Below are 50,109 nucleotides of genomic sequence, written 5' to 3' on the forward strand. Positions count from 1 at the left end.
CAGAACAACACGGGCGTCATCCTGCAGGGCCCGGCGCTGTGGAACACCGCCAGCCTGAGCCAGGCCAACGTCGCCTTCGCGGCCGGCACGCAGAACAACACCGGCGTGATCGTCCAGGGCCACTAAGTCCGTTACGGCAACCGGCGACACACACGCGGATATGCGCCACGAACGGCGCACAAAGATACAGGGGAGGGAAAACACCATGGGCTTCAGCAACTACGCGACCCTGAGCCAGCTCAACGCCGCCGTCTTCGCGGGCGTGCAGAACAACACGGGTGTGATCGTGCAGGGCCCGGCCCTGTTCAACACCGCGCACCTGAGCCAGGCCAACGTCGCCTTCGCGGCCGGCACGCAGAACAACACGGGTGTGATCGTCCAGGGCCACTAAGCCCGTTCGACGGCCAGCCGCACTCCACAAACGAATTCGCGCCACCGGCGCACAGTGAACAAACAGGGGAGGAATCACCATGGGTATCAGCAACTACGCGACCCTGAGCCAGCTCAACCTCGCGGCCTTCGCCGGCGTGCAGAACAACACGGGCGTCATCCTGCAGGGCCCGGCGCTGTGGAACACCGCCAGCCTGAGCCAGGCCAACGTCGCCTTCGCGGCCGGCACGCAGAACAACACCGGCGTGATCGTCCAGGGCCACTAAGTCCATCCCACGGCAGGCGGCGGGCCGGAAGCTGAACCATCCGGTCCGCCGCGCCGTTCCCAATCAGATTTCACAGCGAGGAGGTGCGCCCATGCTGCGTTGCACGCTTTGTCACTTCGATTGTCCGTTGGACGACGTAGTCGTCATGCGCGGCGATCGCGGCTGCATCTGCCTGGGCTGCTTCTCGCGCGAGACGGGAACGGCGCTGCGCATGCCGAAGCCGCTCCGGCGGCAGCTCCAGGCCGCTCTGGCCGAACTCGACGCCGTCTAGAATCCAGTTCCGGGAGAATGCTTCTGCGAACTTAACCCCTTCAGGGAGGTGCACCATGGGTCCAGTCGTCGTTCTGAACAACGTGGGCAGCCCGGTCATCGGTGTTGCCGTGGCCACCATCACGCAGCTCAACATCGCCGGCCTGTACGCGGGCTCGCAGTCGAACGCCGCGATCGCGGTGCTCAACGGCATCCGCTTCTAAGACATGGTTCCAAAACCCGCTGGTCGGTGAACGGGGTGAATGCACACCGTGGGCCGGATGCGGGTTTTGGAACCATCTGCAAAGACCGCTCGCAACGAAGGTCCCGCCCGCCGCGCCCCGATGTCGGGCGCCGGCGGGCGGGGCGCGCAGGAGGCCGATCATGCGTCGCACGCGCACCCTTGTGGCGGGGCTCGCCACACTGCTGCTCGGATTGGGCGCGCTCGCCTGCACGCCGGCACGGGCCGACATGGATCCGGGCGCCCAGGCGTACTATGTCGTGGTGCTGCCGGCGGACGCGGGCAGCGGCAACAGCAGCAACACTATGCAGATCGTCCAGGTCAACGGCGACAGCAACACGCAGGTGCAGATCAACGGCGGCACGGCGACCGTGGGCTGCACGCGCTACAGTAGCTACGACGACGCCAGCGCGGCGGCGAGCCTCGCGCACGCCGACGCCAACTGGAGCGTCGTGCTGGCGCCGGACGCGCTGCACGCCGTGCTGGCGGCGAGCGGCGTCTCGCCGGACGTGGCCAGCTGGATGCCCGCCCTCGCCGACGCGGACATCTGCACCCCGGACGCGGGCTAAGCGACGCTCGCAGGAGCTGCGCAATGAGCTTCTCATCGTCGGGAAGTGACTGGCTGGAGCAGATCCTGCGCCAGGCGCAGGCGGCCGCTTCAGGCGTCGCCGCCGGCGGACCGGGCATCTCGCTCTCGCTCTCGCTCTCCGGCAACCGCCGCGTCACGGCGCGGGTGCGCGTCAGTGACGCGGCGGGGCGGGGACAGGCCGGTGTGCACGTGGATGGGCAGATTCGCATCGACGCTTCCGGCGTGGTCCGCTCGCTCCGCTTTCCGCCGACCGATGCGGCCGGCTGGACGGAAGTGAGCGCCGAGCTGGCGGGCGAGGCGGGCAGCCGCTGCACCTGCACGGTGGCAGTACGAGCCGGCGGCAGCGTGATGCAGGCGCGGCAAACGCTCGTCTGCTGACCCGCCGGCGGCCCCGATCCACGCCTGGCGGTCGCCGAAGTGTGGCCCGCCGCACACGCGCGTCGTGAAGGCGCTCACCGCTTCGCGCGCCTCTTGGCCGCCTTCTGCGGTCGTGATCGTCATCGGTCGGGCATCGGGCAGCGCACAGCGCCGTCCCGCGCCCACGGTTGATACTGTCATCACAGGGGACAGCGGCCGCGAGCCGCGGCCGAAGAGGAGGCAACGATGACGATCAATGTGACGGGCAACAACGACACGGTGATCATCCTGAACCAGACGAACATCGCCTTCGGGTCGGTGGGCAGCCAGAGCAACACGGCGTTCATCGGGACCGGTGCGCTGGGCGGCGTTGCGGCCCCCAACCTGAACCCGGCGGCCTACGGTGTGGCCGCTCAGCCGCCGTCGATCGTGCCCCAGCCGCAGGTGTGGAACCCCTTCGGCAGCGGCGTGGTGCTGATGCACTAAGCCGCGGTGCGGAAGCAAACGACGGCCCGCACCGCGATCGTGGTGCGGGCCGCTTGTGTGTCTCCACGCAACGCACAGCGCGCGAGTCGGCAGGGCACCGGCGACCGGTGCACGAATCCGCGGTAAGCTATCGTTTGCGTGGGTGTGAGGCGATCTGTCTTGGCCCATCTCTTCGCGATCCCGACCATGCGACGAAACGCCGGCAGCGGGCGCCCGTTCGGCGGACGCCTGCTGCCGGCGCTCCTGCTCGCCCTCTGTGCGCTGCTGGGGCCGGCCCGCGCCGCCCGCGGCGCCCAGGCGGCAGCGGGCACGCCGGTGACGTACAGCGCCGGTTGGAACCTGGTGGCGCTGCCTTCCGGGACCGTCCTGCCGGCGAGCGTCGGTCCTGCCTACTCGCTTACGGCAGACGGCAACGCCTACGAGCAGGTGGCGAACGGCGGCGCCGTCGGCGGTCGGGCGCTTTGGATCTTCTTCCCGCAGGACACGACGCTGACGCTTGACCGCAGCGCCGCAGAGACGAGCCGCACCGTGGCGCCGCCCGGCCAGCACGCGCTGGTCGGCAACCCGAGCAGCGACGCCACGCTCGACATCAGCGGCGCCGACGCCGCGTACAGCTTCGATCCGCAGCAGGGCTGGGAGGCCGTGACCTCGCTGGAGCCGGGCCGCGGCGCACTGGTGCAGGTCGGCGCGGCGGGCAGCGTGACGCTTGGCAAAGTGACGGGCGATGCGCTTGATGCGACGCTGAACCAGCTCCAGAACACGCTGAGCGACGCGCCCACCGACCGTGACGCCGTCGAAGGCGTGGCGCGCGTGGCGGGCGAATTGCTGCGCAGCCGCCAGTACGCACGCGTGCAGGCGCTGCTCGACGACATGCGCCGGACACAAGAGGAGGGGCTGCGCCGCACCGGCAGCGCCCCACTGCCGGCGCTTTCCGCGAACGAGCAGCGCGCCGTCGTTACCGTGCGAGAGAACGTGGCCGCGGCGCGCGATGCCACAGACGCCGGCTCGGTGGCGGCGGCCGACGCCGCGATCGAGCAGGCTCGAACGGCGGCGCAGGCGGCCAGCGATGAAGCGGTCGCCGTGGCCCGCGGCGGCGATGCCGCGCCGGCGTCGCTGAGCTGGGAGGCCGCCGGCCAGTCCGCACCGAATACCGGTCTCGCGGCCGCGGGCGCCTTGCTGCGCGGCACCTTGCTGCTGACCGGCCTGGGTACACCGCCGTCGGATATGGTCTGGACGCTCGTGAGCACGCTCAGCAGCGGCGGCGCCTGCCAGGTCACGCCGGCCGCGTTCACCCTGGACGGCGAAGAGCAGCGCATGCTTGCGCTGGTCAACCAGTTGCGCGCGGCGCACGGCCTGGCGCCGCTGCAGCTCTCCGCGAACCTCGAACGCACCGCGGCCTGGAAGGCGCACGACATGGTCACGCGGCAGTCGTACGGGCACGAGGACGGCTTCGGCTCGCTGGTCGCCCGCTTCGACGCCTGCGGCTATCCGGCCGGAGAGGCGGCGATCGCCGAGAATCTCAACGGCGGCCAGCCCGGCGCCGACGCGGTCTTCGCCGACTGGCAGAGCGACTCCAGCCATCTCGGCAACCTGCTCGGGCCGGACTACGTCGTCGCCGGCATCAAGCGCGCCCCGGCCGCGTCCAACGGCGGCACCTATAGCTGGGTTTGGGTGATGGAGTTCGGCAGCGCCGTGGACACGCTGCTGCCGAACCCCTGATCGCCGCCCCTCGTTCCCCTCGTAGCGGCACCACCCTCCGTGTGGCGTCGCGCTGGACGCAACGCGGAGCGCGTCGTACGGTAAAAATCGGCGCCGAGAAGGCGCCGGCGCGTCGGCCGGTCCGGCGGGCGCGAGGGGAGGTTTCGCGCATGCCAGCGGTGCTCGCCATCACGCCGGAGGAGCGGCCGGTCTTCGCGTTCATCGCGGCGCGCAGTATTCCCATCTGCGCGAAGGGCACGCGGGAGCAGCAGGAGGTCGCGGAGCGGCTGGTCTACATCTCCCGCGCCCTGGACGACGCGCCCCCCGGCCCCGGCGAGATCGAGCTGTTTGTCGAGGACATCTACCACCTGGGCGTGCGCATCTTCGCCTACAGCGTCGACGTCGAAGAGTTCTGGCACGATCGCCTCGCCGAGGCGCGCGGCCAGGCCCCGATCGAGCCGGTCGACCCCAACGTGGAGCTGGCGATCCGCCGCTATCTGCCCCAGGCCGAGCAGAGCCCGCAGAGCTGGAGCTTCCGCCAGGTAGACGGCGCCTTCGTCGATCTCGGCTTCAAGTTCGACCGCCTGCTCGATGCGGAGGCGCCGCAGGTGCGCGGCCTCTACAACAAGGAGCGCACCACGATCTCGAACACGGCCCGCGAGCGGCGCGAGAAGAACGCGATCAAGCGCGGCGTCGTCTCGCCGCTCGACGCCGCGACGCCGCCGGCCCTGCCGGCGCCCGACGGGGCCGCGCAGGCGGCGGAGGCCACTGCCGGCCACGCGGACGAGGATGCCGAGCCGGCCTGGCCGCGTCCCGTTGGTAATGCCGCCGCCCGGCCCCAGCCGAGCGCCGCGCTCTCCACGATCAGCCGTGCGACCTTTCCCGACGCCTACGGCTGGGGCGTCGATGTCGCGACCGGGGTAAGCGCGGACACGCTGGCGCCGGACAAGCCGCGCAAGGTCAACGTCGGCGGCGTAGAGATGATGCTCGTGAACACGGAGGGGGTGGTCTGCGCCGCGGCCCGCACCTGCCCGCACCGTGGTTGGGACTTGACGCGCGGCACGGTCGAGAATGGCCTGCTCACCTGCAGCTTGCACGGGGCCCAGTTTGAGGTCTGCTCCGGCAAGGTCGTGCGCGAGCCGTACGACCCGGCCTTCAACAAAGAGAACACGCTGATGGGCAGCGTGATGGGCGCCCTCGATCCGAAGCACACGACGGACCCGATCGCCACCTATCCGACCACGGTGGCCGCAGACGGTGAGGTCCACGTTCACATCTAGGTCACGGTAAGTCACTGCGGATGCCGCGATGAACAAGCTGGTCGCCAGCGCCGAGGAGGCGGTCTCCGACATTGCCGACGGCGCCACGGTGATGCTGGGCGGCTTCGTGGGCGTGGGCGCGGCCTGGGACCTGATCCACGCCCTCGCGCGGCACGGCGCGCGCAACCTTACCTGCATCCAGACGGCGACGCGCATCGAGATGGCGCCGCTGATCGAGGCCGGTCTGGTCGGCAAAGTGATCACCTCGTTCCCCGCCTACGCCTCCGCCGATCGGATCTCACCCTTCGAGGAGCAGTACAAGCGCGGCCAGATCGAGCTGGAGCTGGTGCCGCAGGGCACGCTGGCCGAGCGCATGCGCGCCGCCGGCGCCGGCATTCCCGCCTTTTACACGGCCACCGGCGTGGGCACGCTGATTGCCGAGGGGAAGCCAACGGCCTGGTTCGACGGCCGCGAGTATCTGCTCGAACGCTGGCTGCCGGCCGACTTCGCGCTGGTCGGCGCCTTGCGGGCGGATCGCTTCGGCAACCTCGTCTACCGGCGCAGCGGGCGCAATTTCAACCACGCCATGGCCGCCGCCGCGCGGATCACCATCGCCGAGGTGCGGGAGATCGTCGAGCCGGGGCAGATCGAACCCGACGCCGTGCATACGCCGGCGGTCTACGTGCAGCGCGTCGTGCTGAGCAGCGGCGCCGGGCAGAACGGCGCCGGCCGGTGAGCGCCGCCCACCCGCGCGCCATCACCCGCGAGCTGATGGTATTGCGCGTCTGCCGCGAGCTGCGCGACGGCATGGTGGTGAATCTCGGCCTCGGCGTGCCCACGCTGCTGGCCGACGTGATTCCCGCCGATATCGACGTGCTGCTGCACGGCGAGAACGGCGTGCTTGGCTACGGTGCCTACGCGAAGCCGGAGGAGGAAGACACGGAGACGATCAACCCCGGCGGCGCCCACGTCACCTTGCGGCCCGGTGCCAGCTTCTTCGACAGCACCGAGTCGTTCGCGCTGGTGCGCGGCGGCCACGTGGACATCGCGGTGTTGGGCGCGATGCAGGTGTCGGAGCGGGGTGACCTGGCGAACTGGATGGTGCCGGCGCGCGGTGTGGGCGGCATCGGCGGCGCCATGGACCTCGCGGCCGGGGCTAAGCGGGTGATCGTGGTGATGGAGCACGTGACCAGGGACGGCCTAGCGAAGCTCGTGCGCGAGTGCAGCTATCCGCTCACGGCGCGGGCCTGCGTGCAGACGATCGTCACCGACCTGGCCGTGCTGGAGATCGTGCCGGAGGGCATGCTGCTCAAGGAGCTGGCGCCGGGCGTGAGCGCGGTGGAGGTGCAGGCCCGTTCCGAGCCGCGCCTGCTGATCGCGCCCGACCTCCGCGAGATGCGGTTCTGAGGACGCAAGCATGGTACTGAAGGCGACGCACAGTGTCAGCGTGCCAACGTACGACCAGCTCATCTGGCCCACCATCGTCGCTCTGCGCGAATTGGGTGGCTCGGGTACTAACCGCGAAATCGACCAACGTGTAATAGCGCTCGAAGGGCTATCCGAAGAGCAGCAGCTGGTGCCTCATGGCGATGGCCGGCTCACCGAGATTTCCTACCGATTGATGTGGTCACGAACGTACTTAAAGGTTGCTGGCGCACTGCAAAACAGCAGCCGCGGCGTCTGGGCGCTCACTGAAATCGGGCGAGCCTTAGCAGAGCCTGATGCCCTTGCGATTCCGCAGAAGGTTCGTGCACAGTATGCGGGCCGACCTGCCCAACGCAGGCGACCAAAACTGGCTCCGCCAGAGCTGGAGACCACTACGATCTCGACCTCGATCGGGACGCCACTGAGCAGCACGGAGTTCGAACAGTGGCGAGATTGGCTGCTTGAGGCCCTCCGTGACATGCCTCCTCCAGCCTTTGAACGATTGGCTCAGCGCCTTCTGCGCGAAGCCGGATTCGTGCGCGTCGAAGTCACAGGTCGGAGCGGAGATGGTGGGATCGACGGCATCGGCGTGCTGCAAATGCAGTTGCTCAGCTTTCAAGTCTTCTTTCAGTGCAAACGATACCGAGGCAGTGTCGGGGCCGCGGCTGTGCGTGACTTCAGGGGAGCGATGGTCGGCCGCACAGACAAAGGGATCCTCATCACTACTGGATACTTCACCGAGGACGCCAAACGTGAGGCGACCCGTGACGGGGCACCAGCGCTGGACCTCATTGACGGCGACCGCCTATGCGGTCTCCTGAAGGAGTACGCGCTGGGGGTCAGTACGCGTCAGGTCGATGCGGTGACGATCGACCCAAGTTGGTTTCAGTCACTTTAGTCATCAGGAGTCGCGTGGCCGTTGTAGAGCCTGCCGCAACCGCGCAGCGCCCTACGCCAGGTGCTCGCGGATCATTTGCGCGACACCGAGCACGCCGATCACGATTGTCGCCACGATCGCGCCCGGTGTGTGGCCGAAGACGCCCGCAAGCACGACGAACGGGATGCCCACCCCGACGATCGCGGTGATGTTGCCCGCGTCGCGCTTGTGGGCCGGCGGCGATTGGATCGCCTGCATCTGGGCCAGCCGCGTATCGATGTGACGGTCGATCTCGGCCAGGAAGGTGTCCAGGGTGGCATCGTCCAGTTGCACTGACGAGCCGAAGCCGGCGCTCGGCTGGGTGGGAAGCTGCTGCATGCGAAGCGGCCTTCGTTCAGTACCAGAAGTTCTCGACGATGTAGGTCGCGTGGCGGGCGAGCGCGACCATCGCCCGCTCGTCGTCGTCGTCGAACGGCTCACCATCCGTGCGATCGGTGATGTACATGCTGCCGCGCACCTCGCCCTTCGCCCAGATCGGCACGCCGAGCATGCGCTGCATCACCGGATGCCTGGGCGGGAAGCCGAAGGCGTAGGGATGGTTCTCCAAATCGTTGATGCGCACCGGCCTGCCGTCGCTGCGCAGACTGCCGAGCGGTCCGTGGCCGGTGGGCGGCACCTTCAGACCCTTCATCTCGGCGCGGGTCAGGCCGCTGGTGTAGAAGCCTTCGGTGCGGTCGCGTTCGTCGGTGATCGCCAGCGCGGCGTAGCGGCCTCGGGTTAGATCGCGCGCCAGGTCGCAGATCGCCTGCAAGGCGATGTCGGGCTTCTGCGGCGAGGCGAAGCGGCGGTGCAGCTCGGCCAGCCGCAGCAGCGCCTCGAATTCGCCGTCGGGCCGGGAAAGGGACGGCGACGGGGCGGCCGCCGCGCCGGAAGCGGCCACGGTGACGTGCTCGCTGCTCATACTCCCAGACTACCCCTCGCCGCAGTGCGACGCTACCTGCAAGCCTAACCCCGCCGCTCGCGGCGTCGCCCTTCCCCACAGGGGAACGGACGGCCGCGCCTGAGCGAGGCAGGGATAGGCGCCGCGCTACTGCATCACGGCGAGGACGGGCACGTCTGCCGCGGCGCTGGCAAGCACGACGGCGTCGGCGCCGCCCGCGAGCAGCAGGCGCGCGAGGCGCTCACCGGCGGCGCGGTGCGCCGGCTCGGCCTTGTTCAGCACCGGCAGCCAGCGGGCGCCGGCGGGCACGCCTTTGCGGCCGCCATCCGCATGCAGCAGTACGCGGGCAATGGCCTCCGGTGAAAGCGGCTCGCCCGGCGCCAGCCCGCTCAGTGCGGCCACGCGCTCCGGACGGTGCACCCACTCCTCGCCCAGCGGTCGACCGACGACATCGAGGCCGACGACCGCGAGCACGAGCGTGGTCGAGGCTGGAATCACCGGCTCGCCCGCGCCTGGCGCCTTGAACGGCCGGTTGCGGCTGCCGTCCGCCTCCAGCGCCAGCAGCGCCAGCTCGGGCATTGCAGCCAGCGCGTCGGCCTGGGCTGTGCTCAGCGGCAGCCAGCGGCCCTTGTCGCCGCGTCCGCTGGCCAGCGTCAGGGCGGGCGACGTGCGCAATGCCGCCGAGACGGACTGAGATGGATCGTCCTCGGGGCCCACGATCAGCAACGGCGGAGGCCGGCCGGAGCGCGGCGGCGTGAAGCGGGTGGTGCCGGCGATGACGACGGTGCGTCCGGTGGCGATGGACTCGGCGGCCAGGCGAAACAGGATCGTGGTCTTGCCGCCGCCGCCCACGATCGCCACCCGCTCGCGTGCCTGCAGCGCGAACGCCTCGCTCAGGTTCATCCACCGGGCTTCCCGCCAGCCCTCACTGATGCAGCCCGGCGGCGATCTGGATCAGCTCATCGCGCGGCACATCCGTAAGATCGGCTTCGACGATGATTTCGAGATTGTCCTTGATCAGCAGCACGCGGTGCGGCTGCGTGTTGCGGGACGAGGGGCCGAGCGCGTCGATCATCTGCCGGTTGCCCGGCCCGACGGTTCCGAACGCGTACACGCCCTGCACGCCGCCCACGTCGATGAAGGGCGAGCCGGGCGGCCTGCCGCCGGCCCGGCCGGTGCCCTCGCCCGGCTGAAAGCCGCCGCGGAAGAAGCTGCGATCGTTGGCCGCGTGCTGGCGCTCGTAGATCTGCACGAAGAGTCCGTCCGGCTTGAAGAAACTGAGCACGACGACGTTGCCGCCGTTCTCGGCCTTCACGTACTGCTCCCACGGTTGATAGTCCGCCGGCAGCGAGGCCGGGCTGAGCGGCGTGAAGCCGGCGCTGGCCTGCAGCTGGGCGAAGTCCACGAAGCGGCGCGCGCTCGAGCCCGGCGCTGGGGTGCCGGCAGTGCGCGCCGCGCTGCTGGAGCCAGTTTCGCCGACCGGTACGTTCTCGTTGTGCGCGTGGCTGGAAACGTCGAGCAGCAGCCTCGGCAGGAGGATGAAGGCCGCGACGAGCACGGCCAGCGAGGCAACGACGCCGACTGCCAGCTTCATCAGATCGAGCCCCGCCACCCACCGCGGGTCAGGCCCCGCGCCCCACTCCCAGACCGCGCTGATCACGGTTCTCGCCGCTCTCGAGCAGGCCGGCGTTCAGCGCCGCCTGCACCAGCCGCAGCTCGCCGTAGTGGTAGCCGTCGCCAAGCCGATCGAGCACCGGGCGCAGCGGCCCGCTGCCTTCACCATCCATTGCCGCCAGGATAACCGCCCGCCGCTCCGGGCCAATCAGCCGGTCGAGGTCGATCTCCGCGCCGAGCAGCAGTGCGTCGGCAAGGTGGCCGTAGACCGTCACTGCGGAGAGGCCGCGCAGCTCGCCGATCTCTTCGGGACGCTTGCCCGCGCGGTGGAACTCCAGCGTGCGTTCCACCGTTCCGGACAACCCGTTGGCGCCGCCCGCCCCGCGCCGCGGCCGCACAGCCGGCGCCGCTTCGGCCGCCTCGCCACCCGCCTGGTACTCGGCGATCGCGCGCAGGAACAATTCGCCGTATTCGTCGGCCTTGTGCTCGCCGACGCCGTTCACCTGCAGCATGGCCGCGCCGCTGGAGGGCTTGCGCGCCGCTAACTCGCGCAGCGTGCGGTCGGAGAAGATCACGTAGGGCGGCACGGCCTGCTCCAGCGCCAGCCGCCGGCGCACGGCGCGCAAGGCCTCAAACAGCGCCTCGTCGGCCGGTTCAGCCGGCTCATCGCGCGTCCCGCGATCGCGCGAGCCGGCGGCGCTGGTGGCGCGGGCCGGCGCCGGGCGGAGGAGCACGGTTCGCTTGTCGGCGCGCACGGCGTCGCCCTGCTCGGTGACGCGGATGGCGTTATACGCCTCGGTGTCGATGCGCAGGTAGCCCTCGCGCACCAGCTCGCGCACGATGTGCTGCCATTCCTCCTGCGAACGCTCCGCGCCGACGCCCCATGTCTTCAGCCGCTCGTGGCCCCAGCGCTCGGTGCGCTCGTCGGCCGTGCCGCGCAGGATCTTGACCAGGTGCGCACCGCCGAAGCGCTCACCCGTCTGGCGCGCGGCGGCGATCAGCATACGCGCCTCGATCGTGCAATCTACCGGCTCGGCGTCGGCCAGGCCGTCGCGGCAGACGTCGCAGCAGGGCGCGTTCTGGCCAGGGAACTGCTCATCGAAGTAGGCGAGCAGGGCGCGGCGGCGGCAGGCGGGGTCCGCGGCCCAGTTTGCCATCTGCCGCAGTTGCTGCACGGCGACGCGGCGCTCGGCCGGCGGCTTCTCGTCGATGAAGCGCATGACCTTGGTCACGTCGCCGTAGCTGTAGAAGAGGATGCAGTCGGCAGGATCGCCGTCGCGGCCGGCGCGGCCGCTCTCCTGGTAGTAGCCTTCCAGGTTGCGCGGCAGGTCCGCGTGCACGACGAAGCGCACGTCCGGCTTGTCGATGCCCATGCCGAAGGCGATCGTGGCGACCATGATGCGCACGTCGTCGCGGATAAAGGCGCCCTGGCGCTCGCGGCGCTCGTCCGGCTCCAGGCCGGCGTGGTAGGCGGTGGCGCTGAAGCCGTCGGCGCGCAGCTTCGCCGCGAGCTTCTCTGTGCCCTCGCGCGACTGGCAGTAGATGATGCCCGAGTCGCGCCGGCGGCCGCGCAGGTAGCGGCGCAACTGCTCGTAGGCGCTCTTCTTCGGCCGCACCTCGTAAAACAGGTTGGCGCGGTTGAAGCTGGCTCGGAACTGAGCGGCGTGCTTGAGACCGAGCTGCGCGACGATGTCCTGCTGCACGCGCGCCGTGGCCGTGGCGGTGAAGGCGGCGAACGGCGTTTCGGGGAACACCTGGCGCAGCCGCTTCAGCTCGCGGTAGTCGGGGCGGAAGTCGTGGCCCCACTCGGAGATGCAGTGCGCTTCGTCGATGGCGAAGCGGGCGACGCCGGTGTTGCCCAGCAGGTTCAAGAAGCCAGGGCTGGCGAAGCGTTCCGGCGCGACGTAGAGCAGCTTCACGTCGCCGCGCGCCACGGCCCGGCGACGGCGGTCCATCTCGCCCAGGTCGAGCGAGCTGTTGATGAACGTCGCGGCAACGCCGAGCGCGGTGAGCTGATCGACCTGGTCCTGCATCAGCGCGATCAGCGGCGAGACGACGACGGTCATGCCCTCGAGCAGGAGCGCCGGCAACTGGTAGCAGAGCGACTTGCCGCCGCCGGTGGGCATCAGCACGAAGGTATCGCGCCCGGCCAGCACCGCGCCGACGATCTCCTCCTGCAGCGGCCGGAACGAGCCGTAGCCAAAGGTGGCGCGCAGGACTGACAGGGCACGCTCGCGCCGCGGGGCAGAAAGTTCGGTCATGGCGATCGGATCTTAACGAGACGGGCGGCCGCGCGGCAATCGCCGGCAGGGTGCGCCATCAGCGCGCGGCCCGCGCAGGCTGCCGGATCTCCGCCAGCGCCGCGGCCGTCGGCAAGATCTCGATGCCCATGTTGCGCATGTCGAAGAGGTTGGCCTGCTGCACGGCGTCGGTGGCCGAGGCGGTCGCATCGCTGAGCACGACGCACTCGTAGTCCAGCGCGTTGGCGTCGACGGCGCTGCCGCGGATGCAGTTCGGCGTCTGCACGCCGCAGAGATAGAGCCGCTCAACGCGCAGCCGGCGCAGCAGCGCATCCAGGTCGGTGCCGAAGAAGGCGCTCCAGCGGCGCTTGACGATCTCGTACTCGCCGGGCTGCAGGCGCAGGCCGTCCACCAGGTCGCTGCCGGGGCTCTGCACCAGGAACGGCCGCTCGGCGAACAGCGCCTGGCGCGAGCGGTCCACGTCGCTGCCGTCGGGCCGGTGCCGGCGCGTGACCCAGACGATCGGCACGCCCGCGGCGCGGAAACCTGACACCGCCTCGATCACGCGCGGCGTGCAGGCCGGCGCGCCGGCGACGAAGAGGTCGGCGGTAGGAAGGCAGAAGTCATTTTGCATGTCGATCACGATCAGCGCGCGGTTCATCGCTCCTCCGTCGGGCGCCCGGCCCCCGGTTCATGCCTCTTGCCCTAATTCTAGGGGAGTCTCCTGCTTCGTGTGGGAGCAAGCTCCCCTCTCCCAGGATTGGGACAATGAGATCGACCCGAGGGTGAGGGCACACGGCCATCACCCGAATTAGGTATGAGCGGCTTAACTTCCCGGTCCATGCTACAATCCGGCGCGGCGCGGGCTGGCCGCGCGGGAGCCCCGCATGCGATATCGGCGGTGGGGAGTTCTCCTTTCCGGTTTGCTGTGTGGCGCGGCGGTGGTGGCGCTCGGCAGCGGGGCAGCGCAGGCCGACAGCCCTTCCGCCTTTGACCCGCACTCGCCCACGGCGCGCTCGATCACCACGCTGCTGTGGATCATGCTGGTGCTCGCGGCGATCGTCTTCGTGCTGATCGAGGGCGGGCTGCTCTATGCGACGTTCCATTTCCGCGCCCGCCGCGACGCCGCCGAGCCGCGCCAAATCGAAGGCAACCGCCGCATCGAGATCATCTGGTTCACGATTCCCGGAATCCTCGTGGTCGTGCTCTTCATCCTGGCCCTGCGCTCGATGAACACGATCGCCGCCACGCCGGCCGACGCCCTGCACATCGACGTGATCGGCCACGACTGGTGGTGGGAGTACCGCTATCCAGACGCGAAGGTAGAAACCGCGAACGAGCTGGTGGTGCCGGCGGGCCGGCCGGTGCAGCTCGACCTCTATTCGCAGGACGTGATCCATAGCTGGTGGGTGCCCGAGCTTGCCGGCAAGACCGACGTGATTCCCGGCAAGCACAACACGCTCTGGTTCAAGGCGGAGAAGGAGGGCACCTATCTTGGCCAGTGCGCCGAGTTCTGCGGCCTGCAGCACGCGGGCATGCGCCTGCGCGTGATCGCGCTGCCCGACGATCGGTTCAACCAGTGGCTTGCGGCGGAGGCGGCGCCGGCAACGGCTCCGGCCGCCGGCGACGCCCAGGCCGGCGCCGCGGTCTTCGCAGGCCGTACCTGCATCTCCTGTCACGCGGTGCGCGGCAGCAACGCCGCCGCGCAGGTGGGGCCGGACCTGACGCACTTCGGCGCGCGGCAGACGCTGGCCGCCGGCGTGCTCGACAACACGCCGGCCGATCTCGCCCGTTGGCTGGCGAACCCCCAGGCGGTGAAGCCCGGCAACCAGATGCCGAACCTGAAGCTCTCGGCGCAGGAGATCCAGCAGCTCGTGACCTATCTCGAAGGGTTGAAGTAGCCGATGGCGAGCGTCGCCGGAACCCAGCCCGGCGCCGTGCCGCGCCCCGCCAGCGAGCTGGCGCTGTGGCGCTGGGTGGCGACGGTCGATCACAAGCAGATCGGCATTCTCTACCTGGTCACGACCTTCGCCTTCTTCGCCATCGGCGGCGTCGAGGCGTTGCTGATGCGCATTCAGCTCGCCACCAGCGACAACCACTTCCTTTCGCCCAGCCAGTACAACGCGCTGATGACGATGCACGGCACGACGATGATCTTCCTCTTCGTGATGCCGGCGCTGATCGGTTTCGCCAACTACTTCGTGCCGCTGCTGATCGGGGCGCGAGATATGGCCTTTCCCCGGCTGAACGCGCTCAGCTTCTGGCTGCTCTTGTTCGGCGGGCTGCTGCTCAACTTCAGCCCCTTCGCCGGGGGATCGCCCGATGCGGGCTGGTTCGCCTACGCGCCGCTGACGGAGCGCGCCTACTCGCCCGGCTTCGCCGTCGATTACTGGTCGCTTGGCATCCTCGTCACCGGCGCGGGCACGATCGCCAGCGCCGTGAACCTGCTGGTGACGATCACGAACATGCGGGCGCCCGGCGTGAGCTGGGGACGGCTCTCGATGTTCGTCTGGATGATCCTGGTCACCGCCGTGCTGATCCTCGCCGCGTTCCCCAGCCTCACCGCCGCGGCGTTCATGCTCGAAGCGGACCGTCGCTTCGGCGCCCACTTCTTCGACACGAACGTCAACGGCGACGCGCTGCTCTGGCAGCACATGTTCTGGTTCTTCGGCCACCCCGAGGTCTATATCATGGCGCTGCCGGCCTTCGGCATCGTCTCCGAGGTGATCCCCGTCTTCTCGCGCAAGCCGCTGTTCGGCTACACGGTGATGGCGGCCTCCGGCGTGGCGATTGGCTTCCTTTCGATGACCGTCTGGGCGCACCACATGTTCGCCGTGGGCATGGGCACGGCGGCGAACGCCTTCTTCGGCGCCTCCAGCATGCTGATCGCGATTCCCACCGGCATCAAGATCTTCAACTGGCTGGCGACGATGTGGGGCGGCGCCCTGCGTTTGACGACGGCGATGCTGTTCTCGATCGGCTTCATCGCCATGTTCTTCATCGGCGGGCTCAGCGGCGTCAGCCTGGCGCTGGTGCCGGTGGACTGGCAGGTGACGGACAGCTATTACGTCGTGGCCCACTTCCATTACGTGCTCTTCGGCGGCACCATGCTCGGTGTCTTCTCCGGCATTTACTACTGGTTCCCCAAGGTCACCGGCCGGCTGCTGGACGAGCGCGTCGGCCAGTTCCATTTCTGGCTGACGCTGATCGGCTTCAACCTCACCTTCTTCCCCATGCACCTGCTCGGCCTGCTGGGCATGCCGCGCCGCATCTACACCTATCCGGCCGATCGCGGCTGGGACGGCTACAACCTGATCGCGACGATCGGCGCTTTCGTGCTGGCCGTGGCCGTGATCGTCTTCCTCTGGAACGTGTTGCAGAGCTGGCTGCGCGGCGCACCGGCCGGCGACAATCCCTGGGAGGCGTGGTCACTGGAGTGGGCGACCAGCTCGCCGCCGCCGCCGCACAACTTCGACCGCATTCCCATCGTGCACGGCCGCCGCCCGCTGCGCGACGGACCGGTCTTTGACGGGCTTGAGGCCGGAGGGACGCCGTGAGCGCCGCCCGCGCCGCGCCCGCCGCCCGCCCGTCGGGGCCCTCGAACGCCGCGCTCGGCACGCTGATCTTCATCTCGTCGGAGGCGACCTTCTTCCTTTTCCTGCTGATCGCCTACATCAGCTACCGCGACGCCAATGCCGGCCCCTCGGCGAAGTCGGCGCTCGACGTCGGCCGCACGGCGATCTTCTCGGCCTGCCTCTGGGCGAGCAGCGGCACGATCTGGCTCGCCGGCCGGCAGCTACGGCGGGGTGACGGGCGCGGCTTCCGCCTCCTGCTCGGCCTGACGATCCTGCTGGGGCTGATCTTCCTGCTGGGCCAGGCGTGGGAGTACCACACCCTGCTGGATGAGCACGTGACGCTGGCGCGGAACCTGTTCGGCTCGACGTTCTTTACGCTCACCGGCTTTCACGGCCTGCATGTGGCGATCGGCCTGCTGCTGCTCTGCACGCTGTTCGGCCTGAATGCGGCCGGCGTCATCGCCTCGCCGCACAACGGTGCGCTGCGCAGCATCGAGTACTACTGGCACTTTGTGGACGCCGTCTGGGTGTTCATCTTCGTCTTTGTTTACCTGTGGGCGCTGAGATGAGCCGCAGAGAGCAACGCCGCCCGCGACAGCAACCACCGCCGGCGCATGCCGAAGCGCCGGACAGGCGTCCGCCCGCGGCGGCTCAGCCCGCGCAGCCGTTCCATCTGCCACGGCCCACGGTCTGGCCGGCCGTGCTGGCCTCGGGCGTGACGCTGCTGGCCTGGGGCGTGATCACCAACGTCGCGGTGTCGATCGCGGGGCTGGCGCTGTTCGTGGTCGCGCTCTGGGGCTGGGGGCGGGAGATCGTGCACGAGTACCGCGAGCGCGGCGGCGGGCACGGCGATCGAGGTGGGCCGTGATCGGCCGGCGCGGGCGAGAACTGGCCGTGCTCGGCGCGCTGCTGATCTTCGGCGCCGCGCTGCTGGCCGCCTGCGGCTCGGAAGGATCGAGCTTGCTGCCGAGCCAGATCACGGATGGCGGCACGCTGTACGCGCAGAACTGCGCCGCCTGCCACGGGGAGCGCGGCCGCGGCGGTATCGCCGTCTCGCTGGACGATGCGTTGTATCAGCGGCTGACCTCGGACGAGACGCTGCGCCAGGTGATCGAGCGGGGCCGGCCAGGCAACCAGATGCCGGCCTACGGCAGCAACTTCGGCGGCACGCTGAGCGATCAACAGCTCGACGCGCTGGTGAGGGCGATCCGCGGCTTCGGCCCGCCGCAGGCCACGCCGCCCGCCGGCGCGCCGCGCCTTTCCGGGCAGAACCTGCCGGCGGGCGACGCGGCTCGCGGGCAGCAGGTCTACGCGGCGAGCTGCGCCCGCTGCCACGGCCAGCAGGGCGAAGGCGGCAGCGGCGGCGCGCTCAAGGCGCCGAACGCCCTGGCGCTGAGCAGCGACGCGCTCCTGCGGCGGGTGATCGTGACCGGCATCGCGCGGCGGGGCATGCCGGATTACGCAAACCTGGGCGGCGCCGCGCTAACCGATCAGCAGGTGAACGACCTGGTGGCCTTACTCGCCTCCTGGCGGGCCGGCGCACTGGCGACGCCGGCGCCGGGGGGCGCGCACTGAATGCGGGCGCTGGCGGAGCGCCCGCATCATGGCCGGCGGGATGACGGAGGGGCGAGCGATGACAGAGCAGGCCGGAGAGCCGAGGCCGCCGGGAGCCGCACGTGAAGCCGTCCTCTCCCGCCGCCGCCTGCTGACGCGGGTGGCCGTGGGCGGCGGCGGGCTGGTGGCGCTGGCGCTGGCCGTGCCCGTCGTCGGCTATCTGCTCGGGCCGTTGTTCGACTCCACGCCCGCGACCTGGGCCGATCTCGGCCCCGTCGACAGCTTCCGCCAGGGCGAAACGCGCGAGGCCGAGCTGTCCGATCCGTCGTCGCTGCCCTGGGCGGGCGAGACGGCCCGCACGGCCGTTTGGGTGCGCCGCGGCTCCGGCAACGACTTCACGGCCTTCCAGGTGAACTGCACCCACCTGGGCTGCCCGGTGAACTGGCTGCCCGAGGCGCAGCTCTTCCTCTGCCCCTGCCACGGCGGCGTCTACAACGGCGACGGCACGGTGGCCGGCGGGCCGCCGCCGCGCAGCCTCTTCACCTACGAGACACGGATTCGCGACGGGCGCCTACAGGCGCTGGTAAGCGGGCTGCAGACTGTATGACGGCCGGGCAGAGCCGAGGCCGTGACGGGACGCATACGTGAAGCTGCTGATCGGAGCGTGGCGCTGGCTGGACGAGCGGCTGGGCTTCTCCAGCACGATCATGCCGGTCGTGCGCCATCCCGTGCCGCGCAGCGTCAACTGGTGGTACGTCACCGGCAGCGCCACGTTGATGGCCTTCATCTTGCAGGTCGTCACCGGCGTGGCGCTGGCGACGAACTACGTGCCAGCGCCCAGCAACGCCTACGACAGCCTGCATTTCATCACCAGCCAGGCCGAGTTCGGCAACATCCTGCGCGGCATGCACTTCTTCGGCGCCAGCGCGATGGTCGTGCTGGTGCTGATCCACATGACGCAGGTCTTCATGACCGGCTCCTACAAATTCCCGCGCGAGTTGAACTGGCTGAGCGGCGTGCTGCTGCTGGCGCTGACCCTGGCGATGGCCTTCACCGGCCAACTGTTGCGCTGGGATCAGAACGCTTTCTGGTCGACCGTGGTCGGCGCGGAGCAGGCGGCGCGCACGCCGATCATCGGCGGCATCCTGACGAAGCTGCTGATCGCGGGCAAGACCGTGGGCGGCGCGACGCTGACACGGTTCTTCGCGATCCACGTCTTTCTGATTCCGGCGCTGATCTTCGGCATGATTGGCCTGCATCTGTATCTCGCGATCCGTCACGGCGTCTCCGAGTGGCCGCGGGCGGGGCGGCCCGTGCACAAGGCGACGTATTTGCAGGAATACGAGGAGGAACTGAAGCAGGGTGAGCCGTTCTTCCCGGACGCGGCCTGGAAGGACGCGGTCGTGATGCTGCTGGTCGTCGTCGCGATCATCGCGCTGGCGGCGATCTTCGGCCCGCCGCACCTGGGCAAGCCGGCCGATCCGACGATCGTGCAGGCGTATCCGCGGCCGGACTGGTACTTCGTCTGGTATTTCGCCGTGCTCGCGCTGAGCCCACCGTCGATCGAGAATCTGGTGATCCTTGGCTTTCCGCTGCTCGTCTTTCTCGGGCTGGCGCTGATTCCGCTGCTCTGGCCCACGGGCGAACGCAGCCTGCGCAGCCGGCCATGGGCGCCGGCCGTCGTCACCATTCCGGTGATTCTGGTCGTTGTGCTGAGCGTCGAGGGCTTCCGGGCACCATGGTCGCCGAACTTCGCGGCGCTGGGCGCAAGCCCCTTGCCGGCCGCGGTGCAGACGCAACTCGACCCGGCGCGGCAGAAAGGGGCGCAGGTCTTCCAGTTTCGCGGCTGCCGCGCCTGCCATGCGATCGCTGGTTCAGGCGGGCACAAAGGCCCGGACCTGGGCGCGGTTGGGGATCGATTGACACCGGCGCAGCTCACCACGCGCATCGCCGCGGGCGGAGGCGGCATGCCGGCCTACGCCGGCGTGCTCTCGCCCGCGGAGATGCAGGTTCTGGTTGATTTCCTGCAAGGACTGCGCTCGCCCAACCGGGAGCCGGCTGGCACACCGCTTGCGCCGTAGTGCCCGCGCTCACGAGGCGTTCTCTGCTGCCGCTCAGGGAAACAAGGTTACAGGCGCTCCTGGTTGGGGTTTCCGCTTCGAGAATCTGCTAGGCGCGCTTGCGGGCAGGCCGCTTCGCCGCTGGCGCGGGCTTCTCTTCCATCCAGGCGCGCACTTCGTCGCGGCCGCGCATCTTGCGTACGGAGGCGCTGACGCCCGCCCGCTTGAAGGCGCCGCGCAGCGAGAGCACGAACTTTTGCGGATTTTCGTCCAGCTCTTCGTAGACGACGGCCTCTTCAGGGTTATCCAGCAGATGGCGGGCGTAGCCGTCGAAGAGATCCATACGTTGCCGGCGCACACCGGGTGTCTTCGGCTTGCGGGTATTCTTCGCCTCTTCTTTGGGCATCAGCCGCGTTCGCACGTCAGCACTCCTATGGCAGAATCGCTCTTTCCGCTCATCGCTCCACGAAGTAAGCGTGATCGATTCTGTTGTACCGCATCTCCGCGCATACGGTAAACCAGTCGTCGGAGAATTGCGTGCGAATTTGCGGAGTTGCGCTGAGGATCGCGGTGGCAAAGGCAGCGCGTGCGGCGGCATCGGCCGGCCGCTGTGGGCGCGGGGTGAGCGGCATGCGTATAGTTGGCGCCGGCAAGAAGAAACCCACCGACGGTTGCCGGTGGGCTCAGTGTAGGCTGTGAAGTTATCGCGTTGTTCAGATGATCCCGGCTTACCTGGCGGGAGTACCGCCTGTATCTGCGCTACGCGGCCTATTCCGCCGCGAGGACCGTTCCTTAACGCGCTGGCAGCCAGGTCATCCTCCAGCGATTGCCCCCCTCGGGGCTGACCTGTCCACCATCCAGACTCCGTAGCGGGAGTGGAGACGTACTCGCATACGGTTCCTCCTACTGCCCTGTGGTAGCCGCCTGGTGGGGCGGCTGTACCACCACTATAGACGCTCCGCGGCGCACCGCAACCCGTTGCAGACGCGTGCAACCGCTGACAGGGGCGCAGAGAACGAGAGAAGGCGGCATATCGCCCGCGTACGCACGCACGCTCTTGCATTCATTCGTACGAACTTATGCGCGGCTTGCCCCTAAGCGCGGCCCGCCGCGAAAACGGCCGCCTCCAGCGCCTTCACCACCGCATCCGCGCTCGCTTCCGGCGGGAAATCGCAGGGGGCGCCGATGTGGACTGCCGCACGGCCGCGCCACGGCAGCCGCCGGCCTTCGCCCATGCCGCGCCGCAGTATCTCGACGCGCAGCGGCACGACCGGCACGGGCGCAGCCGTGGCCAGCACGCCGATGCCGTGGCGGAAGGGCTGCATCGGCCCGCCGACCGTCAGCCGGCCCTCGGGATAGAGCAGCACCGACCAGCCGCGTTCCAGCAGCCAGCGGCAGTACTCGATGCTGCGCGCAGTGCCGCCGCCCCGGGCCACGGGAAAGGCATTGCCCAGCAAGGCCGCCAGCATGCCCCGGCCGCGGCGCTTGAAGATCGTGTCGGCCGCGGCGGCGATCGCCAGCCGCCGGCGGCGCGCGGCCGGCAGCGCCGCCAGGATCAGGGCATTGTCGAGATGGCTGCAGTGATTGGCGACGATCACGCAGGCGCCGAGCCCTTCGAACTGCTCCGCGCCGCTCATGTCGATGCGGTAGAGCAGTCGCAGCGCCGGGAAGATGACGAGGCGCAGCAGGGCGCCGCGCAGACGGCAGACCGGCCACCACAGCGGCCAGCGCAGGTGGCGCGGCTGTTGCGGCGGTGGCAGGGCGGAAGCCGGCGGCGCTACGCCAGCTTCCCGTGGCACTTCTTGTACTTCATGCCGCTGCCGCAGTAGCAGGGCTCGTTGCGGCCGGGCATTTTCGTGGCAACCAGCGCCGGCGCGGGCTTGCCTGCGGCGCCGTTCCGTGCCCCGTTGCCGTTGCCGTTCGCCACGGGCGCCTCGCGGTTCTCGCGCAGGCGCGGCGCGGGGCGGGTGACGGACGGCGGCGGCGCCGCGGCCTCTTCGGCGGCGGGCAAAGCGCCGTTGGCGGCGCCCGCGGCGAGGGCCTGCTGCTCGGCGCTGGCCTGGGGCGGCGGCGGGCCCTGGCGGAGCGTGAGCTGCTGGTGGAAGATGTTGCGAGCAACCAAATTGCGGATATTGCCCTTCAGCTGATCGAACATGTCGTGGCCCTCCCGCTTGTACATCACGAGCGGGTCGTTCTGGCCGTAGGCCTGCAGGCCGATGCCCTCGCGCATCTCCTCCATCGCGGTCAGATGCTCCACCCAGAGCACGTCGATCGTCTGCAGCAGCACCTGCCGCTCCACGAAGCCGAAGGGATCGTCGCCGAAGGGCGCGATGCCTTTGGCCGGCTCGAACTCGGCGATCTTGCGATCGTAGGCCGCATGCGCGATCTCCTGCACGTGCTCGCGCATCTGCTCGGGCGTCATCTCCAGCAGCGTGTCTTCGCTGAGGCTCGCGGGCAGCGGCATGATCGCCGTGAGCTGCGCCAGCATGCTGGCCAGGTCCCACTCGTCCTGCGGCCGGCCCTCGACGTGGGCGCTGACCACGGCGGCAAGCTCCTCGTCCACCATTTGCCGCACGTTGGCGCGCATGTCGCCGCCTTCGAGGATCTTCTGGCGCTCCTCGTAGATCACTTTGCGGTGCATGTTCATCACGTCGTCGTACTCGACCACATGCTTGCGGATGTCGAAGTTGTAGCCCTCGACCTTCTGCTGCGCGGTGGAGATCGCCTTGGTCACCCAGGAGTGCTCGATCGGCGTCTGGTCGTCCATGCCGAGCTTGGTCATCATGCCCGGCAGCCACTCCGGCGCGAAGCGACGCATCACGTCGTCTTCGAAGGAGACATAGAAGCGCGAGCTGCCGGGGTCGCCCTGGCGACCGGCACGGCCGCGCAACTGGTTGTCGATGCGTCGCGACTCGTGGCGCTCGGTGCCGATAATGTGCAGACCGCCCAAACCCACGACCTGCTCGTGCTCGGCGGTCCACTCCTGCGGGTCGCGGTCCTCCGGCTCGCCGCCGAGGATGATGTCGGTGCCGCGGCCCGCCATGTTCGTCGCGATGGTCACCGCGCCCCGCCGGCCGGCCTGCGCCACGATCGCCGCCTCGCGCTCATGCTGCTTGGCGTTCAGCACTTCGAGCTTGACGCCGCGCCGGCTCAACAGCTCCGCCAGGTACTCGGACTTCTCGATCGAGACCGTGCCGACGAGCACCGGCTGTCCCACCGCGTGCCGCTCGATCACGTCTTCGACCACGGCGTTGAACTTGCCCTCTTCCGTGCGGTAAACGAGGTCGCCGGCGTCTTCGCGGACCATGGGCATATTCGTCGGGATCGCCACGACTTCGAGCTTGTAGATCTTGTCGAACTCTTCGGCCTCCGTCAGCGCCGTGCCGGTCATACCCGCAAGCTTCTCGTAGAGGCGGAAGTAGTTCTGCAGCGTGATCGTGGCGTAGGTCACGCTTTCGTTCTGAATCTTGACCCGTTCTTTTGCCTCGACCGCCTGATGCAGGCCGTCGGACCAGCGCCGGCCATACATCAAGCGCCCGGTGAAGTCATCAACGATGATGATCTCGCCGTCTTTAACCACGTAGTCGCGGTCGCGCTGGAAGATGATCTGCGCCTTCAGCGCCGCGTCGAGAAAGCGGGTGAGCTTGTAGTTTTCGGCGGAGTAGATATTGTCGATGCCGAGGCCGTGCTCGACCTTCTCGACGCCGGCATCGGTCAGCGTCACGACCTTCTGCTTCTCATCAACTTCATAATCTTCTTCGTGGCGCAGCGTGGGCACGATGCGGGCGAAGGCCTGGTAGATGCCGACGTTCTCTTCCGCCGGGCCGCTGATGATCAGCGGCGTGCGCGCTTCGTCGATCAGGATGCTGTCGACCTCGTCCACGATCGCGTAGTACAGCTCGCGCTGCACGCAGTCGTCGAGGCTGCGGGCCATGTTGTCACGCAGGTAGTCGAAGCCGAACTCGTGGTTGGTGCCGTAGAGCACGTCGGCCCGATACGCGTCGCGACGCTGGCAGGGCACGAGATACTCGGCGTTGGGCACGTCGGAGACCTTCTCCTGCGCCACGAGGAAGGCCGATTCGTGTTGCAGCACACCGACGCTGAGACCGAGCCGGGTGAAGATCTGGCCGGGGCCCATATACTGCGGGCCGCGCTTGGCCAGGTAGTCGTTGACGGTGACGAGGTGGGCGCCGCGGCCGGCCAGCGCGTTGAGGTAGAGCGGCAGCGAGGCGACGAGCGTCTTGCCCTCGCCCGTCTTCATCTCCGCGACCTTGCCCTGGTGCAGCACGATGCCGCCCACGAGCTGCACGTCGAAGTGACGGCGGCCGGTCCAGCGGCGTGAGGCCTCGCGCACCACGGCGAAGGCTTCAGGCAGCAGATCGTCGAGCGTTTCGCCTTCGTCGAGCCGGGCGCGGAACTCCTCGGTCTTGGCGCGCAGATCGTCGTCTGCAAGCGCCATCAGCTCCGGCTCAAGCTCGTTGATCTCGTCCACGATCGGCTGGAGCCGTTTCAGCTCCTTCTCGTTGGGATCGCCGATCAGTTTGTTCAACCACTTCATGGGGTCCATCCTGGGTGCGCGGCTGGCGACGTAGGCAGCCGGCAAGCCGCGAGAACGATACAGCGCTGCGCCGAACCGCCGGCGTGGGGCACAGCAAAGCGGGCGCCATGCCGCGCGTCACAATAAGGATACACCAGCGCCTGCGGTTACGGGCGCGGCCCCCATCCCCCGGCCCCTTCCCCCAATTCTAGGGGAAGGGGAGATCTCAGTTCGGATGATTGAGGCTGAAGGCGCGGCTGAGCAGCTCCCCTCTCCATGGCATGGAGAGGGGCCGGGGGTGAGGCCACGCGCTCAGGGCGCCAGGGGCACCGGCTTGAACAGGTCGCCGACGGACTGGCCGGTGTGGATGTTGTGGATCGCGCGGGCCAGCAGCGGCGCCAGCGACAGCACCTTGATCTTCTCGCGTTGCTTCTCCTCGGGCAGCGGCAGCGTGTCCGTGATCACCAGCTCCTGCAAGGGGCTGGCCTGAATGCGCTCCACCGCGTTGCCGGAGAGCACGCCGTGTGTGACGCCGGCGTAGATCGCGCGGGCGCCGCGCTCGTGCAGGGCGCAGACCGCCTGGAGCAGGGTGCCGCCGGTGAGCACTTCGTCGTCGATGATGATCGCGGTCCGGTCCTTGACCTCGCCGATCACGGTCATGATCTCGGCGTTCTCGTCGTTGCTCACCCGGCGCTTCTCCATCACGGCCAGCGGTGCGTCGAGCCGCGCCGCGACGTTGCGCGCCCGCTTGGAGGCGCCGAGGTCGCTGGCGACGACCACCGGATCGGGCAGGTGTAGCCGCTCGTAGTAATCCACCAGCGTGTACAAGCCGGTCAGCTCGTCCACCGGCACATTGAAGAAGCCCTGAATCTGGCCGGCGTGCAAATCGACCGTGAGCAGGCGGTCGGCGCCGGCCACTTCGAGGAAGTTGGCGATCAGCCGCGCCGTGATCGGCACGCGCGGCTGGTCCTTCTTGTCGCTACGGCCGTAGGCGTAGTAGGGCATCACCACGGTAATGCGGCCGGCCGACGCCCGCTTGAAGGCGTCGATCATAATGAACAGCTCCAGCAGGTGGTCGCTGACCGGCGCGGCCGCGGGTTGGACCACGACGACGTCGCGCTCACGCACGTTCTCCTGGATCTGCACGAAGATGTTGTCGTTGCTGAACTTGTAGACGGCGACGCGGCCCAGCGGCCGGCCCAGGTGGTCGCAGATCGCTCGCGCCAGCGCCTCATGAGCGTTGCCCGAGAAGATACTGAGCTCCTGGTACACCGCGTCCCCCTTCGCGTGGCTCGCGGGCGGCGCCGGCACGCGGCCACAACCGCTCGCACTTTCCGGCGCATTTCAGTGTCACCCATGCCCCGATTAGGGGCTAGAGGTCGGCGGGTGCTTCGCCCGCGGCCGTGCCGTGCGATCGCCACCGCGCCGCCGTTCGTTGACGCATTTCAACGGCCGTCCGTACCATCGATCGCAGAGAGCGCGACGCGCCCGGCCACCGGGCCGCAGGCAGATCGTCGCGGGATTCTTCACCGGTTTTGGGCAAAGGACTCGGTCATCATGAGCAAACTTTCAGAGGCTATCAAACGCACCACGCGGGCCGAAGCGCCGCAGATCGGCTTCGCGCCCGCTCAAACCAAGCCCCGCGCCACGATGTTGCTGGCGGCGCTGATCGGCCCGAACGCGGCCGCGCCCGAAGCGGCCGATGTGCTGCTCATCCAGGGCGCGGCCAAGGCGCCCGCGGCGAACGGCGCAAAGCAGGAGCCCGTGCGCGGCGCCTGGCTGGACGGCGCCGCCGACGCCGTGCAGGCGCGTGAGGGCGGCTTTGATTTCATCGTCTTCAACGGCGACGAGGCGCCCGCCGCCGTGCTGCTTGAAGAGGACGCCGGCCTGGTGATGCAGGCGCCGGACGAGCTGCCCGACAGCCTCTTGCAGGCGTTGCAGTGGCTGCCGATCGACGCGCTGCTGGTGCGCTGGAAAGGCGCGCTCACCGTGCGCCGCCAACTCGAGCTGCAGCGCGTCTCCGGCTTCTCGCGCAAACCGCTCTTCCTCTTCCTCGCCAACGAGCCGGCCGGGCGCGAGCTGGAGGCGCTGCGCGAGGCCGGCGTGGTCGGCATCGTCGTCGACCTCGGCGAAAGCGGCGGGGAGAAGCGTCTCGCCGCCCTGCGCGCCGCGATCGACGGGCTGCGCCCGCGGCCGAAACGCTCGCGCAACGACTCCGGGCTGCTTTCCGTCAACAGTTCGATGCTGACGATGGCCGAGCCGGTACAAGAAGATGACGACGACGATGACGACGAGTGAAGGTGATCGCGCGGGACCGCTGTGCCGCGCCGCCGGTGCGGATGGCCGAGGCCCGCGCACACCTCACCCCGCCGCCCACCTTGACGTGCGCGGAAGGGCCGACTAGTCTGGCCGCACCCGACGCGGCGGCGGGGGTTTCCGCGTACACCCCCTTCGAGGACGGCGTGTGACTGCTACCCGTGAAGACGCCTACCTGCAGATCGGCGAGGTGGCCGAGCGCCTCGGCGTGACGCACCGTACGCTGCGCTTCTACGAGGAGAAGGGCCTGCTGAAGCCGCCCACGCGCATGGAGGGCGGCTTCCGGCTCTACTCCGAGGACGACGTGCGCCGCGTGGAGCGGATCAAGCAACTGCAGCGGCTGCTCAATGTCTCGCTGGCCGAGATCAAGGAGATGGTCGAGGCCGAGGAGCTGAAAAGCCAGATCCGCGCCGAATACCGTCGCGACGCGGACGTGGCCGAGCGCCGTGAGAAGCTGCGTCGCGCCCTCGCCGAGACGGAGAAGCAGTACGCGTTGATCTGCCAGAAGGTCGAGCAGCTGCGCGCGATGCAAGACGAGTACGCGCAGAAGATCGCCAAGTACCACGGCTGGCTGGCGCAGCTCGGCGAAACCGAGCCGGCGAGCAGCGATACGCAGCGGCCCTCGTAACCTGCGCAATCGCGATCCGCGACATCGCTCCCGAGGGCAGGCGTCGCAGCACAGGCTCAGGACGCCCTCCGTCTCCGGGCCGATGCTGTGTTCCCTGTTCCCTATGAAAGCGGGCAGCGGCCGCAGCCGCCCTGTGTGCACCAGTCGCGGGTGAGCGCAAGGGCGCCCTGCGTCGCCGCGGCGCCGCGAAGCAGCGATCGACCGTTCGCCGTGCGAAGCGCCGCCGTGAGCGGCCGCGTCGCGCCGTAGCTTGCCGACGCCGGCAACGCTTCATAGGCGGCGAAAACCGCGGCGGCCAGGTCGGCGTCGGCGCCGTGCGCAGCCAGCAGCCAGGGCAGCACCGCGTTCACCGCCAACTCGATGGCGCGGTCGCGGCCGATGCTGCCGCCCACCTGCAAGGCGGCGAGCAGCGCCTTCGGCCCAGCGGCGAGCAGCGCCGGCCATTCCGGCATGGTGGCGTCCAGCGGCGGACCCGATCGCAGCGACAGCGCCGCCAGGCCGAGCAGCCGCTCGCGCGGGGAGCAGCCGGGACGCTCGCCGCCGGCAAAGACCAAATCTGGGACAGCCGGCGCACCGGCCGCCTGCCAGGCTGCCCACCGGCGAGCAGCGGCGCCGTCTCCGTGATCCGGCCAGAGCGAGAGCTGCGGCTCGAGCAAGCCGGCGGTGCCGAGCAGCAGCCCTTCGACGGCGCACTGTGGATCGCCGGCGCGTGCGGCGACCGCGCGCAGCTCTGCCAGTGGCAGGGCGCGGGCGAGTTGCTCGAACGCCGCGGTGTTGCGCGTCAACCCCAGCGCCCGCGCCAGCGCCACGTAGAGCGCCTCCTCGGCGCCGAGGGCATGGATCCAGGCGCCAAGCGGGGCGGCATGCTCGCGCAGCCGCCGCCGACCGGCTTCACGCAGCACGCCACGCACATGATCGGCGCCAAGGCGCGCCTGCGCCGAATGGCAGGGCTCGCGGTACGGCTCGGGCGACGCCAGCGCCAGCCGGATCTCGCCGGCGCGGCGCTGCACCCACCGGCCGAGCGCAACCGTCGGCACCACGCGGCCGTCCAGCAGCGTTACCGGGCCGCCGTCGTCCTCGAATACCACATGCAGCGCCAGCCGCAGGTACGCCCGGTCCTCGTGATGCCCGTGCCGGCGAAAATCCGACGAGCGCACATGCAGCTCGACGTCTCCCCGGAAAGAAAGCCCGTCCGTACTCTCCCCCTCTTCATGTCCATGGAGAGGGGGCCGGGGGGTGAGGCGAATCACCGCGTCGCGGAAGTCCGGCCCTGGCCCCAGGCCGCGCCGGCCGCGGTAGATGACCTCGACCTCGGCGCCGTCGGCCGTCACCAGCGCCTCCGGCGCCAGCCGCTGCTCCTGCCACAGCCGTGACAGCTCGCGCTCGCGCAGGGCGCCGCGGCGGCGCGCAGCCGGCCTTCGCGGCTCGGCAAGCACGCTGGAGTTCGTCGGCGTCGCGGTCATCTTCCCATCCTGGCCGCGTGGCGATGCAGATGCGCGGTTCCGGGCCAGCGGGTCACGGCGGTTCCTCGCCGGGTTGTGCTCGCGCGGCGTCGGCTTCCTCCTCGCCTGCCGGCTCGCTGGCAGCGACGTAGGCGAAGCCGGCCCGCTCGGCGACAATGCCCAACAGGCGGCGCGCGGCGCCGCGCGGCCGGTACATCCCCGTCTCCCACTCGGAGACCGTCTGCTGGCGCACGCCCAGCTCGTCCGCCAGCCCGCGCTGCGTCAGGCGAAGATGGCGGCGCAAGGCGCGCAGGTCGTCCGCCGCCCAATCGTAATGGCCGCCGGCGCGGTATGGCTGCCGCCGTTCCGCCATACCGTGAACTCTACACGGAACCGTGTACCGCGTCCAGCGATACGGCCGGCCGCGGCGGGCCGCGGCGCCGTCGGCCCATCGCGCGCGGGGGCCGCGGGCATTTCTCGGCAAACGGCTCGCCGGGGCTTGCCTCTCCCGCGCGCGTTGCGTAGGATTTGCCTGTTAGCACTCTGCCAGTGCGAGTGCTAAGCTGTGCAGCGGCATCAACAGAAGCGACACACAACACATGAGGCAGGAGGGTCTCGCTCGTGGCATCCAAGATTGTTCCCCTGGCAGACCGGCTCGTCGTCAAGAACATTCAGGCCGAAGAGACGCTGGCCAGCGGCCTGGTGATCCCGGACACGGCCAAAGAGAAGCCGCAGCAGGGCGAGGTGATCGCCGTCGGTCCCGGCCGCCTGGACGACGACGGCAAGCGTGTGCCGATGGACGTGGTGGTGGGCGACCGCATTCTCTACGCCAAGTACTCCGGCAACGACATCAAGCTCGACCAGGAAGAGCTGCTCGTCCTCTCCGAGAAGGATGTCCTCGCCAAGATCGTGACTGCCTGATCCTGCCCGGCAGCACCGCCCGCGACTCGCAAAGACGCCGCTCCGCCGGCGTCTTTGTCCGCAAAGCCACCGGTGGCGGCGCCGTCGTCTTCCAACCCGCGGCCGCGCGAGCCGATCGCCGATGGCCGTCCGTTTTGAAGTGTTTTGATATGGCCGCGAACCGGCCAGCTTCGGAGAAGCAGTCATGGCCAAGCAATTACTGTTCGACGAGGACGCGCGCCGCGCCCTGAAGAACGGCGTCGACGCCCTCGCCGACGCCGTCAAGATCACGCTCGGCCCGCGCGGCCGTAACGTGGTGCTCGACAAGAAGTTCGGCGCGCCGACGATCACCAACGACGGTGTGACGATCGCCAAGGAGATCGATCTCCAGAACCCCTTCGAAAACATGGGCGCCCAGCTCGCCAAGGAAGTGGCCACCAAGACCAACGATATCGCCGGCGACGGCACCACCACGGCCACCGTGCTCGCCCAGGCGATTGTGCGCGAGGGGCTGCGCAACGTGGCGGCCGGCGCCAACCCGATGATCCTGCGCCGTGGCATCGACCAGGGCGTGCGCGCCGTGGTCGGCGCCATCCGCGACCAGGCGCGGCCCGTCACCGGCAAGGAGCAGATCGCCCAGGTCGCCGGCATCTCGGCCGCCGACCCGGAGATCGGCAATCTGATCGCCGAGGTAATGGAGAAGGTCGGCAAGGATGGCGTGATCACCGTCGAGGAGTCGCGCGGCCTCAAGTACGAGACCGAGTACGTGGAGGGCCTGCAGCTCGACCGCGGCTACGTCTCGCCCTACTTCGTCACCGACACCACGCGCATGGAAGCGGTGATCGACGATCCGTACATCCTGATCACCGACAAGAAGCTGTCGTCGGTGCAGGACGTCCTCGGGCCGCTGGAGAAGATCCTGCAGGTTTCGAAGGACATCGTGATCATCGCCGACGACTGCGACGGCGAGGCGCTGGCCACGCTGGTGGTCAACAAGCTGCGCGGCACGGTCAACATCCTGATCGCCAAGGCGCCCGGCTTCGGCGACCGGCGCAAGGCGATGCTCGAAGACATCGCCATCCTCACCGGCGGCACCTTCATCACCGAGGAGATCGGCCGCAAGCTCGACCAGGTGCAGGTCGAGGATTTCGGCCGCGCCCGCCGCGTCGTGGCGAGCAAAGACGACACGACGATCATTGAAGGCCACGGCTCCGACGAAGCGATCCAGGACCGCATCAAGCAGATCAAGGCGCAGGTGGACGACACCGCCTCCGAGTTCGACCGCGAGAAGCTGCAGGAGCGGCTGGCGAAGCTGGCCGGCGGCGTGGCGGTGATCAAGGTCGGCGCCGCGACCGAGGTCGAGCTGAAGGAGAAGAAGGCGCGCGTCGAGGACGCGCTCTCGGCCACGCGGGCGGCCGTCGAAGAGGGAACCGTGCCCGGCGGCGGCGTGGCCTACATCCGCGCCGAGTCCGCGCTGGACAAGGTCGAGAGCGAGCTGAAGGGCGATGAGAAGATCGGCGCGGCGCTGCTGCGCAAGGCGCTCGACGAGCCGCTGCGGCTGATCGCGAACAACAGCGGCAAAGAGGGCAACGTCGTCGTCAGCAACGTGCGCAAGAACGGCAGCGGCGCCTACGGCTACGACGCGCTGGCCGACACCTACGGCGACCTGTACGAGCGAGGGATCATCGACCCGGCCAAGGTCACGCGCTCGGCGCTGGAGAACGCGGCCTCGATCGCCAGCCTCGTGCTGACGACCGAGTCGCTGGTGACGGACATCCCCGAGCCGCCGGCGCCGGCCGCGCCCCCGCCGCCGGACTACTAAGCCCGGCTGGCCTCACCTCCTGCCCCCTCTCCAGTCTCTGGAGAGGGGGTTTTCCTCGGCAGAAGTTGAGATCAGCGGGACGAAGGTGGGATGGCAGAGCGCGCCTCGCGTCACTCGATTCGCCTCGTGGGCTACGACTATGCACGCGCTGGTGCGTACTTCGTTACGCTCTGCACACAGGGCCGTCTGCCGCTGTTCGGTGATGTATTCGATGGCACGATGCATTCGAGTTCGGCCGGCGAGGCCGTCGTTGGGTGCTGGCAGTGGTTGGGTGAGCAGTATCCGTACGTGTCGCCGGATGCGTTCGTGGTGATGCCGGACCATCGGCACGGCATCCTCGTGATTGCCAACCGCACTGCGATGTACGAGCCTTGCGCAGTTGGTCGCGGCGGTGCCGCGCTGGGCGGTTCACAAACCGCCCCTACCGAACGATTGGTGAATAACCAGGAACGGAAGCCGCTCGGACGATTGATTGGATCGTTCAAGACAGTTTCGACGAAGCGGGTGAACGACCTGCGTGGCGAGCCAGGCGCACAGCTCTGGCAGCGCAACTACTACGGGCACATCATTCGATCCGAACGGACGCTGAACCGTATCCGCCAGCACATCATCGAAAATCCTGCACGCTGGCACGGCGATCCCGACGGCCGCGAGGCGTTCCGCGAGGTCGGTATCAAGCCAACACTGCGGTAGGGGTCGTTCGTGAACGACCCGTTGCGGCGCAGCCGCAAGTACCAATGCGCCGGGAACGGTGACACATCAGCGGATTCAGGGTCCCACAGTGGCTGTCGTACTGGGTGAGGAAGTCGAGATCCTCGCGCCCGCGAGCGCGGAGGGCGGTTCACGAAGCGCCCCTACCGGGTGGTGGTGATCGTTGCAGGGCTAGCGCCTAAGCGGCCGCCCGTTGTAGCATCCGCTTCGGCCAGGACTGAGCCCCGTCGCGGGCGGCCTGGACCGGCGTTTGCTTGACGAAAGGACGATGCGCCGTGGACCTCGGTCTCTCCGAAGAACAGGAAATGCTTAAGAACTTCGCCCGCGACTTCCTGGAGAAGGAAGTGCCGGAGAAGTATGTGCGCGACATGGAGGAGGACGAGAAGGGCTATGGTCCCGAAGTCTGGTCCAAGATGGCCGAGCAGGGCTGGCAGGGCCTGATCATCCCCGAGGAGAACGGCGGCACCGGCCTCGGCTTCCTCGACCTGATCGTGCTGCTCGAAGAGTTCGGCCGCGCGCTGGTGCCCGGGCCGTTCATCCCCACCACGCTGGCCGCCATCGCTTTGCTTGAGGGTGGCAGCGCCGAGCAGAAGAAGCAGTACCTGCCGCGCATCGCCTCCGGTGAGGCGATCGGCACGCTCGCCATCACCGAGCCGTCGGCCCGCTGGGACGCCGAGGGCATCCAGCTCAAGGCCGAAAAAGGCGCCGGCGGCTACACGCTGAACGGCACCAAGCTCTTCATCCCCGATGCGCACGTGGCCGACCTGCTGGTGGTGGCCGCCCGCACCGGCGGCAAGGGCGAGGACGGCGTCTCGCTGTTCGTCGTCGACGCCAAGAGTCCCGGCATCTCCACCGAGGTGCTGAAGACGATCGCCAGCGACAAGCAGTGCGAGGTCAAGTTCGAGAACGTGCAGGTGCCCGCCGCCAACCTGCTCGGCGCCGAGGGCAAGGGCTGGGAGACGCTGCAGAAGATCGTGCTCAAGGCGACGGTGATGGAGTGCGCCTACCTCGTCGGCCTGGCGCAGATGGATTTCGAGATCAGCGTCAACTACGCCAAGGAGCGCGTGCAGTTCGGCCGGCCGATCGGCTCCTTCCAGGCGATCCAGCACAAGTGCGCCGACATGGTGACCGATGTGGACGGCGCCCGCTTCATCATGTACCGCGCCGCCTGGAGCGTGGCCGAGGGCGAGCCCGACGCGGCGCTCAACGTACACATGGCGAAGGCGTGGTGCAGCGAGGCGACGCGGCGTGTCGTCGCCCACGGCCAGCAGATCCACGGCGGCATCGGCTTCACCAAGGACTACAAGATCCAGCTCTTCTTCCGCCGCCAGAAGCGCAGCGAGCTGATGTGGGGCGACGCCGACTTCCACCGCGAGAAGGTCGCCGACGCGCTGGCCCTGTAGGTTACAGGTGACTGGTTACCGGTGACAGTGGGAGGGGCCGCTCGCACGGATGCGAGCGGCCCGCCGTTTGTCCCCGCTGCGGGCAGCGGCAATGCGCGCCCGCACTCGCTTCCTGTACCCTGTCACCGGTAACCTGTAATCTCAAGCGGAGCGGCCATGCCCGACGACTGCCTCTTCTGCCGCATGGCCAGCGGCGCGCTGGACGTGCCGAAGGTCTACGAGGACGAGCGGCTCTTTGTGATCCGCGACATCAACCCGCGGGCGCCGATCCACGACCTGGTCATTCCGCGGAAGCACATCCCCACCGCCGAGGACGTGAGCGCTGAGGACGGCCCGCTGCTTGCATACATGCTGCAAACGGCGACACGCGTGGCCGAGATCGAGCACGTCGCCGAGCGCGGCTACCGGCTCGCCTTCAACGTGCGCGGCGATTCGGGCATGACGATCTGGCATCTGCACCTGCACCTCGTCGGCGGCCGCAAACTCGGCCCGGAGGGCTGATCGCGCGCCTGGCAAGCTCAGCCGTGCGGGTTTTCACCGAATTTTCCCGGCATTACGTCGCGCAGCCGTTGACCGCGTACCAGCGACGGCGGGTACGCTGATACAACATGTCCCGCGACATACCAGCACTGCACGAAGGGAGAGCCGATGCTCCGCTCGAAGCCCCTGGTCTTTGCCGCGCTGGCGATGACGCTGGCGCTCGCCGGCTGCGGCAGCAGCAGTAAAAACAACAACAGCAAGAACGAGAAGGGCCTGTTCACCCAGACCGCGGCCACGCAGGCCGCGCCCGTCGCCGCGACGACGGTGGCCGCGCCGAGCGCCGCCAGCGCCACGAGGGCCCCGGCCGCGGCGACCGCGGCCGGCGGCGCAACCTCGCCCACCAAAGCGGCAACGGTCGCCGGCGTCGTGACACCACCGTCGGCAGCCGCGGGCAGCGACGTCTGCGGCACCAGCGTTTCCGGCTCCCCCGGCCAGACGGACGCGAACCTGCAGTCGCAGCTCGCCAAGGTCGCGCTCACCGACAAGGATCTGCCGTCGGGGTACACGAGCCTCTCGGGACTGGTGGGAAACACTGCGAACGACCTGAGCTTCGGCAATCAGACCGCCTCGTATTCTGACCTTTTCGTCAAGGGGAATCTCACGAGCCTGGGCTCCGCGAATCCGTTCGCGGGCGGCGTCGTGATCGAATCGCTCAACGGCTTTAAGGACAGCGCCGCGGCCGGCGCAACGCTGAAGGACCTGCGCTTGCAGGCGCTGAGACAAGACTGCTCGCCCGATACCAAAGTCGAGCAGGTTTCGGGCGCGCCGAAGCTCGGCGACGAGACGCTGGCCTACAAGATCAGCAGCACCGACAGCCAGCAGCCGTATTCCGGCTACCTGATCGTCTGGCGTCGCGGCAAGGTCGATGCCGTCGTCGGGCAGATCAGCAACCCCGGCCCCAAGAACATAGACGAGACCGCGGCGCTGGCGCAGAAGCTCGACGCGAAGATGAAGGCCGCGGGCCTGTAGGCCGGAGCCGGGCGGGATCGCGCTCATCGCCGGCGCCGGCTGCAGGCAACGGCGCGAACCGAGGCTGCCCCGGCGTGCGCCGCGCGACATGCGCGGCTGGATGGAAATATCTCGCAGTCGATCCGTATCCTGTGTGCGCACGAGCCGTGCCGGGCGTTGGGCCGGCGTGAACGGTTCGCCCGAAAGGACAGATAATGCTCGACCTTTCCCGGACGCAGAAGCTGGCCGTGCCGCTGGCCGCGCTGGCGCTGCTGGCGGCCTGCTCCAGCAGCAACAACAAGAACAAGGCGAACAACGCCGCCGCCAACGCGCCCGTGGCCACGACCGTCGCTGCCGCGGCCAGCGCCACCACCGCGGCAACGACCGCCGCGGCGAGTGCTACCGCGGCGCGCACGGCTACGGCCGCGCCGACGGTTGCCGCTGCCGGCAGCAGCACGCCGGCCGGCAGCTCGGTGACCAACGGCCGCAGCCCCACGCCGGCCGCCGAAGCACTGGCCGGCAGTTGCAGCGGACCCGCCGCCGGGGGCGCCGCGGCCGCGGCCGGCACGCCGGCAGCCGGAGCCTCCGCCGACGAGAAGCTGCTGCGCGACGCCGCGCTCACGCTGGCCGAGCTGCCGAAGGGATATGCGGTCGACACCGCGGAGTCTTCTCCGCCCTCTGACCCCGACATGACGGCCAACTTTGAAACGACCTTCACCTGCATCGGCCAGGGCGGCACGGGCCTCAACATTCAGGCCGTTGTCGATGGCCTCTTCGCCTTCAAGGACGCCGCAACCACCGCGGCCGGCTTCAAAGAGCTGCCCGCGCAGATCACGCAGTCGGCGGGGGAGGATTTCCAACTGAAGCCGGTGCCCAACGCCCCGAAGATCGGCGATGAGGCGATCGCCTACCAGGTCAGCGGCTCGACCCAGGGCATCACCCTGGGCGGCTATGCGGTGATCTGGCGGCACGGCCGGTTCGGCGCCTCCGTCATCCAGGTCGGGGCGCCCGCAAGCGGCACGATCGACGACGTGGCCGCGCTGGCGCAGAAGCAGGACGCCAAGCTGCAGAGTAACGCCCGCTGAGCGCGGTACCTGCCAATGACAAACGAGCGCGGCCGCCCGCAAGCGGCCGCGCTCGACGTTTCTGATGTTCACGCCGGACCGGCGTGTCCGCTCAGAACGGAATGCCCCAGATCGCGTACCAGTGGTCCGTCGCCTTCTCGATCGGCAGCTCCTTCGCCATCACGGCGGACAGGCGCAGCTCTTCGCCGTTGTCGCGCTCGTGGTTGCCCTGCGGCACCATCGGGTAGAAGGCGCCGCGCTTGTAGTTGTAGATCCAGTACACCGGGTGCGAGGCCGTGTCGAAGCGGAAGACGGCGGCGAGCAACTGGTCGCCGAAGCCGTTGTCGGTCAGCGTGATACTGACCATGTGCTGGGCGGCGACGAGCTGCTCAAAGCTGTCGTGCTGGAGGATGATCCAGCGGAAGCCGTAGCTGTCGGTCTCCGTGCTGAAGCGCAGGTTGTCGTCCTTGCCGCTCTGGTCGAGGATGCCCTGCACTTCCTGCTCGGCCTGCTCGAAATAGGACGACTCCACCGGCTTGAAGACGATGCCCGCCCGTTTCGCCGGCGTTTGCTGCAGGCTGGTGCTGAGCGTCACCTCCGCCGTGGTCATGGCGAACAGCGCCTCGCTCTTCGACTTCACGGGCTTTGTGCGCCCGAACAGCACTTCCAGCAGTCCCACCGCGTGCCCGCCTTCAAGCGAAAAACCGCCGGCCCCTCCCCGCCGCGCAAGCCTGGCGGGAAGGGGCCGTCTGGTCAAACCCGATACCCTGCGCTCGATCGCTCATACGCTACCGCGCCCCGTACAGCTCGCGCTGGATCTTCTGCAACTGCGCGATGCGCCGCTCCAGCGACGGGTGCGTGGAGAACAGCTCGCCGAACGAAGCGCCGCCCGTCAGCGCCGGCACGATGAAGAAGGCGTTCAGCGTCTGCTTCGAGCGCAGGTCGTCGTTGGGGATGCGCGCCATGCCGGTGCTGATCTTCATCAGCGCCGACTCAAGGTGCGCCGGGGCGCCGGTGATGATCGCCGAGCCGCGGTCCGCCGCCAGCTCGCGGTAGCGCGAGAGGGCGCGGATCAGGAAGAAGCTGATCACCCAGACGAGGATCGACGCGAAGTAGACGAGCATGAAGGCGCTGGCGCCGTTGTCGCGGTCGCGCCCGCGCCGGCCGCCGCCCGCCAGCCCCAGCCAGAAGCCCCACTGCATGATGAACGAGGCCACGGTGGCGAAGAAGCTGGCAAAGGTGATCACGGCCACGTCACGGTTCTTGACGTGCGTCAGCTCGTGACCGAGCACGGCCTCCATCTCTTCGGTGTTGAGCCGGCGCAGAATGCCCGTAGTGCAGCAGACGACCGCGTGCTTCGGGTTGCGGCCGGTGGCGAAGGCGTTGGGCATATCCGTGTCGGCGATCGCCACGCGCGGCTTGGGCAGGTCCATCTGCTGCGCCAGCCGCTCGACCATGCCGTGCAGCTCCGGCGCCTGCGCGGGCGTGACCTCATGCCCGCCCATCGAGAGCAACGCCAGCTTATCTGAAAGAAAATACTGAACCAGCAGGCCGCCGCCGGCCAGGACCAGGATCAGCACCCAGGGCACGTGCGCCGCGAAGAGCACGCCCATGAAGAACAAATAGACCGCGGCCAGAAGAAAGCCCACGATCACCATGCGGGTGATCAAGCCCCCGTCGGGACCGGGCATCCGACGTCGCATGACGCCACCTCACTCTTGCGGGCGCCGGGGGCGCCCGCGACACGCGCAGGCGTGTCCCTCGACATGTCACACTCCCCGCTCGACGCATCCCAAACGCCGCCGCGCACCGGCGCGACGGCGACCGCGAATGCGGCGGGGCCACCTCTATTGTACCCCCGCGCGGCCGTTTCCGCGCAGCGCGCCTGCCGCCTGCGAGCGCTGCATGCGCCTCGCGTTGACTCATTTCCTTCGCACGCGCTAGACTCTGGCCGGGCAGGTTAGCCGCCCGTTAACGGGTGCAACACCGCCTGCAGGCAAGCAGGAAGACAGAGGCGGAGCGAGCGCGTGGCGAATCAGGTGGGCAAACGGTATCAGTGCACGAAGTGTAACACGGAGATGATTGTGACCAAGGCCGGCGCCGGCGCGCTCGGATGCTGCGGTCAGCCGATGCAGCTCAAGCAGTAGGTTCGTGGCTGCTGGTACAGACGGGTACGAACGATCACAGCGCGGGGGCGAGAGCGATGGCGAACCAGCTTGGCAAGCGGTTCCAGTGTGAGAACTGCGGCACGGAAGTGCTCTGCATCAAGCCCGGCGACGGCGAGGTGCAGTGCTGCGACAAGGCGATGACCCTGCTGCAACCGAAGGTGCTCCCTTCGGCCGACTGAGCAGGCGCAGCGGACAGGCGCAGCAGGCCGCGGGACGAAGTCGCCCGCGGCCTTCGCGTTGCCGCCGCGCGCGCACAAGAAGCGATGACGAACGATATCGACGGAGCCATCTACGACGTCGCCGTGGTCGGCGCCGGCCACGCCGGCTGCGAGGCGGCACTGGCCGCCGCGCGGCTGGGCGCACGGACGCTGCTGCTGACGATGAACCTGGAGACGGTGGCGCTGATGCCCTGCAACCCCTCGATCGGCGGGCCGGCGAAGGGGCACCTGGTGCGCGAGATCGATGCCCTCGGCGGCGAGATGGCGCGGGCGATCGACCGAACCTTCATCCAGATTCGCATGCTCAACACGGGCAAAGGCCCCGCCGTCCAGGCGCTGCGCGCCCAGGCAGACAAGCGTCTCTACATGCGCGAGATGCGCCGCACCATCGAAGACGAGCCGGGACTCTGCATCGAGCAATGCCTTATCGAAGCGGTGACGCCGCGGCCGGCAGAGGATGGCCTGCCCGAACACTTCCTGCTCCGCGGCGGCGCCGGCGAGCGCTTCCGCTCGCGCACGGTCGTGCTCACCACCGGCACCTCGCTTGCGGGGCGCATGCTCACCGGCGAACGGTCAGAGGTCGGCGGCAGGCGTGGTGAGGGCGCGGCGACGGCGCTCTCCGCCAGCCTGCGCGCCCTCGGTTTCCGCCTGGGGCGGCTGAAGACGGGCACGCCGCCGCGCGTGCACGCCGCCAGCATCGACTACACGCAAACCGAGCTGCAGCCCGGCAGCAGCACGCCGCTGCACTTCCGCTTCCAGCCGGAGAGCGATCCCGAAGCGTTCCCCGAGCCGAACCCGGCCTATCCGTACGTCGAGCGCGGCGGCTGGCGGCCGCAGATGCCCTGTTACCTTGTGCACACCACCCCGGAAACGCACGCCGTGATCCGCGCCAACCTCGACCGCGCGCCGATGTTCAACGGCGCGATCAGCGGCGTCGGCCCGCGCTACTGCCCCTCGATCGAGGACAAGATCGTGCGCTTCGCCGACAAGCCTTCGCACGGGCTCTTCCTCGAACCCGAGGGCTGGCAGACCGACGAGGTCTACGTGCAGGGCGCCAACACCAGCCTGCCCGAAGACGTGCAGGAGGCGATGCTGCGCAGCATCCCCGCGCTGGCCCGCTGCGAGATGCTGCGGCCCGGCTACGCCGTCGAGTACGACTACGTGGTCACCGATCAGACGCGCGTCACGCTGGAGGCGAAGGCGCTGCCCGGCCTCTACTTCGCCGGCCAGATCAACGGCACCTCCGGCTACGAGGAGGCCGCGGCCCAGGGCCTGATCGCCGGCACCAACGCCGCCCGCGCCGCGCAGGGCAAGCCGCCGCTGATTCTGGGCCGCGACCAGGCGTACATCGGCGTGATGCTCGACGACCTGGTCTCGCAGGAGCTGCGCGAGCCGTACCGCCTCTTCACCTCCCGCGCCGAGTACCGGCTGCTGCTGCGCCAGGACAACGCCGACCTGCGTCTTGCGCCGATCGGCCACGCGATCGGCCTGCTCGACGCCCGCCGCGCCGCCGCCGTCGAAGCGAAGCGCGAACGGATCGCCGCCGAGATCGCCCGGCTGGAGCGCACGCATCTGAGCGAGGCGATGCGCCGGGCCGGCGAGACATTGAGCGGTTCCCTGGGTGCACTGCGGCCGGGGCTGGCGGCCGCCGATCTGCTGCGCCGGCCCGAATGCGGCTATCGCGAGCTGCTGAGGCTGGGGCTGGGCGATCCAGCATTGGCGCCCGACGCCGCCGAGCAGGTCGAGTGCGAGGTCAAGTACCGCGGCTATCTGGAGCGGCAGCAGCACGAGGTCGAGCGCGTGCGCCGCTTCGACGGCCGACCGCTGCCCGCCGGGCTCGACTACGCCGCGTTGCACGGCCTGCGCACCGAGGCGAAGGAGAAGCTGGCCCGCTTCCAGCCGGCCACGCTCGGCCAGGCCGGCCGCATCGCCGGCGTCACGCCCGCCGACGTGGCCGTGCTGCTCGTGCATCTCGAGCGGCTGCCCGCGGCCGTCTGAGCCGCGCCGTGCTGCCGCTGGTGCTGCACCACGCCGACCTGCACACGATGAATCGCGCGCGTCCGCGTGCCGGGGCGCTGTTGATTCGCGACGGCCGCATCGCCGCCGTGGGCACCGACGCCGACGTGCGCGCGGCCGCGGGCACGAGGTACGACGCCATCGACTGCGGCGGCGACCTGCTGCTGCCCGCCTTCGTCGACGCGCACATCCACCTGCTGGCTTACGCCGCCGGCCTGGCCTCGGTCGATTGCTCGCCGGCCGCCGCCCCCGATATCCCGGCGCTGCTGGCGGCGATCGCCGCGCGGGCGGTGATCAGCGAACCGGGGCGTTGGATCCGCGCCGTTGGCTATCGCGAGACAGAGCTGCGCGAGCGCCGCCATCCTACGCGCTGGGAGCTGGACGCCGCCGCGCCGGCCAATCCCGTGCGCCTCATCCATGCAAGCGGCCACGGCTGCGTGCTCAACTCGCGGGCGCTGTGGCTGTCAGGCATCGGCCTGGAGAGCGAGGAGCCGGCCGGCGGCCACATCGGCCGGCGGCTGAAAGACGGCGAGCCGGATGGTCTGCTCCTCGGCATGAACGCGGCGGTCGAGCGCGCCGTGCCGCCGGCGGAGTACGCCGATTTGCGTACACAGGTCGCCGAGGCGGACCGCCGGCTGCTGGCCCAGGGCATCACGGCCGTCCAGGACATGGGCGTGCAAAACGACGCGGCCACACTGGCGATGTTCGAGCGGCTGCGGCAGGACGGCGCCCTGAGCGTGGCGCTGACGCCCGCGATCGGCATCGAGCCGTTCCTCGCCGGCAATCTCCCGCCCGGCTGGACGGGGATGGTGAAGATCGTGATTGAAGAGCTGGGCGACGAGCTGCACCCCGATGCAGTGACCCTCGGCGCACAGATCGGCGCGATTCACGCCCGCGGCGCCCGCGCGGCGGTGCACTGCATCGGCCGCCAGGCCGTGCAGCAGGCGATCGCCGCCTTCGAGACGCTCGCGCAACGGGAGCCCATCCGCGCGCGGCGGCACCGGCTGGAGCACGCGGCGCTCTGCCGGCCGCAAGAGGCGGGGCGCGCGGCGGCGCTCGGCCTGCTCGTCGTCTGCAACCCCGGCCTGCTCCGCCCGAACGGCGACCGCTATCTGCGTGATCTGCCCGCCGGCGATCTCCCCTGGCTGCACAACCCCGCCACGTTCGCCGCCGCGGGCATTCCTGTTGCAATCGGCAGCGACGCGCCGGTAGGCCCGCCCGATGCGCTAGGATCGATCGCGGCCGCTGCCTCGCGGCTGAGCGCCTCTGGGCAGCGGCTCCCAGGCAAGGTTGCGCCGCTCGCCGACGCGCTGCGGGCACATACGCTGCACGCCGCCAACGCCGGCGGCAGCGAACGCGAACGCGGCGCCCTGCGGCCGGGAGCGGCGGCGGACCTGGTCCGCCTGCCGGCCGCGGCCTTCGCTGACCCGGCCGTGCTGGGCGGAAGCCGGCCGCGCGTCATGCAAGCGGGAATCTGGAGAGACGGGGGACGCGAATGAAGCGAAGCGTTGCGATCAGCGGCGCCCTCGGCGGCCTCGTGTTGTGGTCCGCGCCAATCCTCTGGTCCGCTCCGGCCCAGCAAGGCCCTACGGCGATCACGATCGAGCCGCAGCCCGTGTACCGCGGCTGCAACTCGATCGTCGTGACCGCGCCGCTGGGCACGAGCTGGAAGGAGATCGTCGAACGCTTCGCCGATCCCTCGACGGTGCGCGGCGTCTGGCAGTTCGACAACGTGGCGCAGCGGTATCACGGCGTCTATTTCCCCAGCTCCACCGCGCCCACGGATGGCCCCGCGAGCAGCGCCGCCTCCGTGATGGGGCTGTTCTTCTGCGTCTCGGCCGACGGCAGTATCTCGTAAGGCCGGTTCAATCGCGGCTCGCATCGCCGCGAGACAGAACAAACGCCCGCACCCCGGGCAACCGTTGCTACGATCGCCGCACGGCCTGCTCGAGCGGGTCCGGCGGAGCGTGCCGTGCGAGCCACGCGTCTGGTGCATGGCGGAGCGCTGGCGAGCGTGGCGATCGCCGCCGTGCTGGTCCTCGGCTCGCAGGGTCGCGCGGCGCGGGCGCAGCTTGCGCCGGTGGTGCTCTACCCTCCGCAGATCGGCGCCGACGGCATCACCCTGACCTGGTCAGCGTCGCAGGCAGAAGCCTACTACGTGATCTACCGCTCAGACCCCGAGCACGCGGGCACAATCGCGATCACAACGGTCAGCGCGACGACCTGGTTGGACGAAGACGTCTACGCGCCGGGTCAGTACTGTTACTCCGTCTCCGTCAGTGTCGGAGACACGCACGCCGCAGGCTCGAACACCTGGTGTGTGCAGATCCTGACGGCGAAGCCGGGCGGCGTGGTGGGCAGCGTGGTCGGGCTCTTCCTGCCGCCCACGCCGAGTCCGACGCCGCAACCCGCCCCAACGCAGGCCACACCTGCACCGACGCCCACGGCGTCCCCGACGCCATCGGCCACGCCCGCGCCGGCGTTGCCCCCGGCGATCGCGGTCGACCCCGCCAGCCTGCCGGCCGGCTGCTCGGTTGCGCGGGTGCAGGCGCCGGCGGGGACGGCGATCAGCGACGTGCTCGCGCACGGCAGCGCGCCCACCGCCGTGCTGGCGGTCTGGGCGGTCGATCCGGCGGGCGGCCGGCTGCAATCGCTCTATTTCGAGGAGCCGAGCGCCCCTGCCGACCTGCCGCCACGCACCCTCTCCGACCAGCAACTGGTCTGGATCTGCGCGCTGGTGCCGGTGAGCTTCCACTGAGCCACCGAGGCGCCTATCCCTGGTTTCGCGGGCGAAACCTGTCCCTTCCCCTCATGTGCCATCATGTGCCGTCATAAGCCATCGTATGCCGTCATGTGCCTTGAGGAAGGGTAGATTCGAGAACTGCCGTTAGCTCGCGGACAACCCTTCCCGCATCGGGCCAGAGCGCAGCGCAACGGTGCTCGATGGGCGCTGGGCGCCCACGTCAGACCGAGACTTCCCATGCGGACGCGGCGTTCTTCGGATCGCCGCGAAACGGCGCTGTTGAAGCAAAGCGGGGTTAGGCCGCAGGAGCCTGAGCCGGCCAGTCTGCTATCATGGCCACGATCCGGGGCGGTTGCGCCCCGTGGGAACGTGGTGCTGGCCTTGTGACGCTGATCTCCACGCAGCAAGGCGCGCGGCCGCGGGGACGCACGGCCGTTTTCGTCGCGCTGCTGACGCTGCTGCTCGTCGCGATTCTCTTCCCCATTCTGCCCAGCCGCCTGCACGCGCACGAGGGCGACATCGCCTCCCAGACCGTGCGCGCCCCACGCGACTTCAGCTACAACAGCGATGTGCTGCGTCGCCAGCAGCAGGATCGCGCCCGCGCTGCCGTGCCGGACGCCTTCTCCTACAACGTCAACGTCAAGAACGATCAACTGGCGCGCCTGAGCGACATGCTCGCGCGGATCAACACGACGCTGGCGAATACCTCGCTCAGCCGCCCGCAGATGGCCGACGCGATCGGCGCGCAGGTCACATCGCTGAGCGCCGATCAACGCACAGCCGTGGTGCAGTTCAGCCCCCAGGAATGGAAGCAGGTCGAGGACGAGGCGACGCGGCTGCTCGGCACGGTGTTGGAAGACGCCTTCGCGCAGGCCGACGTGCCCAGCCGTAGCGCCAGCCTCACCAACCGCGTCAGCGTCGGCCTCACCGCCGTGCAGGGCGACGTAGCCGTGGCGCTGGTGCGCGGCCTCGTCGTACCGACCGAGCGCATCGACGATGCGGCGACCAAGCAGGCGCGCGACCAGGCGGCCGCCACCGTGCCGCCGCAGCCACAGCATTTCGCCGCGAACCAGGTGCTGGTGCGCGAAGGCGATGTGATCGACGCGCAGAAGCTGGAGTCGCTGCAAAATGCCGGCCTGTTGACCGTGCGCCTGCGCTATTCGGACCTTGGCGCGGTGGCGCTGCTGGCTCTGATCAGCAGTGCGGCGCTGGCGGCGTTCCTGCTGGCCTTCCATCCTGCGGTGCTCGAGGCGACCCGGCGACTGCTGTTGCTGGCCGTCATCGTCGCGGGTGCGGTGTTGCTGGCGAAAATCTACATGCCACTGGTGCTGCCGGACGGCAAGCGCCACTTCCTCGCCTTCGCCTTCCCGGCGGCAGCGGTGCCGATGCTCGTCGCCTCGCTCTTCGATACGGGGCTGGCGGTGGCGATCGCCGGCGTGGGCGCCCTGCTCGTCGCCTTCACCGCGCTCTACCTGCCCGATCTCTCCGGCATCGTCGGCCTCACCGCCCTGCAGCCGCTGGAGATGACGGCCGCCTTCTTCTTCTCCGGCCTGGCCGGCGTGCTGGTCGTCAACCGCGCCGAGCGCTTCAACCGCTTCCTGCTTGCCGGCGTCGCCGTGGCCGCGGCCGTGTCCGCGGTGCTGTTCGGCTTCTGGCTGCTGGACACGACGCATCGCCCGGCGGATGTGGGCTGGCTGCTGCTGGCGGGTGGGATCAGCGGCGTGAGCAGCTCGTTGCTCACGGTCGGCACCTTCGTCCTGCTGGGCACCGTGTTCAACGTCACCACACGCCTGCAGTTGATGGAGCTGGGGCAGCTCAACCAGCCCTTGCTGCGCCGCCTGCAGGACGAGGCGCCGGGCACCTTTCATCACAGCATCCTCGTCGGCAACCTGGGCGAGCGCGCCGCCGACCTGATCGGCGCCGACGCGCTGCTGGTGCGCGTGGGCTGCTACTACCACGACATCGGCAAGCTCTCGCGTCCCGGCTTCTTCATCGAAAACCAGCTCGGCGGCAAGAACCCGCACGAACAGCTCGACCCGCTCACCTCGAACCAGATCATCCAGGAGCACGTGCGCTACGGCGCCGAGCTGGCTCGGCGCCACCATCTGCCCGAGCGCGTGCGCGACTTCACCCAGGAGCACCACGGCTCGCGCGTCGTCGCCTACTTCTACCGCAAGGCCGCGGAGCGCGACCCGGAGATCGACCCGGCGATCTTCAGTTATCCCGGCCCGCGGCCGCGCAGCCGCGAGACGGCGATCGCCATGCTGGCCGACTCGACGGAAGCCGTGGTGCGCTCCTCGCGGGACCACAGCTTCGAGACGATCGACCGCCTGGTCGAAGGTGTCGTGGCGGAACGGCTGGCGGAGGGCCAGTTCGACGACTGCGCCCTGACGCTGCGCGACCTGCGCACGATCGCCAACTCGTTCAAAGCCACGCTGCGCGCCATCTACCACCCGCGCATCGAGTATCCGCAGCCGACCGAAGCGGAGAAGCGCCGCCTGTCGCGGCGCGCCGGCGCCGCCGCGGACGCCCTCGCCGCCGAGGAGCCCATCGTGCCGTCGCTGGCCACGGGCACGACGGCGCCGCGGGGCGAGCCGCTGCTGGGCGACGAGGCCGCGCCCTGGCCGGTGCCGGTGCGCGAGGATCCGCCGGCCGCGGCAGCGGCCCATGAAACAGCTCCGGCGCCCCCGTCTCCGCAGCCGGCCGCACAGCCGGTGGAAGGCGAGCGTGACGGCGCCGCCGAGCCGGCCGGCGACGACAGCGCGCTCACCGCCGACGCAACGCCCGCCGTCGAGCACGCCGAGGCAGCGCCGGCAGCCGGCGACGATCTTCCGGGCGCGCAGCGCCAGCGTTGGGAGGCGGCGGACGAGGAGCAGGAACGGCCCGCGCCAGCCGGCCGCCGCGCCGGTTGAGCCTCCGCCGGTCGCTCCGCAGCGGCAGACCGCGCCGCGCAACGCACGGGTGCGATCGCCGGAGTGTGGGCTTAGAGCGCCGGTGCAGCGACCCGATCGGGCAGCCCCGCCTCAAACACCTGCGCGAGTTGGGCGACCGGCAGATCGATGGCGCCCGCCAGGCGCAGGCGGTCGCCGTCGACGCGGCCCAGCGCCGTGCAGGGCACGTCTTCCTCGGCGGCGATGGCGCGCAGCGCCGCGGCGTGTTCGGGCCGCAGCGCGACGACGATACGCGACTGCTCCTCGCCGAAGAGCGCCGCGTCCGCGCGGCCCGCGATGCGGAGATCGGCTGCGTCGAGACCGTTGCCGCCGGCGATGCAGCACTCGGCCAGCGCCTGAGCCAGCCCGCCGTCGGCGCAGTCATGCGCGGCGCTGAGCAGGCCGCCGCGCGCCGCGCGCAGGCAGACCCGCTGCACCCGCCTGTCGAGCTCGAGGTCGATGCGTGGCCGCCCGGCCACACGGCCATGGATCGACGCCAGGTACTCGCTGGCGCCGAGCGCCGTCACGTTGCCGGGCAGGGCGCGGCCTGCTGACCCGGCGCCGAGCAGATAGACCTCGTCGCCGGCAGCGCGGAAGGCCAGTTCCAGGCGGTAGCGCACGTCCTCCAGCACGCCGAGCATGCCGGCCACGGGCGTCGGGTAGATCGCCTCGCCGTTGGTCTCGTTGTAGAGGCTGACGTTGCCCGAGATCACCGGCGTATCGAGCACGCGGCAGGCCGCGGCCATGCCGCTGATGCAGCGCTCGAGCTGGTAGTAGACATCGGGCTTCTCCGGGTTGCCGAAGTTGAGGCAGTCGGTCACGGCCACGGGCTCCGCGCCGGTGCAGACGACGTTGCGCGCCGCCTCCGCCACCGCGATCGCGCCGCCGGCGTACGGATCGAGGTAGCAATAGCGGCCGTTGCCGTCGGTGCTGAGGGCGATGCCCCGTTGCGTACCGCGGATCCGCAGCACCGCCGCGTCGGCCTCGCCGGGCGAGATCACGGTGTTGGTCATCACCTGGTGGTCGTACTGGCGATAGATCCAGCGCTTGGAGGCGCCGTTGCCGCCGGCGAGCAGCCGCATCAGCGCCCGCTCGGCCGCGTTCTCTCCGGCCGCGCCGCGGGCGAGATCGAGATCGGGGAGCGCGGCCAGATCCGCGTCTTGCAGGCTCGCCAGCCAGGCCGGTTCGACCACGGCGCGACGGTACTGCGGCGGGCTGGTCAGCTCGCGCACAGGCAGGCAGGCCAGCTCGCGCTCGCCCTCCATGATCCGCGCCGTGCCGTCGGCGGTGACTTCGCCGATCACGTCGGAGCGCAGCTCCCAGCGGGCGAACAGCTCGCGTACGCGCTCCGCGCAGCCCCGCTTCGCGATCACCAGCATGCGCTCCTGCGACTCGGAGAGCATGACCTCGTAGGCGCTCATGCCCGCCTCGCGCCGTGGGACTTTGAGCACATCGATGCGCAGGCCCGTGCCCGCCTTGGCCGCGCACTCGATCGCGGAGCTGGTGAGGCCGGCCGCGCCCAGGTCCTGCAGGCCGACGATCCAATCGTGCCGCACCAGCTCCATGCAGGCTTCCATCAAGAGCTTTTCCATGAAGGGGTTGCCCACCTGCACGGCCGGCCGGCGCTCCTCCGACTGCTCGTTCAGCTCCACGCTGGCGAAGGTCGCGCCGTGGATGCCGTCGCGGCCGGTGTCGGCGCCGACCAGCACCAGCACGTTGCCCGGTCCGTCGGCCCGCGCCTTCACCAGCTCGCCCACGCGCGCCACGCCCACGCACATGGCGTTGACCAGCGGGTTGCCGCTGTACGACGGCGCGAAGACGGCCTCGCCACCGACCGTGGGCAGCCCGATGCAGTTGCCGTACCAGCCAATGCCTTCGACCACGCCGGCGAACAGCCGCCGGTTGCGGGCAGCGGTCTCGCTCTCTTCGATCGAGCCATCCGCCGCCTCGAGGGAGCCGAAGCGCAGGGAGTCGAGCAGCGCCACAGGGCGAACGCCCATGGCGAAGATGTCGCGGATGATGCCGCCGACGCCGGTGGCCGCGCCCTGAAACGGCTCGATCGCGGAGGGGTGGTTGTGCGACTCGACCTTCATCGCCACGAGCCAGCCGTCGCCGATCTCGACGGCGCCCGCGTTCTCCTCGCCGGCGCGGGTGAGCACGCGCGCCCCTTCAGTGGGGAAGAGCTTGAGCAGAGGACGGCTGTTCTTGTAGCCGCAGTGTTCGCTCCAGAGGGCGCCGAACATGCCCAGCTCAAGCTCGTTCGGCTCGCGTCCCAGCCGCTGCACCACGAGCGCGTATTCATCGCGAGAGAGGGCGATCTGGTCGAGGAAGCGCTGATCGACGGTCATGCCCGCAGCGTAGCCGAGCACGGGCTCGTGGCCAACGGCCGTTCTGTCGATCTGGTCGCCTGGGGAGCTGCGGCTTAGTATTACCGTGACCGTTTAGCGCCGAGGATGGTGCGTCGGCGGCGGACGTGGCAGTGGCGGGCGACGGCCTGATGCCGTCTGCGCCAGCGCGACCAGGCGATCACCTCCGCTGGTGGGTGACCGGTAGCGAGTCGGATGATCCGGTGACGCAGCTCGGGGACGCTGATCGGCACCTGCTCGGTGTGCGCCGGATCCCCCTTTTTGCCCGCGTTGCCTCCACCGCAAGGATCGCCAGTGCCCACAGGGCCAACGTCATATGCCGGTGCCAGCCCTGCCAGGAGCGGACTGCGTAGTGGTCCAGCCCCACCTGCCCCTTCGCCTGCTTGCAGACGGTCTCGATGCTCCAGCGTGTGCCCGCCACGCGCACCAGCTCTGTCAGCGCGGTGCCGTCGGGGGCGTACACGAGATCGTAGGCCAGTTCGGTGGGATCGCTGAGCGAACGACGCACCAGCAGGCCGTGCGTCCACCCGTCGCGGAGCGCCGGTCGGCGCGCGAGCGAGAGCCAGTCGTACAGCCGTTCCCCCTGGGCGCCGTCCCCGCAACTCAGCCGCTGCCAAGGCTCGGGCGCCTGCGCCGCCGCCAAGGTGTCCGCGTGGTGAGAGCCGATCGGCGGGCAGGGCGGGCAGGTGGGCACCGTCTGGGTGCGCTTCACCGCGAGCACATCCGCCTGCTCGCGCGCTTCCAGCGCCTGGCGGAAGCTCCCATCACCACCCTAGACCTCGTCGGCCGTGACCCAGGCCACCGCCACCCCACCCGCCAGCGCCCGCTCGATCAGGCCAAGTGCGAGCTGCGGCTTGGTCTGGAAAGACACGTCCTCCGGCACACCGCCACCCGTGCGGCGCTCGCCGTTTGCGGCCCACTCCTGCGGCAGGTACAGCGCGCGGTCCAAACCGACACGTCCCTGCGGACTCGCGTAGCCCAGAAAGACGCCGATCTGGCAGTTCTCGATGCGCCCCGCGGTGCCACTGTACTGGCGCTTGACGCCCACCGACTTGCGCCCCTGTTTGAGCAAGCCCGTCTCATCCACGACCAGCACCCCGCCCGGGTCACCCAACTCCGTCATCACGAAGTCACGCAGCTCATCGCGCACGGCGTCAGCATCCCAGATCGAGCGGTCCAGCACGCGCTGGATCGCCCGCGGTTGGCGGTAGCCCAACGCTTCGGCCAGTTGCCAGCCGTTCTTGCGTTCCACACCGCTCAGCAGACCGCGCACCTACGCGCAGGCGTGGCGATGGGCTGCCGGCCGACGGAACCGTGGCCGCAAGCGCCCCTCCACCACAGCGATGGCACGCGCCGTTGCGGCAACGGTGCGCGTTTCGTGCTCTTCCACTGGCACCGGAACCTGTCAACCTTGTTGAGACAGCCTTCGCAGGGAATTAGGGAAGGATTGTCTGCGTTACATCAGGCGCCTGCACGCGCGGAGGCGCCGGCTTGTTGATCCAGGCCGCCGTTGGCAGTGGCGGCGGGGTGGGCGCTT

Annotated in this window: 50 protein-coding genes and 1 pseudogene; 35 read left to right on the forward strand and 16 right to left on the reverse strand. The window is 69.5% G+C overall.

All coding sequences use genetic code 11. The features are described from left to right. The first annotated feature begins 205 nt into the window (after positions 1-205). The 12 genes from VKV26_13240 (at position 206) to VKV26_13295 (ending at position 7,858) form a co-directional block, all read left to right on the forward strand. Positions 206-391: a hypothetical protein gene (locus VKV26_13240; GenBank protein ID HLZ70860.1), complete on the forward strand. Its 186-nt coding sequence runs from the start codon at positions 206-208 to the stop codon at positions 389-391. Positions 392-470: 79 nt separating this feature from the next. Continuing rightward, positions 471-656, forward strand: a complete 186-nt coding sequence (locus VKV26_13245; protein ID HLZ70861.1) for a hypothetical protein — start codon at positions 471-473, stop codon at positions 654-656. Between the two features lie 91 nt (positions 657-747). Then, positions 748-927 carry a hypothetical protein gene (locus VKV26_13250; protein ID HLZ70862.1) on the forward strand — a complete coding sequence of 60 codons (180 nt, stop codon included), beginning with the start codon at positions 748-750 and terminating at the stop codon, positions 925-927. A 55-nt stretch (positions 928-982) separates the two neighbouring features. Further along, on the forward strand, positions 983-1,129 hold the full coding sequence (locus VKV26_13255) for a hypothetical protein (protein ID HLZ70863.1): 147 nt from the start codon (positions 983-985) through the stop codon (positions 1,127-1,129). A gap of 160 nt (positions 1,130-1,289) precedes the next feature. Beyond that, positions 1,290-1,715, forward strand: a complete 426-nt coding sequence (locus VKV26_13260) for a hypothetical protein (protein HLZ70864.1) — start codon at positions 1,290-1,292, stop codon at positions 1,713-1,715. 23 nt (positions 1,716-1,738) lie between these two features. Beyond that, entirely contained in the window at positions 1,739-2,113 is a 375-nt protein-coding gene (locus VKV26_13265) for a hypothetical protein (protein HLZ70865.1), read from the forward strand. Positions 2,114-2,338: 225 nt separating this feature from the next. Continuing rightward, the gene (locus VKV26_13270) at positions 2,339-2,578 is read left to right on the forward strand and encodes a hypothetical protein (protein HLZ70866.1); all 240 of its coding nucleotides are present in this window, start codon (positions 2,339-2,341) and stop codon (positions 2,576-2,578) included. A gap of 159 nt (positions 2,579-2,737) precedes the next feature. Further along, positions 2,738-4,297, forward strand: a complete 1,560-nt coding sequence (locus VKV26_13275) for a CAP domain-containing protein (protein HLZ70867.1) — start codon at positions 2,738-2,740, stop codon at positions 4,295-4,297. A gap of 149 nt (positions 4,298-4,446) precedes the next feature. Continuing rightward, positions 4,447-5,556 (forward strand): Rieske 2Fe-2S domain-containing protein, encoded by a 1,110-nt coding sequence (locus VKV26_13280; GenBank protein HLZ70868.1) that lies wholly within the window; start codon positions 4,447-4,449, stop codon positions 5,554-5,556. 28 nt (positions 5,557-5,584) lie between these two features. Beyond that, positions 5,585-6,271 carry a 3-oxoacid CoA-transferase subunit A gene (locus VKV26_13285; GenBank protein HLZ70869.1) on the forward strand — a complete coding sequence of 229 codons (687 nt, stop codon included), beginning with the start codon at positions 5,585-5,587 and terminating at the stop codon, positions 6,269-6,271. Between the two features lie 35 nt (positions 6,272-6,306). After that, on the forward strand, positions 6,307-6,942 hold the full coding sequence (locus tag VKV26_13290) for a 3-oxoacid CoA-transferase subunit B (GenBank protein ID HLZ70870.1): 636 nt from the start codon (positions 6,307-6,309) through the stop codon (positions 6,940-6,942). A 10-nt stretch (positions 6,943-6,952) separates the two neighbouring features. After that, entirely contained in the window at positions 6,953-7,858 is a 906-nt protein-coding gene (locus VKV26_13295) for a restriction endonuclease (protein HLZ70871.1), read from the forward strand. Between the two features lie 51 nt (positions 7,859-7,909). Here VKV26_13295 and VKV26_13300 read toward each other — a convergent pair whose 3' ends face one another. The 6 genes from VKV26_13300 to VKV26_13325 form a co-directional block, all read right to left on the reverse strand. Next, positions 7,910-8,215, reverse strand: coding sequence for a hypothetical protein (locus VKV26_13300; GenBank protein HLZ70872.1), 306 nt, complete (start codon positions 8,213-8,215; stop codon positions 7,910-7,912). A 16-nt stretch (positions 8,216-8,231) separates the two neighbouring features. After that, positions 8,232-8,798 (reverse strand): GAF domain-containing protein, encoded by a 567-nt coding sequence (locus tag VKV26_13305; protein ID HLZ70873.1) that lies wholly within the window; start codon positions 8,796-8,798, stop codon positions 8,232-8,234. Between the two features lie 126 nt (positions 8,799-8,924). After that, positions 8,925-9,680: a selenium cofactor biosynthesis protein YqeC gene (gene yqeC / locus VKV26_13310; GenBank protein HLZ70874.1), complete on the reverse strand. Its 756-nt coding sequence runs from the start codon at positions 9,678-9,680 to the stop codon at positions 8,925-8,927. Between the two features lie 22 nt (positions 9,681-9,702). After that, positions 9,703-10,371 carry a hypothetical protein gene (locus VKV26_13315; GenBank protein ID HLZ70875.1) on the reverse strand — a complete coding sequence of 223 codons (669 nt, stop codon included), beginning with the start codon at positions 10,369-10,371 and terminating at the stop codon, positions 9,703-9,705. 28 nt (positions 10,372-10,399) lie between these two features. Then, complete coding sequence (gene recQ / locus VKV26_13320) at positions 10,400-12,652, reverse strand: DNA helicase RecQ (protein ID HLZ70876.1); 2,253 nt, start codon at positions 12,650-12,652, stop codon at positions 10,400-10,402. Between the two features lie 58 nt (positions 12,653-12,710). Next, a complete protein-coding gene (locus VKV26_13325; GenBank protein HLZ70877.1) occupies positions 12,711-13,292 on the reverse strand; it encodes an isochorismatase family cysteine hydrolase in 582 nt (193 codons plus the stop codon). 226 nt (positions 13,293-13,518) lie between these two features. Between VKV26_13325 and coxB the strand changes: the two genes are divergently transcribed. From coxB to VKV26_13360, 7 genes are read left to right on the forward strand one after another with little or no spacing between them, the layout of a single operon-like run. Next, positions 13,519-14,532 carry a cytochrome c oxidase subunit II gene (gene coxB / locus VKV26_13330; protein HLZ70878.1) on the forward strand — a complete coding sequence of 338 codons (1,014 nt, stop codon included), beginning with the start codon at positions 13,519-13,521 and terminating at the stop codon, positions 14,530-14,532. Positions 14,533-14,535: 3 nt separating this feature from the next. Further along, a complete protein-coding gene (gene ctaD / locus VKV26_13335; protein HLZ70879.1) occupies positions 14,536-16,188 on the forward strand; it encodes a cytochrome c oxidase subunit I in 1,653 nt (550 codons plus the stop codon). Further along, on the forward strand, positions 16,185-16,775 hold the full coding sequence (locus VKV26_13340) for a heme-copper oxidase subunit III (protein HLZ70880.1): 591 nt from the start codon (positions 16,185-16,187) through the stop codon (positions 16,773-16,775). Before ctaD ends, VKV26_13340 begins: the two co-directional genes overlap by 4 nt. Next, the gene (locus tag VKV26_13345; protein HLZ70881.1) at positions 16,772-17,074 is read left to right on the forward strand and encodes a hypothetical protein; all 303 of its coding nucleotides are present in this window, start codon (positions 16,772-16,774) and stop codon (positions 17,072-17,074) included. Before VKV26_13340 ends, VKV26_13345 begins: the two co-directional genes overlap by 4 nt. Further along, positions 17,071-17,781: a c-type cytochrome gene (locus VKV26_13350; protein HLZ70882.1), complete on the forward strand. Its 711-nt coding sequence runs from the start codon at positions 17,071-17,073 to the stop codon at positions 17,779-17,781. Before VKV26_13345 ends, VKV26_13350 begins: the two co-directional genes overlap by 4 nt. A 58-nt stretch (positions 17,782-17,839) precedes the next feature. Next, positions 17,840-18,367 (forward strand): ubiquinol-cytochrome c reductase iron-sulfur subunit, encoded by a 528-nt coding sequence (locus VKV26_13355; protein HLZ70883.1) that lies wholly within the window; start codon positions 17,840-17,842, stop codon positions 18,365-18,367. Between the two features lie 37 nt (positions 18,368-18,404). After that, a complete protein-coding gene (locus tag VKV26_13360) occupies positions 18,405-19,841 on the forward strand; it encodes a cytochrome b N-terminal domain-containing protein (protein HLZ70884.1) in 1,437 nt (478 codons plus the stop codon). Between the two features lie 88 nt (positions 19,842-19,929). On the opposite strand, the gene VKV26_13365 is transcribed toward VKV26_13360, so the two are convergent. From VKV26_13365 to VKV26_13380, 4 genes are all read right to left on the reverse strand, one after another. Beyond that, positions 19,930-20,241: a hypothetical protein gene (locus VKV26_13365; protein HLZ70885.1), complete on the reverse strand. Its 312-nt coding sequence runs from the start codon at positions 20,239-20,241 to the stop codon at positions 19,930-19,932. Between the two features lie 673 nt (positions 20,242-20,914). Then, positions 20,915-21,619 carry a lysophospholipid acyltransferase family protein gene (locus VKV26_13370; GenBank protein ID HLZ70886.1) on the reverse strand — a complete coding sequence of 235 codons (705 nt, stop codon included), beginning with the start codon at positions 21,617-21,619 and terminating at the stop codon, positions 20,915-20,917. Continuing rightward, positions 21,598-24,378, reverse strand: coding sequence for a preprotein translocase subunit SecA (secA, locus tag VKV26_13375; GenBank protein HLZ70887.1), 2,781 nt, complete (start codon positions 24,376-24,378; stop codon positions 21,598-21,600). The genes VKV26_13370 and secA overlap by 22 nt, the downstream gene beginning before the upstream one ends. Before the next feature lie 291 nt (positions 24,379-24,669). Continuing rightward, the gene (locus VKV26_13380; protein ID HLZ70888.1) at positions 24,670-25,629 is read right to left on the reverse strand and encodes a ribose-phosphate pyrophosphokinase; all 960 of its coding nucleotides are present in this window, start codon (positions 25,627-25,629) and stop codon (positions 24,670-24,672) included. 285 nt (positions 25,630-25,914) lie between these two features. On the opposite strand from VKV26_13380, the gene VKV26_13385 reads away from it, so the two are divergent. After that, complete coding sequence (locus VKV26_13385) at positions 25,915-26,655, forward strand: hypothetical protein (GenBank protein HLZ70889.1); 741 nt, start codon at positions 25,915-25,917, stop codon at positions 26,653-26,655. Between the two features lie 166 nt (positions 26,656-26,821). Next, positions 26,822-27,301 carry a MerR family transcriptional regulator gene (locus VKV26_13390; GenBank protein ID HLZ70890.1) on the forward strand — a complete coding sequence of 160 codons (480 nt, stop codon included), beginning with the start codon at positions 26,822-26,824 and terminating at the stop codon, positions 27,299-27,301. A 101-nt stretch (positions 27,302-27,402) separates the two neighbouring features. Here the strand turns inward: VKV26_13390 and VKV26_13395 are convergent, their stop codons facing one another. Together VKV26_13395 and VKV26_13400 are read right to left on the reverse strand one after the other, a co-directional pair. Further along, positions 27,403-28,764: a DUF2851 family protein gene (locus VKV26_13395; GenBank protein ID HLZ70891.1), complete on the reverse strand. Its 1,362-nt coding sequence runs from the start codon at positions 28,762-28,764 to the stop codon at positions 27,403-27,405. Between the two features lie 52 nt (positions 28,765-28,816). Further along, positions 28,817-29,116, reverse strand: a complete 300-nt coding sequence (locus VKV26_13400; GenBank protein ID HLZ70892.1) for a helix-turn-helix domain-containing protein — start codon at positions 29,114-29,116, stop codon at positions 28,817-28,819. 248 nt (positions 29,117-29,364) lie between these two features. Here VKV26_13400 and groES point away from each other — a divergent pair, with 248 nt between their 5' ends. From groES to VKV26_13435, 7 genes are all read left to right on the forward strand, one after another. Further along, positions 29,365-29,664 (forward strand): co-chaperone GroES, encoded by a 300-nt coding sequence (gene groES / locus VKV26_13405; GenBank protein ID HLZ70893.1) that lies wholly within the window; start codon positions 29,365-29,367, stop codon positions 29,662-29,664. Positions 29,665-29,848: 184 nt separating this feature from the next. Beyond that, on the forward strand, positions 29,849-31,465 hold the full coding sequence (gene groL / locus VKV26_13410; protein HLZ70894.1) for a chaperonin GroEL: 1,617 nt from the start codon (positions 29,849-29,851) through the stop codon (positions 31,463-31,465). Between the two features lie 90 nt (positions 31,466-31,555). Beyond that, positions 31,556-32,158 carry a transposase gene (locus VKV26_13415; GenBank protein ID HLZ70895.1) on the forward strand — a complete coding sequence of 201 codons (603 nt, stop codon included), beginning with the start codon at positions 31,556-31,558 and terminating at the stop codon, positions 32,156-32,158. A 293-nt stretch (positions 32,159-32,451) separates the two neighbouring features. Next, positions 32,452-33,579: an acyl-CoA dehydrogenase gene (locus VKV26_13420; GenBank protein ID HLZ70896.1), complete on the forward strand. Its 1,128-nt coding sequence runs from the start codon at positions 32,452-32,454 to the stop codon at positions 33,577-33,579. Between the two features lie 156 nt (positions 33,580-33,735). Beyond that, the gene (locus VKV26_13425) at positions 33,736-34,080 is read left to right on the forward strand and encodes an HIT domain-containing protein (GenBank protein ID HLZ70897.1); all 345 of its coding nucleotides are present in this window, start codon (positions 33,736-33,738) and stop codon (positions 34,078-34,080) included. A gap of 147 nt (positions 34,081-34,227) precedes the next feature. Continuing rightward, positions 34,228-35,088: a hypothetical protein gene (locus VKV26_13430; protein HLZ70898.1), complete on the forward strand. Its 861-nt coding sequence runs from the start codon at positions 34,228-34,230 to the stop codon at positions 35,086-35,088. A gap of 194 nt (positions 35,089-35,282) precedes the next feature. Continuing rightward, positions 35,283-36,152 carry a hypothetical protein gene (locus tag VKV26_13435; protein ID HLZ70899.1) on the forward strand — a complete coding sequence of 290 codons (870 nt, stop codon included), beginning with the start codon at positions 35,283-35,285 and terminating at the stop codon, positions 36,150-36,152. 91 nt (positions 36,153-36,243) lie between these two features. Here VKV26_13435 and VKV26_13440 read toward each other — a convergent pair whose 3' ends face one another. Together VKV26_13440 and htpX are read right to left on the reverse strand one after the other, a co-directional pair. Next, complete coding sequence (locus VKV26_13440; protein ID HLZ70900.1) at positions 36,244-36,810, reverse strand: hypothetical protein; 567 nt, start codon at positions 36,808-36,810, stop codon at positions 36,244-36,246. Positions 36,811-36,919: 109 nt separating this feature from the next. After that, positions 36,920-37,834 carry a zinc metalloprotease HtpX gene (htpX, locus tag VKV26_13445; GenBank protein HLZ70901.1) on the reverse strand — a complete coding sequence of 305 codons (915 nt, stop codon included), beginning with the start codon at positions 37,832-37,834 and terminating at the stop codon, positions 36,920-36,922. Between the two features lie 336 nt (positions 37,835-38,170). Between htpX and VKV26_13450 the strand changes: the two genes are divergently transcribed. The 7 genes from VKV26_13450 to VKV26_13480 all read left to right on the forward strand — a co-directional run bounded on the left by VKV26_13450 (position 38,171) and on the right by VKV26_13480 (position 46,188). Next, positions 38,171-38,278: a desulfoferrodoxin gene (locus VKV26_13450; GenBank protein ID HLZ70902.1), complete on the forward strand. Its 108-nt coding sequence runs from the start codon at positions 38,171-38,173 to the stop codon at positions 38,276-38,278. 56 nt (positions 38,279-38,334) lie between these two features. Beyond that, complete coding sequence (locus tag VKV26_13455) at positions 38,335-38,478, forward strand: hypothetical protein (GenBank protein ID HLZ70903.1); 144 nt, start codon at positions 38,335-38,337, stop codon at positions 38,476-38,478. An 84-nt stretch (positions 38,479-38,562) separates the two neighbouring features. Further along, positions 38,563-40,515, forward strand: a complete 1,953-nt coding sequence (gene mnmG / locus VKV26_13460; GenBank protein HLZ70904.1) for a tRNA uridine-5-carboxymethylaminomethyl(34) synthesis enzyme MnmG — start codon at positions 38,563-38,565, stop codon at positions 40,513-40,515. Positions 40,516-40,523: 8 nt separating this feature from the next. Continuing rightward, on the forward strand, positions 40,524-42,032 hold the full coding sequence (locus tag VKV26_13465) for an amidohydrolase family protein (protein ID HLZ70905.1): 1,509 nt from the start codon (positions 40,524-40,526) through the stop codon (positions 42,030-42,032). Then, positions 42,029-42,391 carry a hypothetical protein gene (locus VKV26_13470; protein ID HLZ70906.1) on the forward strand — a complete coding sequence of 121 codons (363 nt, stop codon included), beginning with the start codon at positions 42,029-42,031 and terminating at the stop codon, positions 42,389-42,391. The genes VKV26_13465 and VKV26_13470 overlap by 4 nt, the downstream gene beginning before the upstream one ends. Positions 42,392-42,505: 114 nt before the next feature. Next, a complete protein-coding gene (locus VKV26_13475) occupies positions 42,506-43,291 on the forward strand; it encodes a hypothetical protein (GenBank protein ID HLZ70907.1) in 786 nt (261 codons plus the stop codon). Between the two features lie 368 nt (positions 43,292-43,659). Further along, positions 43,660-46,188: an HDIG domain-containing protein gene (locus tag VKV26_13480; protein HLZ70908.1), complete on the forward strand. Its 2,529-nt coding sequence runs from the start codon at positions 43,660-43,662 to the stop codon at positions 46,186-46,188. 71 nt (positions 46,189-46,259) lie between these two features. Here VKV26_13480 and purL read toward each other — a convergent pair whose 3' ends face one another. Both purL and VKV26_13490 read right to left on the reverse strand, forming a co-directional pair. Further along, complete coding sequence (purL, locus tag VKV26_13485; protein ID HLZ70909.1) at positions 46,260-48,575, reverse strand: phosphoribosylformylglycinamidine synthase subunit PurL; 2,316 nt, start codon at positions 48,573-48,575, stop codon at positions 46,260-46,262. A 229-nt stretch (positions 48,576-48,804) separates the two neighbouring features. Beyond that, positions 48,805-49,937, reverse strand: a pseudogene (locus tag VKV26_13490) (IS701 family transposase). Positions 49,938-50,109 lie beyond the last annotated feature (172 nt).

Source organism: Dehalococcoidia bacterium (genome assembly GCA_035310145.1).
In the GTDB taxonomy this organism is placed as follows: domain Bacteria; phylum Chloroflexota; class Dehalococcoidia; order CAUJGQ01; family CAUJGQ01; genus CALFMN01.

What these genes read in the sequence shown, in the direction of transcription:
- VKV26_13385 (HLZ70889.1), top strand. Translation starts at nt 25,915, where the DNA reads ATGAGCAAACTTTCAGAGGCTATCAAACGCACCACGCGGGCCGAAGCG.
- VKV26_13260 (HLZ70864.1), top strand. Translation starts at nt 1,290, where the DNA reads ATGCGTCGCACGCGCACCCTTGTGGCGGGGCTCGCCACACTGCTGCTC.
- yqeC (HLZ70874.1), bottom strand. Translation starts at nt 9,680, where the DNA reads ATGAACCTGAGCGAGGCGTTCGCGCTGCAGGCACGCGAGCGGGTGGCG.
- recQ (HLZ70876.1), bottom strand. Translation starts at nt 12,652, where the DNA reads ATGACCGAACTTTCTGCCCCGCGGCGCGAGCGTGCCCTGTCAGTCCTG.
- VKV26_13255 (HLZ70863.1), top strand. Translation starts at nt 983, where the DNA reads ATGGGTCCAGTCGTCGTTCTGAACAACGTGGGCAGCCCGGTCATCGGT.
- VKV26_13280 (HLZ70868.1), top strand. Translation starts at nt 4,447, where the DNA reads ATGCCAGCGGTGCTCGCCATCACGCCGGAGGAGCGGCCGGTCTTCGCG.
- VKV26_13470 (HLZ70906.1), top strand. Translation starts at nt 42,029, where the DNA reads ATGAAGCGAAGCGTTGCGATCAGCGGCGCCCTCGGCGGCCTCGTGTTG.
- VKV26_13415 (HLZ70895.1), top strand. Translation starts at nt 31,556, where the DNA reads ATGGCAGAGCGCGCCTCGCGTCACTCGATTCGCCTCGTGGGCTACGAC.
- VKV26_13455 (HLZ70903.1), top strand. Translation starts at nt 38,335, where the DNA reads ATGGCGAACCAGCTTGGCAAGCGGTTCCAGTGTGAGAACTGCGGCACG.
- VKV26_13285 (HLZ70869.1), top strand. Translation starts at nt 5,585, where the DNA reads ATGAACAAGCTGGTCGCCAGCGCCGAGGAGGCGGTCTCCGACATTGCC.
- mnmG (HLZ70904.1), top strand. Translation starts at nt 38,563, where the DNA reads ATGACGAACGATATCGACGGAGCCATCTACGACGTCGCCGTGGTCGGC.
- VKV26_13325 (HLZ70877.1), bottom strand. Translation starts at nt 13,292, where the DNA reads ATGAACCGCGCGCTGATCGTGATCGACATGCAAAATGACTTCTGCCTT.
- VKV26_13400 (HLZ70892.1), bottom strand. Translation starts at nt 29,116, where the DNA reads ATGGCGGAACGGCGGCAGCCATACCGCGCCGGCGGCCATTACGATTGG.
- ctaD (HLZ70879.1), top strand. Translation starts at nt 14,536, where the DNA reads ATGGCGAGCGTCGCCGGAACCCAGCCCGGCGCCGTGCCGCGCCCCGCC.
- VKV26_13305 (HLZ70873.1), bottom strand. Translation starts at nt 8,798, where the DNA reads ATGAGCAGCGAGCACGTCACCGTGGCCGCTTCCGGCGCGGCGGCCGCC.
- VKV26_13430 (HLZ70898.1), top strand. Translation starts at nt 34,228, where the DNA reads ATGCTCCGCTCGAAGCCCCTGGTCTTTGCCGCGCTGGCGATGACGCTG.
- groL (HLZ70894.1), top strand. Translation starts at nt 29,849, where the DNA reads ATGGCCAAGCAATTACTGTTCGACGAGGACGCGCGCCGCGCCCTGAAG.
- VKV26_13300 (HLZ70872.1), bottom strand. Translation starts at nt 8,215, where the DNA reads ATGCAGCAGCTTCCCACCCAGCCGAGCGCCGGCTTCGGCTCGTCAGTG.
- coxB (HLZ70878.1), top strand. Translation starts at nt 13,519, where the DNA reads ATGCGATATCGGCGGTGGGGAGTTCTCCTTTCCGGTTTGCTGTGTGGC.
- htpX (HLZ70901.1), bottom strand. Translation starts at nt 37,834, where the DNA reads ATGCGACGTCGGATGCCCGGTCCCGACGGGGGCTTGATCACCCGCATG.
- VKV26_13435 (HLZ70899.1), top strand. Translation starts at nt 35,283, where the DNA reads ATGCTCGACCTTTCCCGGACGCAGAAGCTGGCCGTGCCGCTGGCCGCG.
- VKV26_13270 (HLZ70866.1), top strand. Translation starts at nt 2,339, where the DNA reads ATGACGATCAATGTGACGGGCAACAACGACACGGTGATCATCCTGAAC.
- VKV26_13250 (HLZ70862.1), top strand. Translation starts at nt 748, where the DNA reads ATGCTGCGTTGCACGCTTTGTCACTTCGATTGTCCGTTGGACGACGTA.
- VKV26_13295 (HLZ70871.1), top strand. Translation starts at nt 6,953, where the DNA reads ATGGTACTGAAGGCGACGCACAGTGTCAGCGTGCCAACGTACGACCAG.
- VKV26_13345 (HLZ70881.1), top strand. Translation starts at nt 16,772, where the DNA reads ATGAGCCGCAGAGAGCAACGCCGCCCGCGACAGCAACCACCGCCGGCG.
- VKV26_13395 (HLZ70891.1), bottom strand. Translation starts at nt 28,764, where the DNA reads ATGACCGCGACGCCGACGAACTCCAGCGTGCTTGCCGAGCCGCGAAGG.
- VKV26_13245 (HLZ70861.1), top strand. Translation starts at nt 471, where the DNA reads ATGGGTATCAGCAACTACGCGACCCTGAGCCAGCTCAACCTCGCGGCC.
- VKV26_13425 (HLZ70897.1), top strand. Translation starts at nt 33,736, where the DNA reads ATGCCCGACGACTGCCTCTTCTGCCGCATGGCCAGCGGCGCGCTGGAC.
- VKV26_13240 (HLZ70860.1), top strand. Translation starts at nt 206, where the DNA reads ATGGGCTTCAGCAACTACGCGACCCTGAGCCAGCTCAACGCCGCCGTC.
- secA (HLZ70887.1), bottom strand. Translation starts at nt 24,378, where the DNA reads ATGAAGTGGTTGAACAAACTGATCGGCGATCCCAACGAGAAGGAGCTG.
- VKV26_13290 (HLZ70870.1), top strand. Translation starts at nt 6,307, where the DNA reads ATGGTATTGCGCGTCTGCCGCGAGCTGCGCGACGGCATGGTGGTGAAT.
- VKV26_13355 (HLZ70883.1), top strand. Translation starts at nt 17,840, where the DNA reads ATGACAGAGCAGGCCGGAGAGCCGAGGCCGCCGGGAGCCGCACGTGAA.
- VKV26_13315 (HLZ70875.1), bottom strand. Translation starts at nt 10,371, where the DNA reads ATGAAGCTGGCAGTCGGCGTCGTTGCCTCGCTGGCCGTGCTCGTCGCG.
- VKV26_13265 (HLZ70865.1), top strand. Translation starts at nt 1,739, where the DNA reads ATGAGCTTCTCATCGTCGGGAAGTGACTGGCTGGAGCAGATCCTGCGC.